This is a genomic window from Streptomyces sp. ME19-01-6 (assembly GCF_033793745.1).
GTDB lineage: Bacteria > Actinomycetota > Actinomycetes > Streptomycetales > Streptomycetaceae > Streptomyces.
On the sequence record NZ_JARAXF010000016.1, the window covers coordinates 56,461 to 112,906 of the forward strand.

48 protein-coding genes, 2 tRNA genes and 2 pseudogenes (2 of these 52 running past the window's edge) are annotated in these 56,446 nt (G+C 72.1%); 22 read left to right on the plus strand and 30 right to left on the minus strand.

All coding sequences use genetic code 11. The annotated features are described in order from the left end of the window. A protein-coding gene (locus tag PV419_RS30010) for a class I adenylate-forming enzyme family protein (protein ID WP_319694299.1) crosses the window boundary here: on the minus strand, positions 1 to 1,546 show its 5' portion. 14 nt of this gene lie to the left of the window's left edge; only the first 1,546 of its 1,560 coding nucleotides appear in the window; the start codon lies at positions 1,544 to 1,546; its stop codon lies off the left edge, out of view. After that, complete coding sequence (locus PV419_RS30015; RefSeq protein WP_319694300.1) at positions 1,537 to 2,568, minus strand: ketoacyl-ACP synthase III family protein; 1,032 nt, start codon at positions 2,566 to 2,568, stop codon at positions 1,537 to 1,539. Before PV419_RS30015 ends, PV419_RS30010 begins: the two co-directional genes overlap by 10 nt. A gap of 178 nt (positions 2,569 to 2,746) precedes the next feature. Here PV419_RS30015 and PV419_RS30020 point away from each other — a divergent pair, with 178 nt between their 5' ends. The 5 genes from PV419_RS30020 to PV419_RS30040 all read left to right on the plus strand — a co-directional run bounded on the left by PV419_RS30020 (position 2,747) and on the right by PV419_RS30040 (position 8,664). After that, positions 2,747 to 3,859, plus strand: coding sequence for a glucose-1-phosphate thymidylyltransferase (locus PV419_RS30020; RefSeq protein WP_319694301.1), 1,113 nt, complete (start codon positions 2,747 to 2,749; stop codon positions 3,857 to 3,859). Further along, positions 3,856 to 4,824 (plus strand): dTDP-glucose 4,6-dehydratase, encoded by a 969-nt coding sequence (gene rfbB, locus PV419_RS30025; protein WP_319694302.1) that lies wholly within the window; start codon positions 3,856 to 3,858, stop codon positions 4,822 to 4,824. Before PV419_RS30020 ends, rfbB begins: the two co-directional genes overlap by 4 nt. An 86-nt stretch (positions 4,825 to 4,910) precedes the next feature. After that, on the plus strand, positions 4,911 to 6,560 hold the full coding sequence (locus PV419_RS30030) for an FAD-dependent oxidoreductase (RefSeq protein WP_319694304.1): 1,650 nt from the start codon (positions 4,911 to 4,913) through the stop codon (positions 6,558 to 6,560). Further along, positions 6,560 to 7,837, plus strand: a complete 1,278-nt coding sequence (locus PV419_RS30035; RefSeq protein WP_319694306.1) for a nucleotide disphospho-sugar-binding domain-containing protein — start codon at positions 6,560 to 6,562, stop codon at positions 7,835 to 7,837. Before PV419_RS30030 ends, PV419_RS30035 begins: the two co-directional genes overlap by 1 nt. Before the next feature lie 47 nt (positions 7,838 to 7,884). Then, positions 7,885 to 8,664: an NAD(P)-dependent oxidoreductase gene (locus tag PV419_RS30040; RefSeq protein ID WP_319694308.1), complete on the plus strand. Its 780-nt coding sequence runs from the start codon at positions 7,885 to 7,887 to the stop codon at positions 8,662 to 8,664. On the opposite strand, the gene PV419_RS30045 is transcribed toward PV419_RS30040, so the two are convergent. Then, a complete protein-coding gene (locus PV419_RS30045; protein ID WP_319694310.1) occupies positions 8,583 to 9,248 on the minus strand; it encodes a dTDP-4-dehydrorhamnose 3,5-epimerase family protein in 666 nt (221 codons plus the stop codon). The genes PV419_RS30040 and PV419_RS30045 overlap by 82 nt on opposite strands. 161 nt (positions 9,249 to 9,409) lie before the next feature. Here PV419_RS30045 and PV419_RS30050 point away from each other — a divergent pair, with 161 nt between their 5' ends. From PV419_RS30050 to PV419_RS30075, 6 genes are all read left to right on the plus strand, one after another. Beyond that, a complete protein-coding gene (locus PV419_RS30050; RefSeq protein WP_319694311.1) occupies positions 9,410 to 10,492 on the plus strand; it encodes an NAD-dependent epimerase/dehydratase family protein in 1,083 nt (360 codons plus the stop codon). Positions 10,493 to 10,541: 49 nt separating this feature from the next. Continuing rightward, positions 10,542 to 11,918: a lipopolysaccharide biosynthesis protein RfbH gene (gene rfbH, locus PV419_RS30055; RefSeq protein ID WP_319694313.1), complete on the plus strand. Its 1,377-nt coding sequence runs from the start codon at positions 10,542 to 10,544 to the stop codon at positions 11,916 to 11,918. After that, complete coding sequence (locus PV419_RS30060) at positions 11,918 to 12,685, plus strand: SDR family NAD(P)-dependent oxidoreductase (protein WP_319694315.1); 768 nt, start codon at positions 11,918 to 11,920, stop codon at positions 12,683 to 12,685. Before rfbH ends, PV419_RS30060 begins: the two co-directional genes overlap by 1 nt. A gap of 46 nt (positions 12,686 to 12,731) precedes the next feature. Next, entirely contained in the window at positions 12,732 to 13,928 is a 1,197-nt protein-coding gene (locus tag PV419_RS30065; RefSeq protein ID WP_319694317.1) for a nucleotide disphospho-sugar-binding domain-containing protein, read from the plus strand. Between the two features lie 70 nt (positions 13,929 to 13,998). Next, positions 13,999 to 15,423: an NDP-hexose 2,3-dehydratase family protein gene (locus tag PV419_RS30070; RefSeq protein ID WP_319694319.1), complete on the plus strand. Its 1,425-nt coding sequence runs from the start codon at positions 13,999 to 14,001 to the stop codon at positions 15,421 to 15,423. Then, positions 15,420 to 16,403 carry a Gfo/Idh/MocA family oxidoreductase gene (locus PV419_RS30075; protein ID WP_319694321.1) on the plus strand — a complete coding sequence of 328 codons (984 nt, stop codon included), beginning with the start codon at positions 15,420 to 15,422 and terminating at the stop codon, positions 16,401 to 16,403. Before PV419_RS30070 ends, PV419_RS30075 begins: the two co-directional genes overlap by 4 nt. A 30-nt stretch (positions 16,404 to 16,433) precedes the next feature. On the opposite strand, the pseudogene PV419_RS30080 reads toward PV419_RS30075, so the two are convergent. Continuing rightward, positions 16,434 to 16,865: pseudogene (locus PV419_RS30080) on the minus strand (Scr1 family TA system antitoxin-like transcriptional regulator); the annotation flags it as partial. Between PV419_RS30080 and PV419_RS30085 the strand changes: the two are divergent. After that, complete coding sequence (locus PV419_RS30085; RefSeq protein ID WP_319694322.1) at positions 16,846 to 17,313, plus strand: ATP-binding protein; 468 nt, start codon at positions 16,846 to 16,848, stop codon at positions 17,311 to 17,313. The pseudogene PV419_RS30080 and the gene PV419_RS30085 sit on opposite strands and share 20 nt — an antisense overlap. Before the next feature lie 188 nt (positions 17,314 to 17,501). Then, positions 17,502 to 18,128 carry a DUF4232 domain-containing protein gene (locus PV419_RS30090; RefSeq protein ID WP_319694324.1) on the plus strand — a complete coding sequence of 209 codons (627 nt, stop codon included), beginning with the start codon at positions 17,502 to 17,504 and terminating at the stop codon, positions 18,126 to 18,128. Between the two features lie 89 nt (positions 18,129 to 18,217). On the opposite strand, the gene PV419_RS30095 is transcribed toward PV419_RS30090, so the two are convergent. Beyond that, positions 18,218 to 18,895 carry an SDR family NAD(P)-dependent oxidoreductase gene (locus PV419_RS30095; RefSeq protein ID WP_319694326.1) on the minus strand — a complete coding sequence of 226 codons (678 nt, stop codon included), beginning with the start codon at positions 18,893 to 18,895 and terminating at the stop codon, positions 18,218 to 18,220. A 131-nt stretch (positions 18,896 to 19,026) separates the two neighbouring features. On the opposite strand from PV419_RS30095, the gene PV419_RS30100 reads away from it, so the two are divergent. Then, positions 19,027 to 19,740, plus strand: a complete 714-nt coding sequence (locus tag PV419_RS30100) for a helix-turn-helix domain-containing protein (RefSeq protein ID WP_319694327.1) — start codon at positions 19,027 to 19,029, stop codon at positions 19,738 to 19,740. A 388-nt stretch (positions 19,741 to 20,128) separates the two neighbouring features. Here the strand turns inward: PV419_RS30100 and PV419_RS30105 are convergent. From PV419_RS30105 to PV419_RS30135, 7 genes are all read right to left on the minus strand, one after another. Further along, positions 20,129 to 20,202, minus strand: a tRNA-Lys gene (locus PV419_RS30105). Between the two features lie 56 nt (positions 20,203 to 20,258). Further along, positions 20,259 to 20,822, minus strand: coding sequence for a bifunctional DNA primase/polymerase (locus PV419_RS30110; RefSeq protein ID WP_319694328.1), 564 nt, complete (start codon positions 20,820 to 20,822; stop codon positions 20,259 to 20,261). A gap of 124 nt (positions 20,823 to 20,946) precedes the next feature. Further along, on the minus strand, positions 20,947 to 21,312 hold the full coding sequence (locus tag PV419_RS30115; RefSeq protein ID WP_319694330.1) for a hypothetical protein: 366 nt from the start codon (positions 21,310 to 21,312) through the stop codon (positions 20,947 to 20,949). A gap of 95 nt (positions 21,313 to 21,407) precedes the next feature. Then, the gene (locus PV419_RS30120; RefSeq protein WP_319694331.1) at positions 21,408 to 22,799 is read right to left on the minus strand and encodes an AAA domain-containing protein; all 1,392 of its coding nucleotides are present in this window, start codon (positions 22,797 to 22,799) and stop codon (positions 21,408 to 21,410) included. After that, positions 22,796 to 24,412 (minus strand): hypothetical protein, encoded by a 1,617-nt coding sequence (locus PV419_RS30125; protein ID WP_319694333.1) that lies wholly within the window; start codon positions 24,410 to 24,412, stop codon positions 22,796 to 22,798. The genes PV419_RS30120 and PV419_RS30125 overlap by 4 nt, the downstream gene beginning before the upstream one ends. Next, a complete protein-coding gene (locus tag PV419_RS30130) occupies positions 24,403 to 25,635 on the minus strand; it encodes a hypothetical protein (RefSeq protein ID WP_319694334.1) in 1,233 nt (410 codons plus the stop codon). Before PV419_RS30130 ends, PV419_RS30125 begins: the two co-directional genes overlap by 10 nt. Then, complete coding sequence (locus PV419_RS30135; protein ID WP_319694336.1) at positions 25,550 to 26,587, minus strand: phosphatase PAP2 family protein; 1,038 nt, start codon at positions 26,585 to 26,587, stop codon at positions 25,550 to 25,552. The genes PV419_RS30130 and PV419_RS30135 overlap by 86 nt, the downstream gene beginning before the upstream one ends. Before the next feature lie 275 nt (positions 26,588 to 26,862). On the opposite strand from PV419_RS30135, the gene PV419_RS30140 reads away from it, so the two are divergent. After that, positions 26,863 to 27,456, plus strand: coding sequence for a histidine phosphatase family protein (locus PV419_RS30140; protein ID WP_319694338.1), 594 nt, complete (start codon positions 26,863 to 26,865; stop codon positions 27,454 to 27,456). Positions 27,457 to 27,601: 145 nt separating this feature from the next. On the opposite strand, the pseudogene PV419_RS30145 reads toward PV419_RS30140, so the two are convergent. Beyond that, positions 27,602 to 27,856: pseudogene (locus PV419_RS30145) on the minus strand (alpha/beta hydrolase); the annotation flags it as partial. Positions 27,857 to 27,963: 107 nt separating this feature from the next. After that, a complete protein-coding gene (locus PV419_RS30150) occupies positions 27,964 to 29,454 on the minus strand; it encodes a tetratricopeptide repeat protein (RefSeq protein WP_319694339.1) in 1,491 nt (496 codons plus the stop codon). Positions 29,455 to 29,661: 207 nt separating this feature from the next. Between PV419_RS30150 and PV419_RS30155 the strand changes: the two genes are divergently transcribed. Beyond that, a complete protein-coding gene (locus tag PV419_RS30155; RefSeq protein WP_319694341.1) occupies positions 29,662 to 30,108 on the plus strand; it encodes a hypothetical protein in 447 nt (148 codons plus the stop codon). Between the two features lie 63 nt (positions 30,109 to 30,171). After that, a complete protein-coding gene (locus tag PV419_RS30160; RefSeq protein WP_319694343.1) occupies positions 30,172 to 31,068 on the plus strand; it encodes a fused MFS/spermidine synthase in 897 nt (298 codons plus the stop codon). Between the two features lie 74 nt (positions 31,069 to 31,142). Here PV419_RS30160 and PV419_RS30165 read toward each other — a convergent pair whose 3' ends face one another. The 5 genes from PV419_RS30165 to PV419_RS30185 form a co-directional block, all read right to left on the minus strand. Further along, positions 31,143 to 32,831, minus strand: coding sequence for a ubiquinol-cytochrome c reductase cytochrome b subunit (locus tag PV419_RS30165; RefSeq protein ID WP_319694345.1), 1,689 nt, complete (start codon positions 32,829 to 32,831; stop codon positions 31,143 to 31,145). Positions 32,832 to 32,992: 161 nt separating this feature from the next. Beyond that, positions 32,993 to 34,396: a GH1 family beta-glucosidase gene (locus PV419_RS30170; RefSeq protein WP_319694346.1), complete on the minus strand. Its 1,404-nt coding sequence runs from the start codon at positions 34,394 to 34,396 to the stop codon at positions 32,993 to 32,995. Between the two features lie 96 nt (positions 34,397 to 34,492). Beyond that, complete coding sequence (locus tag PV419_RS30175; protein ID WP_319694348.1) at positions 34,493 to 35,410, minus strand: carbohydrate ABC transporter permease; 918 nt, start codon at positions 35,408 to 35,410, stop codon at positions 34,493 to 34,495. Between the two features lie 18 nt (positions 35,411 to 35,428). Beyond that, positions 35,429 to 36,454, minus strand: a complete 1,026-nt coding sequence (locus tag PV419_RS30180; protein WP_319694349.1) for a sugar ABC transporter permease — start codon at positions 36,452 to 36,454, stop codon at positions 35,429 to 35,431. Positions 36,455 to 36,461: 7 nt separating this feature from the next. Then, positions 36,462 to 37,799, minus strand: a complete 1,338-nt coding sequence (locus tag PV419_RS30185; protein WP_319694350.1) for an extracellular solute-binding protein — start codon at positions 37,797 to 37,799, stop codon at positions 36,462 to 36,464. Between the two features lie 281 nt (positions 37,800 to 38,080). Here PV419_RS30185 and PV419_RS30190 point away from each other — a divergent pair, with 281 nt between their 5' ends. Further along, positions 38,081 to 39,127, plus strand: a complete 1,047-nt coding sequence (locus PV419_RS30190) for a LacI family DNA-binding transcriptional regulator (RefSeq protein WP_319694352.1) — start codon at positions 38,081 to 38,083, stop codon at positions 39,125 to 39,127. A 218-nt stretch (positions 39,128 to 39,345) separates the two neighbouring features. Here PV419_RS30190 and PV419_RS30195 read toward each other — a convergent pair whose 3' ends face one another. Together PV419_RS30195 and PV419_RS30200 are read right to left on the minus strand one after the other, a co-directional pair. After that, entirely contained in the window at positions 39,346 to 40,746 is a 1,401-nt protein-coding gene (locus tag PV419_RS30195; RefSeq protein WP_319694353.1) for a glycoside hydrolase family 6 protein, read from the minus strand. Beyond that, positions 40,743 to 42,221, minus strand: a complete 1,479-nt coding sequence (locus PV419_RS30200; protein ID WP_319694355.1) for a cellulose binding domain-containing protein — start codon at positions 42,219 to 42,221, stop codon at positions 40,743 to 40,745. The genes PV419_RS30195 and PV419_RS30200 overlap by 4 nt, the downstream gene beginning before the upstream one ends. A gap of 423 nt (positions 42,222 to 42,644) precedes the next feature. Here PV419_RS30200 and PV419_RS30205 point away from each other — a divergent pair, with 423 nt between their 5' ends. Continuing rightward, positions 42,645 to 45,485: a glycoside hydrolase family 48 protein gene (locus PV419_RS30205; protein ID WP_319694540.1), complete on the plus strand. Its 2,841-nt coding sequence runs from the start codon at positions 42,645 to 42,647 to the stop codon at positions 45,483 to 45,485. 90 nt (positions 45,486 to 45,575) lie between these two features. Here the strand turns inward: PV419_RS30205 and PV419_RS30210 are convergent, their stop codons facing one another. From PV419_RS30210 to PV419_RS30230, 5 genes are all read right to left on the minus strand, one after another. Further along, positions 45,576 to 46,571: a glycosyltransferase family A protein gene (locus PV419_RS30210; protein WP_319694357.1), complete on the minus strand. Its 996-nt coding sequence runs from the start codon at positions 46,569 to 46,571 to the stop codon at positions 45,576 to 45,578. Further along, on the minus strand, positions 46,568 to 46,957 hold the full coding sequence (locus PV419_RS30215; RefSeq protein ID WP_319694359.1) for a hypothetical protein: 390 nt from the start codon (positions 46,955 to 46,957) through the stop codon (positions 46,568 to 46,570). Before PV419_RS30215 ends, PV419_RS30210 begins: the two co-directional genes overlap by 4 nt. 100 nt (positions 46,958 to 47,057) lie before the next feature. Next, positions 47,058 to 49,469, minus strand: coding sequence for a glycosyltransferase (locus tag PV419_RS30220; RefSeq protein WP_319694360.1), 2,412 nt, complete (start codon positions 49,467 to 49,469; stop codon positions 47,058 to 47,060). Between the two features lie 134 nt (positions 49,470 to 49,603). After that, complete coding sequence (locus PV419_RS30225; RefSeq protein ID WP_319694362.1) at positions 49,604 to 51,040, minus strand: hypothetical protein; 1,437 nt, start codon at positions 51,038 to 51,040, stop codon at positions 49,604 to 49,606. A 78-nt stretch (positions 51,041 to 51,118) separates the two neighbouring features. Continuing rightward, positions 51,119 to 52,708: a N,N-dimethylformamidase beta subunit family domain-containing protein gene (locus tag PV419_RS30230; RefSeq protein ID WP_319694364.1), complete on the minus strand. Its 1,590-nt coding sequence runs from the start codon at positions 52,706 to 52,708 to the stop codon at positions 51,119 to 51,121. Between the two features lie 152 nt (positions 52,709 to 52,860). On the opposite strand from PV419_RS30230, the gene PV419_RS30235 reads away from it, so the two are divergent. After that, complete coding sequence (locus PV419_RS30235; RefSeq protein WP_415925405.1) at positions 52,861 to 53,211, plus strand: hypothetical protein; 351 nt, start codon at positions 52,861 to 52,863, stop codon at positions 53,209 to 53,211. Between the two features lie 13 nt (positions 53,212 to 53,224). Here PV419_RS30235 and PV419_RS30240 read toward each other — a convergent pair whose 3' ends face one another. After that, positions 53,225 to 53,515 (minus strand): hypothetical protein, encoded by a 291-nt coding sequence (locus PV419_RS30240; RefSeq protein ID WP_415925406.1) that lies wholly within the window; start codon positions 53,513 to 53,515, stop codon positions 53,225 to 53,227. Between the two features lie 145 nt (positions 53,516 to 53,660). Between PV419_RS30240 and PV419_RS30245 the strand changes: the two genes are divergently transcribed. Both PV419_RS30245 and PV419_RS30250 read left to right on the plus strand, forming a co-directional pair. Beyond that, positions 53,661 to 53,891 carry a hypothetical protein gene (locus tag PV419_RS30245; RefSeq protein ID WP_319694367.1) on the plus strand — a complete coding sequence of 77 codons (231 nt, stop codon included), beginning with the start codon at positions 53,661 to 53,663 and terminating at the stop codon, positions 53,889 to 53,891. A 129-nt stretch (positions 53,892 to 54,020) separates the two neighbouring features. Continuing rightward, positions 54,021 to 54,305 carry a hypothetical protein gene (locus tag PV419_RS30250; protein ID WP_319694369.1) on the plus strand — a complete coding sequence of 95 codons (285 nt, stop codon included), beginning with the start codon at positions 54,021 to 54,023 and terminating at the stop codon, positions 54,303 to 54,305. Between the two features lie 65 nt (positions 54,306 to 54,370). Here PV419_RS30250 and PV419_RS30255 read toward each other — a convergent pair. From PV419_RS30255 to PV419_RS30265, 3 genes are all read right to left on the minus strand, one after another. Further along, positions 54,371 to 54,443: transfer RNA gene (locus tag PV419_RS30255), tRNA-His, on the minus strand. A gap of 106 nt (positions 54,444 to 54,549) precedes the next feature. Beyond that, positions 54,550 to 55,158, minus strand: a complete 609-nt coding sequence (gene orn, locus PV419_RS30260) for an oligoribonuclease (protein ID WP_319694371.1) — start codon at positions 55,156 to 55,158, stop codon at positions 54,550 to 54,552. Between the two features lie 5 nt (positions 55,159 to 55,163). Then, positions 55,164 to 56,446, minus strand: the 3' portion of a protein-coding gene (locus PV419_RS30265) for a helix-turn-helix domain-containing protein (RefSeq protein ID WP_319694373.1). The gene runs 25 nt beyond the window's last position; the window shows 1,283 of its 1,308 coding nt (coding positions 26-1,308); its start codon lies off the right edge, out of view; it ends in the stop codon at positions 55,164 to 55,166.

A 56,446-nucleotide genomic window follows, 5' to 3' on the forward strand; every position in this document is an offset into this window, starting at 1 on the left:
TGTGGAGCATCTGCCGCAGCCGCTGCTTGTCCGTCTTGCCGTTGGGGGTGAGCGGGAGCGCGGCGACGACCCGGCAGACGGCCGGGACCTTGGAGCCCTCCAGCCGTTCGCCGAGCGAACCGAGTACGCGCTCCGGCGCGAGTTCGGTGACGGCGAAGAGCGTGAGGTCCGCGTCCGGGCCGGGAGGGAGCACGGCGGCGGCGGTGACCCCGTCGATGTCCAGCGCCGCCGCCTCGATCTCCAGCGCCCCGGTCAGTACGCCGCGCCGCTTGAACAAGTCGTCGCGGCGCCCGTGGAAGTAGAGGTGGCCGTCCTCGTCGAGGTGGCCGAAGTCGCCGGTGTGCAGGGTCACCTCGCCGGTCGGCCGATCCGTCACGAACCTGGCCGCGGTGAGCTCCGGCGCGCGCCAGTAACCCCGCATGACGTGCGGGCCGCGGACCGCGATCTGCCCGGTGCGCCCGGCGGGCAGCGGCTGTCCCGCGTCGTCCAGGATGACCACGTCGGTGCCCGGCAGGGCGGTGCCGACGGAGCCCGGCCTGGCGAGGTCGCCGTCGGGTTCGAGCACGGTGATCCGTTTGCACTCGGTGATGCCGAACATCGGCGCCACCGCCGCGCCCGGGAACGCCCGCCGCAGGCCCGCGACGAGCGGGGAGGTGAGCGCCGCGCCGGTGTTGGTGAACAGCCGGACGGGAGGGGCGTCGGCGGAGCGCTCCCGGCCGGCCAGCCGGAGCAGCATCTCGGCGAGCGAGGGCACCACCGGGACGACGGTGACGCCGTGTTCGCGCAGGGCGGCGTGCAGCCCGACGTGGTGGTCCGGTTCGGTCAGGACGGCCTCGGCGCCCGCGAGCACGGACAGGAAGATCTGGTAGAGGCCGTAGTCGAAGGACAGCGGGAGGGCGGTGAGCACGACGTCGTCCGCGCGGTAGCGGAGCCGGGAGGCGATGGCCCGGGCCGCGAAGAGGACGGAGGAGTGCGGGCACATCACCGCCTTGGGCGCGGCGGTGGAGCCGGAGGTGTAGATGAGCAGCGCCAGATCGTCGGGCGACACCGGCGCCGCCGCACAGTCGACGGTGGTGTCCGGCGGCCGCCGCAGCGCCGGCGCTTCTACACGCCGCCACACCGCGTCCAGCTCGTGGACGGGGCGGTCCGTCACCTTCCGCAGCGTCGGAAGCGTCGCGGGGTCGTCGGCGCGGGCGACCACGAGCGCGGGGTCGCAGTCGCCTGCCACCGTGGTCAGATGGAACGGCCGCATCGCCGGATTGACCGGGACGAAGACAGCCCCGTGGCGCACCGTGCCGAACAGCATGGCGGCGAACTCCCGCCGGTTGCCGACCCGGACCAGCACCCGCTCGCCGCGCCGTACGCCCCGCTCGTCCAGCCAGGCCGCGAACGCCCTCGCGTCTTCGGCGAGCCGGCGGTAGGTCCACGCGCCCGTACGGTCCCGGACCGCCCAGGCGTCCGGCCGGGCCGCCGCGGCCGTCTCCAGCAGGGCGTGCAGGGTGCCGGACGGGGCCCGGGGCGGGTTCGGGGCGGCGGTCAGGTCCACTGCGGGACCTCGGTGATCTCCAGGAGCGCGGTGGTGCAGGTGAAGCCGGAGCCGCCGCCGAACAGCAGCACCCGATCACCGGGCCGGACGCCGTCGGTCTCCACCAGGTGGGCCAGGCCGGCCGCCAGGTCCCCGCCGCCGATGTGGCCCGTGGTGCGCCCGTACTCCCAGGTGGTCTGCCGCTCCTCCACACCCAGCAGATGGTGCAGCTGGTACTCGCCCCTGCGCCGCCCGGTCGCCGGGATCACCACCCGGGCCAGGTCGGAGGAAGGCACCCGGGCGGCGGCCAGCGCCTTGACCTTCGCCTGCAGCATCACCCGGGCGTGCCGCAGTGCGGCCTCGTCCTCGTCGTGTTCGGCCTTGTACTGGCGGGACCGGCGGGTCAGGTCGAGCGGGGTGTGGGCGGCCGGGGACACCGGATGGAACGGCTCGTCGCCGCGCGCCATCGGCTCCAGCGAGTTGTCGGCGACGGTGGCCGTGGACAGCAGCCGGGCGAACCCGCCCTGGCGGGAGAGGACCATGGCGGTGGCGCCGTCCCCGTACACATGGTCCTCGTGCAGGGACCACCGGTCGACCCCCGGGCCGTCCCAGCGGTCCGCGGTGGTGAGCATCACCGCGGAGCCGCGCGCCCCGGCGGCCAGGTGGGTCGCGGCGAGCTCGATGCCGCCGACGCCGATGTTGCAGCGCTGCTGCACATCCAGCGCGGGGACGGTGCGCCCCACGGTGCGCTGCGCGATGTACGAGCCGACCGGCCAGACGTCCAGGCCCTGGAACCACAGGCTGCCGTGCAGCAGCAGCCCGAACTCCTTGGGGGCGATGCCGGAGCGCTTGAGCGCGGTCTCGGCCGCGTGCACGGCCATGTCCGGCGGGGCGATCCGGTCGGGGGCGACGAGCACCGACCGATAGCCGAAGACCTCGCACCGCTCCTCGGTCAGCTCCCCCGACCGTACGGCGGTCTCCACGGACACCGGTTCCGGAAGCCAGGTGCCGACCGCGGCGATGTGGATGTTCTCCCAGCGCATGGACTCTCTCTCCTCCGACGCCGCACACGATGTGCCGAACCGGGGAGATGGTCGGCAATGTGGCTCAAGTCGGACTGGAAGTCCGGTACATGGCAGACCGGCGGCGGGGTTCACCGGTCTTCGAGGGGTCCTCGACCGGGCGCTCACATGCTCGCGCTGTCCGCTAAGGAGGACTTACATGAAGGCTCTCGTGCTGTCCGGTGGGTCGGGGACCCGCCTGCGCCCGTTCAGCTACTCGATGCCCAAGCAGCTCATCCCCATCGCCAACAAGCCGGTCCTCGAACACGTCCTGACGGCCATCCGCGACATCGGCGTCACGGACATCGGGATCGTCGTCGGCAACCAGCTCCGGGCGATCTCGGGAGCGCTGGGCGACGGTTCGGCCCTCGACGTGCGGATCACCTACATCCAGCAGGCCGAGCCGCTGGGGCTGGCCCACTGCGTCGCCATCGCCCGCGACTTCCTGGGCGACGACGACTTCGTGATGTACCTCGGCGACAACATGCTTCCGGAAGGGGTGGCGGCGATCGCGGCCGAGTTCCGCGCCAGGCGGCCCGTCGCGCAGGTGGTGGTGCACAAGGTCCCCGACCCGCAGGCGTTCGGGGTGGCGGAGGTGGGGCGGGACGGCTCGGTGCTGCGGCTGGTCGAGAAGCCCGCGCTGCCGCGTTCGGATCTGGCGCTGATCGGCGTCTATTTCTTCACCCCCGTCATCCATGAGGCCGTCGCCGCGATCGCGCCGAGCGCGCGCGGCGAACTGGAGATCACCGACGCCATCCAGTGGCTGGTCGCCCGGGGCGAGCGGGTACGGGCCAGCGAGTACTCGGGTTACTGGAAGGACACCGGCCGGGTCGAGGACGTCCTGGACTGCAACCGCGAGCTGCTGCGCACCCTCACCCACTCCGTGGCGGCGGACGTCGACGAGGCCAGTGAGATCACCGGCCCGGTCGTGGTCGAGTCCGGCGCCCGGGTGGTGCGCTCCCGGATCGAGGGGCCCGCGATCATCGGCGCGGGCACGCTGGTGGAGGACAGCCACGTGGGGCCGCACACCTCGGTGGGCAACGACTGCGTGCTGCGCGGCACCCGGCTGGACGACTCGATCGTGCTGGACGGAGCCTCCCTGTCCCGGGTGCGCGGGCTGTACGGCTCGGTCATCGGCCGCTCCGCCGCCATCGCCACCGTCCCGCCCCCGGAGGCCGGCCCGGACACGGGCATCACCCTCGGCACGCGGATGGCCTCGAGCCGCCACCGGCTCGTCGTCGGCGATCACACCCGTATCGAGGTGGCCGCGTGAGGGTCCTGGTCACCGGCGGCGCCGGCTTCATCGGCTCGACCTACGTCCGCACCCTGCTCGCCGACGGCTACCCCGACTGCGCGGGCGCCCACGTCACCGTCCTGGACAAGCTGACCTACGCCGGACACCGGGACAGCCTCCCGGCCGCCGATCCGCGCCTGACCTTCGTACGCGGCGACATCTGCGACGCCGCGCTGCTGAGCGACCTGCTGCCGGGCCACGACGCGGTGGTGCACTTCGCCGCCGAGTCGCATGTCGACCGCTCCCTGGAGGCCGCCGCCGACTTCGTGACCACCAACGCGTGCGGCACCCAGATCCTGCTCGACGCCTGCCTGCGCGCCCGCGTCCCCCGGGTGGTGCACGTGTCCACCGACGAGGTCTACGGCTCCATCGAGCACGGCTCGTGGACCGAGGAGTGGCCGCTCGCGCCCAACACCCCCTACGCGGCGTCCAAGGCGGCCTCCGACCTGATCGCCCGCGCCTGCTGGCGCACCCACGGCCTCGATGTGTCCATCACCAGGTGTTCCAACAACTACGGCCCGTACCAGCACCCCGAGAAGCTCATACCGCTGTTCGTCACCAACCTCCTGGAGGGCAAGGAGGTCCCGCTCTACGGCGACGGGTCGAACATGCGCGAGTGGCTGCATGTCGAGGACCACTGCCGAGCCATCCACCTGGTGCTCAACCGAGGCCGGGCGGGCGAGATCTACAACGTGGGCGGGGGCAACGAGTACACCAACGCCGCCCTGACCTGGCGGCTGCTGGAACTGTGCGGCGCCGACGGGCACATGGTGCGCCACGTCCCGGACCGCAAGGGGCACGACCTGCGCTACTCCCTCGACGAGACGAAGATCCGGGACGAGCTGGGCTACGCGCCGCGCGTGCCGTTCGACACCGGCCTGGCCGCCACCGTCGCCTGGTACCGCGACAACCCGGGCTGGTGGAAGGGGGTGACGCGCGGATGAGCCCGACGCGGCAGCACCTCCCGGGGGACGCCCCGAGGCCGGCGGAAACCCCGCGGGAACCCCGGCGGGACCACGGGGACATTCAGGTGCTCGTGGTCGGGGCCGGGCCCGTGGGGCTCACCATGGCGCATGAACTGGCCCGTCACGGGGTGCGGGTACGCCTGGTGGACGCCGCCCCCGGCCCCGCCACCACCAGCCGCGCCCTGGCCACCCACGCGCGCACCCTGGAGACCTACGACCAGATGGGCGTGGCCGAGGACCTGCTCTCCCGCGGGCAGCGGGTGGAGCACTTCACCCTGCACCAGAACGGCCGCCGCCTCATCCGCCTCGACACCGACTACAGCCGGCTGCCCACCCGTTTCCCCTTCACTCTCATGGTCGACCAGATGATCACCGAGGAGGTGCTGCGCCGTTCCGCGGCCCGGCACGGGGTCGAGGTGGAGTGGGGCGTGCGGCTGACCGGGTTCGAGGACCTGGACACCGCCGTACGCGCCCGGCTGCGCCACGCGGACGGCACCGTGGAGGAGGCGCGCGCCGGGTGGCTGGTCGGCTGCGACGGCGGGCACAGCACGGTGCGGAAGAAGCTCGGGCTGCCACTGCTCGGCGACTCCAGCGAGACCTGGCTCATCGCGGACGCGGTGGTGGACTGCGATCTGCCGCGCGACAGCATCCACTGGATGCGCACCCGGGCCGGGACCGTGATGATGGTGCCCTTCCCGGAGCCAGGCAAGTGGCGGCTGCTGGACACCACCGACGTCGAGTACGAGGGCGGCGAGGCGCAGGACGCGGCGGTGGCGCGGCGGTTCGCCGCCAAGATCCGGGCGGGCACCGGACGCGCGGTGCTGGTGCGCACACCCACCTGGGTGTCGGTGTTCTCCATCCAGCAGCGCATGGTGCCGCGCATGGGCTCGGGGCGGGTGTTCGTCGCGGGCGACGCGGCCCATGTGCACAGCCCCGCCTCCGGACAGGGCATGAACACCGGTGTCCAGGACGCGGTCAACCTCGCCTGGAAGCTCGCCGCCGTCATCCACGGCGAGGCCGGCACCCGGCTGCTGGACTCCTACGGCGCGGAGCGGGTGCCGGTCGGCGAGCGGCTGCTGCACTCCACGCGCTTCGCCACCGCGCTGGTACAGCTGAAAAGCCGTACCGCCGCCTCGCTGCTGCGGGCGGCGTTCGGTGTCGTCCGCGCGCTGCCGCCGCTCAAGGCCCGCATCCAGCGCCGGATCATGGGCGGCATGACCGCGCTCGACCTGACGTACCGGGCCGGGACCGGGGTCCTGGGAGAGACGGCGGGCGCGCGCGTGGCCACGGTCGGGCCGCGGCGGGCGGCGCGGAGCCCCGGGTGGCAGGAGCTGATCGCCGAACTGGGCAGGCCCGGCTGGACGATGCTCGCCTTCGCCACTCCGGACCAGTACCCGTCGCTGTGCGCGCTCGCCGAGGCGTACGGGGGCTATCTGAGGGTTCGTACGGTCGTGACGGAGGCGACGGTCATGTCCGAGGGGTCAGTGGACGGCGCGCCGGGGCTGTTGGCCGACCCGGGCGCGCGGCTGCGGGCCGACCTGGGCGCGGCGCCCGGCGGCTGGCTGCTGATCCGGCCGGACGGCTACGCGGCGGCCCGCGGCACGGCCACGGACCGCCCGCGCGACGCGCTCGCGGCGCTGGGGCTGCGGCCCGTGCTGCACCTGGTGGCGCGGCCGGCCGGGCAGCGGCCCGACGCGCGGGGAGGCGAGGTGTGATGCGGGTTCTCTTCGTGGTGTCCAACTGGCCCGGCCACTGGTTCTCCATGGTGCCGCTGGGCTGGGCGCTCCAGGCGGCCGGGCACGAGGTGCGGGTGGTGTGCGCGCCCAGCCAGGCGGAGCCGGTGGGACGGGCCGGGCTGACCCCGCTCGCCATCCTCGACGCGCCGGACCTGGCGTTCATGGCCCGGCTGCTCAACTACTCCGCCGCGCAGGGCGGGCGCTGGCCCTACCGGGAGCTTCCGCCGCACCCGGTCACCGGCCGCCCGGTCGCCTCGCTGGAGGAGTTCGAGCCGGGCGCCTGGCTGCGGGAGCACCATGAGCGACTGGTCGACATGGCACACCGCTCCACCGACGCGGCGGTGGCGTTCGGCCGCTGGTGGCGGCCCCAACTGGTGGTGCACGACCTGCTGAGCCTGGAGGGACCGCTGGTCGGGCGGGTGCTGGGGGTGCCCGCGCCGCTCCACCTGTGGGGCCCGGTGGGGCCGGAGGACCGGGTACGCGGCGTGCCCCTGGTGCCGTTGGACACCAGCCGCGCCTTCCAGCGTTACGAGGTCGGGGCGCTGCGGCGCGAGACGTACGAGTACGCGATCGACCCCTGCCCGGCCGGCGCCGCCCCGCCGCTGACCGCCCACCGTATCCCCGTGCGCCATGTGCCCTACAACGGGCCCGGGGCCATGCCGCCGTGGCTGCGGACACTGCCCGGCGCGCCCGAGGCGGGCGGGCGGACCGGGCGGTCCGGGCGGCCCCGGGTCTGCGTGGTGTGGGGCACCTCGGTCAGCGTCACCTTCGGGCCCGGCTCCTTCGCCGTGCCGAAGGTGGTCGAGGCGCTGGCGGAGCTGGACGCCGAGGTGCTGCTCACCGTCACCGGCGCCGACCGGGAGCGGATCGGCACCCTGCCGCCCGGGGTGCGGCTGCTGGAGCACACCCCGCTCCATCTGCTGCTGCCCTCCTGTGACCTGGTGGTCCACCACGCCGGCGGGGGCTGCGCCATGACCGGGCTCGCCGCCGGTGTCCCGCATCTGATGCTGCCGTGCGGTCTCGACCAGGAGACGATCGCCGACCGGATCGTGGCGGCGGGCGCGGGAATCGCCCTGCCCAACGCCACCGCGGACGTGCCGGCCATCCGCGCGGCCGCCCGGACACTGCTGGGCGATGCGTCCTACGGCGCGGCGGCCCTCCGGCTCCAGGAGGAGATGGCGGACAGCCCGCACCCCTCGGCGCTGGTGGCCCGGCTGGAAGAGCTGGCCACGGGCGCGCTGCTGGTCCGCGGCTGAACACAGACGCGCCCCCGGCAATCGACCCTCTCACTTCAGGACGTGGCATGGAGATTGTGGGAAACGGGTTCCTCGCCCGGAGCCTTGAGCCGATCGCCCATAACCACCCGGACACCGTGGTCCTCGCGGCCGGTGTGTCATGGGCGAGCGGCACCTCGGAGGCGGACTTCGCGCGGGAGGCGGCGCTGCTGCGGGAGGTGGCGCGGGGGTGCCGGGCCACCGGGCGGCGGTTGCTGTTCTTCTCCACCGCCGCCACCGGGATGTACGGCGCGGTGGACGGCCCCGGGCGGGAGGACAGCGCGATCGTCCCCTGTACCCCGTACGGGGCGCACAAGCTGAGCCTGGAGCGGCAGTTGCACGACACCGGGGCCGACTGGCTGGTGCTTCGCCTCGGCCATCTGGTCGGCCCCGGGCAGCCGCCGCACCAGCTGCTGCCCGCGCTGGTGCGGCAGATGCGCCAGGGCCGGGTCCGTATCCACAAGGGGGCGTCGCGGGATCTGATCGACGTGGTGGACGTCGTGCGCGTCATCGACTTGTTGCTGGCCCAGGACCTGCGGGGCGAGACGGTCAATGTGGCCTCCGGGGAGGCCGTTTCGGTGCAGCGGATCGTCGACCACCTGGAGCGACGGCTGGGCCTGGTGGCGCACCGGGAGTACCGGGAGGCCGGGGCCCAGCACGTCATCTCCACCGAGAAGCTGCGGGCCCTGGTCCCCCAGACGGCCGGGATGGGCTTCGGCCCCGGCTACTACCGGCGGGTCCTCGACGCCTTCGCCAGGACCTGCGTCACCGGCTCGGTGGTGCCCGCGGCGCGCAGCTGCCGTTCGTAGAGCTCGCGGCAGCTGTCGTAGGTGGCCAGCAGTCCCTGGTCGGCGGCCTCGGCCAGGGACGGGGCGCGGGCGTCCTTCTCCGAGATCAGGGGCTCGTCGGTGAGCCCGAGGTGCCACGGCAGCCCGAGGGTGGGGTCGAGCGGCTGGATGTCGATCTGGGTGCCGGGGACGTACTGCGTCGAGCACAGATAGCTGATGCAGGTGTCGTCGGTGAGCGCCACGAAACCGTGGCCGAGCCCCTCCGCCACGTACACCGCGGTGCCCCGGCCGGCGTCGAGCATGTTGGTGTCGTACGCGCCGAAGGTGGGCGACCCGAGCCGCAGGTCCACCACGATGTCCAGCAGGGCCCCGCGCACACACGTCACGAACTTGGCCTGTCCGGGTGGCAGCCGCACACCGTGCAGGCCGCGCAGCGTATTGCCGGCCGACACGGAGTAGTTGACCTGTAGGGGGGCGAACACATGGCCTGTCTGCCGGGCCAGTTCGTCGTACGCGTACGACTCGAAGAAGCTGCCGCGCGCGTCGGTGTGGTGGCGCGGCACGACGCGGTAGGCATCCGGCACGGCGGTCTCGTGGATCTCCATGGTCGTCGCACGGTAGGCGGTGCGGGTCGAGGGGGACTCGAGTCACGGCGAGGACGATGGCGAGGCTGTCAGAGGAAATGACATGAGCGGCATCGATATGCGGCTCCGCCGCGTGACCACTCGTCATGCCGGCTCATGTCGACTGCCGTGAGGAGACGCCGATGGTGTCGCAGGCTGCCGGGATGTCGGTCGTCGTACTCGGGGGCACCGGCTCGCTCGGGCGCCACATCAGCGAGGTCTTCGAGACGGAGGGCGCGCGGGTGATCACCGTCTCGCGGGCCGCGGCCGACCGGCTCTCCGGCGGTCGCCACATCTCCCTGGACCTGACCCGCACCCCGCCCGCGCGCCTCGCCGGTGTGCTGGCCGGGGCGGGGGCGGACATCGTCGTCAACGCCGCCGGCCTGGCCTGGAGCGGTGCCGAGGAGGAACTGGGGGCGGCCAACGCCGGGCTGGTGCGCGGGTTGGTGGAGGCCGTCTCCGAGCTGGCGCGCCGGCCGCGCCTGGTCCAGCTGGGCACGGTCCACGAGTACGGCCCGGTGGCGCCGGGCACGGTGATCACCGAGGGCCTGCCACCCGCGCCGGTGTCCCCGTACGGGCGTACGAAGCTGCTCGGAGCGGAGGAGGTCCTGCGCGCGGCGCGGGCCGGTGCGGTGGACGGGACGGTGCTGCGGATCGCCAACGTCTACGGCCCCGGCGCGCCCCGCACCAGCCTGCTGGGCATGGTCGCCCACCACCTGGCCGAGACGGCGTGCGGCCGGTCGGCACAGAGCGCTCTGCGGATGGCCCCGCTGGACGCGCGGCGGGACTTCGTGGACATCAGGGACGTCGGGCGGGCCGTCCTGGCCGCGGCGACCGCGCCGGGGGTGGCGCGGACCGACGCCGCCCCCGGCGCGGTCGTCAACGTCGGCTCGGGGCGGGCGACGGCGGTGCGTGAGCTCGTCGACCGGATGATCGAGCTCAGCGGGCTCGACGTACCGGTGGTGGAGGAGCCCGGCAGCCGCCCAGGCCGCCCCGGGAGCCGGGGCGGCCTGGGCGGACCCGGGAGCAGCCCGCGGGCCGCTCGGGGCGCCGACTGGCAGCTGCTGGACATCTCCGCGGCGCGGCGGCTGCTGGGCTGGCGGCCGAGGTACCGCGCCGACCGCTCGCTGCGGGACCAGCTGGCCGCCGCGGGGCTGCCGCCCGACCGGGTGTCGAGGGCGGTTCGAGCCGGGGGCGGAAGTGTCCGGTCCGCAGGGAACGGATGACGGCACAGCGGTGGCCGGGTGAGCGGTTACGGACAGGAAGGACATGGCGATGAGCGACCACAGGGCGCTTGTTCTCGATGAGGTCCGCAAGTACCACCAGGAGCGGGAGCAGCAGCAAGAGCCCCGCCGGGCGTTCGTCCCCGGAGTCACCGAGATCTGGCCGTCCGGCGCGGTGCTGGACGAGGACGACCGGGTGTCGCTGGTGGAGGCCGCCCTGGAGATGCGGATCGCCGCGGGGCGCAGCTCGCGCCAGTTCGAGTCCGCGTTCGCCCGCAAACTGGGGCTCCGCAAGGCACATCTGACGAACTCCGGCTCCTCGGCGAATCTGCTGGCCGTCGCCGCCCTGACCTCACCGCAGCTGGAGGACCGGCGGCTGCGGCCGGGGGATGAGGTGATCACTGTCGCGGCGGGCTTCCCCACCACCGTCAACCCGATCCTGCAGAACGGCCTGGTACCGGTCTTCGTCGATGTCGACCTCGGCACGTACAACACCACCGTCGAGCGGGTCGCCGCCGCCATCGGCCCGCGCACCCGCGCCATCGCCGTCGCCCACGCGCTGGGCAATCCGTTCCCGGCGACCGAGCTGGCCGAACTCGCCGAGCGGCGGGAGCTGTTCCTCATCGAGGACAACTGCGACGCGGTGGGCTCCCGCTACGACGGCCGGCTCACCGGCACCTTCGGCGATCTGACCACCGTGAGCTTCTATCCCGCGCACCACATCACGATGGGGGAGGGCGGCTGTGTGCTGACCTCGAACCTGGCGCTGGCGCGGATCGTGGAGTCGCTGCGGGACTGGGGCCGGGACTGCTGGTGCGAGCCGGGCGAGTCCAACAAGTGCCTCAAGCGCTTCGACTACCAGATGGGGACGCTGCCCGCGGGCTACGACCACAAGTACATCTTCTCCCACGTCGGTTACAACCTGAAGGCCACCGATCTGCAGGCGGCGCTGGGGCTTACCCAGCTGGCCAAGCTCGACGACTTCGGCGCGGCGCGCCGCCGCAACTGGCGGCGGCTGCGCGAGGGCCTGGACGGCGTGCCGCACCTGCTGCTGCCTCAGGCCACCGAGCGCAGCGACCCCAGCTGGTTCGGGTTCGTCATCACAGTGGCGCCGGGAGCCCCGTTCGGCCGCGCCGAGCTGGTGGACTTCCTGGAGTCCCGGCGGATCGGCACCCGTCTGCTGTTCGCGGGCAACCTCACCCGGCACCCGGCGTACATCGGGATGCCCCACCGGGTGTCCGGGGACCTCGGCAACAGCGATCTGATCACCGAGCGGACCTTCTGGGTCGGGGTCTATCCCGGCCTGACCGAGGAGATGCTGGACTACGTCGTCGCGTCCATCCGCGAGTTCGTGGCGGCCCGCGGGGCGCGGGGCGTGGGCCGGGCACGAGCGCGGTCGGCGCCCGGACACCAGGCGGCCAGGGCGTGATGGACCTCGGTCTGGAGGGACGTACGGTCCTGGTCACCGGCGCCACCGGCGGCATCGGACGGGCCACCGCGCGCGCCTTCGCCGAGCAGGGCGCCAGGGTGGCGGTGGCCTACCGCCATCAGCGGGAGGCGGCCGAGGCGTTCGCCGACGAGCTCGGCGGGGAGGACGGCGAGAGACGGGCGTTCGCCGTGCCGTACGCGCTGGACGACGCCGCCTCGCCGCGGTGGGTGGTGGCCGCGGTGGAGCAGCGCTGGGGCCGCCTGGACGTGCTGGTGGCGAACGCGTGGCGGTGGGGGCTGCGGCGAGGGCCGCGCGAGCGGTTCGAGGACGTACGGGAAGAGGAGTGGCTGCCGGTCGTCTCGGACAACCTGGCCCCCGCGATCCGTACGGTCCAGTGCGCCGTCGCCGGGATGCGCGAGCGTGGCTGGGGCCGGATCGCGCTGGTCTCCTCGCACAACGCGCTGAACGGCGCCCGCGGCCAGGAGTTCTACGGCGCGGCCAAGGCCGGGCTGCACGGCCTGGCCCGGAGCCTGATGTGGGACCTGGGCGGCGACGGGGTGCTGGTCAACGTCGTGTGCCCGGGACTGACCACGACCGAGCGGGTGCTCGCCGGGCTGCCGGGCGCGGTCCGGGAGCGGGAGCTCGCCGCCACGCCCACCGGGCGGCTGAGCACGCCCGAGGACATCGCCCGGGCGCTGTTGTTCCTGTGCTCGGCCGCCAACGGCAACATCACCGGCGAAGTGCTGACGGTGTCCGGCGGTCGGTGAGCGGGCCCCCAGGTCATCGCTGTCCCGAACGTCCCGGAGGAGTCCCGTGCGTGTTCTGTTCACCACCTGGTCCTCGGGTGGGCACCTCGCCCCGATGGTGCCGCTCGCGCGGGCGTTCCTGGCGGCCGGCCACCAGGTGCGGGTCGCGGTGCCGTCCGGCTGCGCGGCGGCCGTCGCCCACGCCGGTCTGCTCCCCGTCCCGGTCGGCACCCTGCCCAAGGCGTCCGGGGCCGCCGGTGCGGTGCCCCGCCGCATCGGAAGCTGGCCCGCCGACTGGCCGGTGCGGCCCGCGGGGCTCGGCGCGGAACAGCGTGGCATGCTGCGCGCGCTCGGCGACAAACAGGTGCGGATCGCCGAGGCGATGGCGCAGGGCCTGGTGGCCTTCGCCCGCTGCTGGCAGCCCGGCCTGGTGGTGCACGACGCGAGCGCGTACGCGGGGACGGTGGCCGCGGCGGTGCTGGGGGTGCCCGCGGTCGGCCAGCTGTGGGGGAGCGCGGCCGTACTCCGGCTGGACCGGCAGGATCTGCACGGCCCGCCGCTGCCCGGCTACGCCCGCCTGATGCGGCGTTACGGCGTGGACCCGGCGCACGAGCCCGACCTGTGGCTGGACCCGTGCCCGCCCAGCCTGGCCCTGCCCTCGCCGGCGCGACGGATGGCGGTGCGCTTCGTGCCGGACGAGCAGGGGGTCCCGGACGAGCAGGGGGGTCCGGACAAGCAGGAGGCGCCGCACGGGCAGGGCGGGGCCGCGCTTCGGGTCTGTGCCGCCTGGGACGACGCCGGCGGTCCGCCGGGGGCCGTGGGGGCCGCCCTGCGGCACGCCGAGGAGCGAGGCGCCGAGGTGGTGGCGTGGTCGGGCCCGGCCGCGACGGCGGGCGCGGGCGCGCGGGCGCGGGGCGCGGCCGGGCCGCCGTACCGGCTGCCGGCGGGCTGCCGGGCCGTGCTCCACCAGGGCGGCGGGATGGCCGTCGTGGCCGCCGCCGCGGCGGGGGTGCCGCAGCTGGTCGTCGCGCCGCGCCCGGAGCAGCAGCTCAATGGGGCGCGGCTCGCGCTCGCGGGCGCCGGGCGCCTCGTTCCGGCGGACGCGTCGCCCGCCCGCCTCTCCGCCGAACTGTCGGCGCTGCTGGAGCGGCCTTCGTACGCCGCCGCCGCGCGCGAACTGCGCGCCGAGGTGCTGTCGATGCCGGGGCCGGACGAGGCGGTGACCCGGCTCGTAAGCCCGGCACAAGCCGTCCATGCACCATAGGCACACGACACAAGGCCACACCGGCACCGCCATCCACACCCACACGTATTCCAGCCCTAGGAGCCGCCCCGTGTCGACCACCAGCCTGCCGACCCGCCCCGTCCTGCGGCCCCGGGAGGACCCCGGGCTGCCTGCCCGGCTGGCCCGGTCGGCCGCCGCGGACCAGGGGGCCCAGCTGCGCACCGAGGACTTCGGCGGCTGGCTCGCCTCCCGCGGGCGCGCGCACGACTTCAGCGTGGACCGCATCGTGTTCGCCGAGCTGGACGGCTGGTCGTTCGAGTCCGGCACCGGCAATCTGGTGCACCGCAGCGGGCGCTTCTTCACCGTGGAGGGGCTGTCCGCCTCCACCGACGAGGGCCCGTACCGCAACTGGCACCAGCCGATCATCGTCCAGCCCGAGGTGGGCATTCTCGGCATCCTGGCCAAGGAGTTCGACGGGGTGCTGCACTTCCTCATGCAGGCCAAGATGGAGCCGGGCAACCCCAACCTGCTGCAGCTGTCGCCCACCGTGCAGGCGACCCGCAGCAACTACACCAAGGTGCACAAGGGCCTGGACGTGAAGTACCTGGACTACTTCGTCCGGCCCGGGCGCGGCCGGGTCATGGCCGACGCCCTCCAGTCCGAGCACGGCTCGTGGTTCTACCGCAAGAGCAACCGCAACATGATCGTCGAGGCGTTGGACGACGTCCCGTTGGACGACGACTTCTGCTGGCTGACCCTGGGGCAGATCAATGAACTGCTGCACCAGGACCTGGTCATCAACATGGACGCGCGCACGGTGCTGTCCTGCATGCCGGAGTACGGAGGGCAGCCGGCGACCGAGCACGGAGCCGGCGCCGCGGAGCGCGCGCTGCACACCGACGCCGAGCTGCTGTCCTGGTTCACCGGCGAGCGCTCCCGGCGCGATCTGCGGGCCGAGCGCGTCCCGCTGGCCTCGGTGCCCGGCTGGGTGCGCGGCGAGCGGTCCGTCGACCACGAGGAGGGCAGGTACTTCAGGGTGGTGGCGGTGTCGGTGCGGGCCGGCAGCCGCGAGGTGAGCAAGTGGACCCAGCCGCTGTTCGAGCCGGTGGGAACCGGGATCACGGCGTTCGTGGCGCGGCGGTTCGGCGGCGTCCTGCATGTGCTCGCGCACGCGCGCGTCGAGGGCGGCTTCCTCGACACCGTCGAGCTCGGCCCCACCGTCCAGTGCACGCCCGGGAACTGGGACCACCTGCCGTCCGCGGACCGGCCGCCCTTCCTCGACCTGGTCCTCGCCCCCCGTGGCGGCGGCGTGCGGTACGAGGCGGCGCACTCGGAGGAGGGCGGGCGGTTCCTGAACGCGGAGAGCCGCACCCTGGTCGTGGAGTCCGACGACGCCCCGCTCGACCCGCCGCCGGGGTACCGCTGGGTCACCCCGGCCCAGCTGCGCTCGCTGGTCCGGCACGGCCACTACGTCAACGTCCAGGCGCGTACGCTGCTGGCCTGCCTGGGAGCGATGGGAGGGGACGGCCGATGAGCGACGCCGAGCTGCGCGTCGGGGTGCTGGGCTGTGCCGATTTCGCGCGCCGCCGGATGCTGCCGGCCATGATGGCCGCGCCCGGCGCCGAGGTCGTGGCGGTGGCCAGCCGGGACGCGGCCAAGGCCGTGGAGACGGCGCGGCTGTACGGCTGCCGCCCGGTGACCGGATACGCGGAGCTGCTGGCGCTGGAGGAGGTGGAGGCGGTGTACGCACCGCTGCCCGCCGCCTTGCACGCGCGGTGGGTGGAGGCGGCGCTGCGCGCGGGCAAGCATGTGCTGGCGGAGAAGCCGCTCACCACCGACCCGGCGCGCACCGCCGAGCTGCTGGCCCTGGCCCGCGAGCTGGGCCTGGTGCTGATGGAGAACGTGATGTTCGTCCACCACGGCCAGCACGAGGCCGTGCGCACGGCGCTCGCCGAGGGGGCGATCGGTGAACTGCGCGCGATGCACGCGGCGTTCGCCATCCCCCGCCTTCAGGACACCGACATCCGCTACAACCCGGACCTGGGCGGTGGCGCGCTGTGGGACGTCGGCGTGTATCCGGTGCGCGCCGCGCTGCACTTCCTGGGCCCAGCGCTGCGGGTCGCGGGCGCGGTGCTCACCCGCGGTGAAGGACGGCGGGTCGACACCTCCGGGGCCGCCGTGCTGCACACGCCCGAGGGGGTCACCGTCCAGCTGACCTTCGGACTCGACCACCCCTACGTGGCGATGTACGAGCTGTGGGGCACCGAGGGGCGGCTGAGTGTGGAGCGCGCCTACACCCCGCCCGCCGACTTCGAGCCCAGGGTCCGGCTGCGGCGCGCGGACGGCGACGAGGAGCTGCGGGTGGCGCCCGACGACCAGGTGGCGAACACCCTCGCCGCCTTCGTACGGGCCGTCCGGGACGCCCAGGGCGGCCGGGAGGTGCGGGACGGCCGGGCCGCCGTGCTGCGCCAGGCGGAGCTGCTCCACGACATCCGGGAGGCGGCGCGGGCGTGACGGACTGAGCGCATGCTGGTGGTGGGTCACGTAGCCAACCCAACGGTTGTCCGCAGTTTCGGCAAGGTACATCGGCCCCTCGAAACCGGAATCGTCCTCCTGCCGCAGCGGCATGACCTGGATCTCCACGTTGCGGTGGCACCCCTGCTCCAGCAGGTGGTCGTACAGAGCCTTGGTGACGTCAACGCCGCCGAACTGGCGCTCCAGTAGCGCCTGTTCAATGATGAAGGAGAACGTTGTGTTCGGGCGCTCCGTAAGGAGTTGCTGCCTCGCCAGGCGAGCAGCCACTTGGTTCTCGAACTGCTCCTCTGTGAGTGGAGGAAGGCGGCGTTCGAAGATCTCTCGCGACGCCAGCCCCGCCTTGCGCGTCAGACTGCGGGCCGCAGCCGCCAGGACGCGCGCGGCCGTCGTGCCTAGCACCCCCTCAGCTCCACAGGCCCAAGTGCCCGTCACCGTACGCACGTTCGCTCAACGTTTCTCCGCCACCCGCCGTGGCGCCCGGCTGGCCCGGCTCCTGGCCGCGCATCAGGTCGCCGCGTGGGGGGGTCCCCGGGGCAGTAACGGCTTCGAGGCCGTTGCACTGGTGGTCGCCGAGTTGGCCGCCAACGCCGTGGTGCACGGCCTGGTGCCGGGGCGGGACTTCGCGCTGCTGCTCCGGTACGACGACGAGACCGGCGTCGTGCGCATCGAGGTGTCGGACACGCACGACAGGCAGCCCGCGCGGGTCGTGCCCGAGCGGGACGACGAGCACGGCAGGGGCCTGTTCCTGGTCGATGCGTTCGCCGAGCGCTGGGGGGTGCGGGAACGCCGGGGGCCCGGAAAGACGGTGTGGGCCACGGTAGCCGCACCACGCCAGCGGGATGAGCCGACGACGTACGGCACGGGGACGCTCGTGGAGCGGTCAGGCTGAGCGTCGTTCCGCGCGGGGACTCCAGCACGGCGCCTGTGCAGGCGACTTCAGACATCCGTGCACGCGGCTTCGGAAATCGACACTTAGCCGGGTGTTAGTGGAGCGGCAGCCCAACGATAGTGGCCTCGACCAGAGTGGGTGACGTACCGAGGAGACAACGACACAAACCACCCCCGGGGGAAACCGAAATGAGCTCCAGCACCACTGTCCGCACCGCCCGTCGCCGCACCCTGCGCGTCGCCGCCGCGGCACTCATCGCAGCCGCCGGCCTTTCCCTGACCGCCTGCAACAACGCGGACGACACCGCCTCGAAGCCTGCGACCGGGGCCAGCAGCGCAGGCTCCTCCGCCGGAGCGCAGGGCACCGATGCCCAGCCGGACAACGCCAAGTCGGGCTCCGGCGGAAAGAGCAAGTTCTGCCGCACGAACGACCTGGTCATGGAGGCTGTGGACAGCTCGCCCGACCAGAAGGTGGGTGAGGTCACCGTTCAGATGACCAACAAGGGCGCGAAGACCTGCTCGGCGACGGGCTTCGCGGGCGTCGACTTGAAGGACATCGATGGCACGTCCGCTCCTGTCCATCGCGGCGGTGAGCAGCCCCGCATCACCGACCTGAAGCCCGGTGACACCGCCACCTTCAGCATCTCGTACGAGGTCGACTTCAGTGGCGACAGCCTCGCGTCCCCGACCAACATCATCGTGACGCCGCCGAACGAGACCCACAGCGTGTCCCTGGAGTGGCCCGCGGATGCGCTGAAGCTGGCCGGCCCGTACGACGACAAGATCCAGGTCCACCCCGTCGGCATAGCCAACTGAGTACCGTGAAGTCGGCCCTGTGCGAGACCGACTCTCGTTGATCGTGCCGCGATGATCTCCGCCGCGGCACGATCAAGGGTTGGTGGGTGTCAGCGACTGAAGACGCGTTCAGCCTTGTCGCGGTGGGTGGTGTGCAGCTCCCAGTAGACCGGGGAGATCTCCTCGGGCTGAGCCGTCGGGAAGCCGGGGACGACCGACATGCCGATGGACACGTCGATGGCGACGTGGGCGGCCTGGACCCCGCTGTCGGTCAGCTCCTTGTGCAGGTTGATCGCCCAGTTGCGCAGGGCCGCGGCGGCGGCGTTGACGTTGCCGACCTGCGGTACCGGGTCGATGGATCCCGCGCCGGTGGTGTAGAGAAGGGTGCCGGCGCCGGCCTGGCGCATCGCGGGCAGCACCGCCTGGGTGGCGGCGATGGCCCCGTAGAGCTGGAAGTCCATCTCGTGCTGCACGTGCTCCGGTTCGGCCGCACTCGGGGTGGTCAGGGTGGTGGAGTCGATGCCGCCGACTGGGGAGTACTCCAGGACGTCGATGCCGCCGAAGTGCGTGGCGGCGTGCTGCAGTGCCCCGGTGAGGGCATCGCGGTCGAGGACGTCGGCGGGGAAGGCGGCGGCGGTGATGCCGTCGGCGGCCAGCTTGGCGGCCAGGTCGTCGAGCTTGGCGCGGTTGCGGGAGATCAGGGCGACGTTGTGGCCGTGGGAGCCGAAGGTTCGGGCGATGGCGAGGCCCAGCTGGGGGCCGGCGCCGACGATGGCGATGGTGGGCATGGGAAGCCTTCCGTGAAGTAGAGGTGGATAGGGCTATCCGCTTTCTGAATCCGGATAGCCCTATCCGTTTGAGTGGTGCGAGCGTAGCACGGCAATCGGATAGGGCTATCCGGTTTGCTAGGGTGGTCGGTATGAGCCCTCGGGACCAGCACACGGGCGACACCGGCAGCTCGGCCGACTCCGCCGCTCAGCCGCTGCGCAGCGATGCGGAGCGCAACCGGGAGCGGATCATCGCTGCCGCGCGCACGGTGTTCGGCCGCGACGGGCTGAACGCGTCGATGGCCTCGGTCGCGCGGGAGGCCGGGGTGGGGATCGCCACGATGTTCCGCCGCTTCCCCACCAAGGAGGAGCTGGTCGCGGCTGTCTTCGCGGACCGGATGGACGCCTACGTGCGGGCCACCGCCGAAGCACTGGCCGACCCCGACCCGTGGCGCGGCTTCGCCGGCTACATCGAGACGGTCTGCGCGATGCAGGCCGCCGACCGCGGTTTCGCCGACGTCCTGACGATGAGCCTGCCCGGGGCCGAGGCTCTGGAGGCGTGTCGCGCCGAGGCGTATCAGGGTTTCCTGGAGCTCATCGCCCGCGCCAAGGACAGCGGAGACCTGCGCGAGGACTTCACCAGCCGGGACCTGGTCCTGCTGCTCATGGCCAATGCCGGCGTCCTGAGCGCCACCGGCGAGGCTGCCCCCGACGCCTGGCGCCGCCCGGTCGCGTGGATGATCCAGTCCTTCAGGACGCCCGCCCGCGGCCCGCTGCCGGACCCGCCGGAGGATGCCGCCCTGTATCAGGCCATGCGTCGCACCAGCTTGGGCATCACCTCGACCGAGACCGGAAAGGGACGCTGACCCCCGGCCGGCGGGTCGCCGTGAAATCGGCCGTACGGACCCCAGCCTGCTGGCCGAGCGCATCGACGGCCCACGGCTGGGGGCTGACCCGCCACGCCACCCTGGAGGGGACGGCTGTGCCCGGCCAGCGCATCAACGACTCTGGATTCGCCTGCGGGAGGATCTCACGCCCCCGGCCTGGAGAGCGGTGACGTTCGCAGAGGCTCTGCCACCACGGCTGGCCGAGGCCACGCTCGCTGTCCGGCTGGCGGACCTGGAGACGAGCTCTGCCGTCCTGGCCGAGCGCGTACGGTTCGTATCGAGGTGATGAACGCACGGCCCCCGGAAACGAAACTGGGGTTTCTCGGAGAACCGAGAAACCCCAGGTCAGTGGCTCTAGGAGCCAAGGTGCGCCGCCAGGGACTCGAACCCCGGACCCGCTGATTAAGAGTCAGCTGCTCTAACCAACTGAGCTAGCGGCGCCTGCTGACGTAGAAGACCTTAGCACCCGGATCAGGCGGAGCGAAAATCGATATCCGTCACCCCGGAAAAACGGCGGGTGTGCTGGTCACAGCGGTGCGGTCGAGGAGCTGGGAGGCCGCGCGAGCGGCCCGTACGCACGCCCACAGCAGCGCCTCCGGGCCGGGCAGCCAGGGGCGCCGGACGTCGGGGGCGACCAGCCAGCGGCCCTCGGCGGCGGGCGTCTCCTCCGGGTACGGCGGCGGGACGGTCACCGCGTCGCCCCAGCTGTAGCAGAGCAGCGGCGGGGCGGACGCCGTCCACTCCTCCCAGGCGAGCAGCGCTCCAAGCCGTCGGGCCGCGCCCGGGGCGGCGAACAGCATGACGCGGCCGCGCAGGGTCGCCACCGGGCCGCTGCCCGGCCCGTCGGTCCATAACCGGCTCACCACCCGGCGGCCGAAGAGGGCGTCCATGCTGACCACGTCGAAGGCGGTGCCGCACGGCAGGGTGACGGGCACGCTGGGGCGCTGCGCCCACAGCGCGTGCACGCTACGGGGGCAGGCGCTGGCCGAGGCGAGCCAGTCCGCTCCGGCGGGGGTGACATAGGCGGCGGCGTGATGTGAGTCCCGAGGCCATTCGCTCATGTTTCTACACTTACCGGTGGAAGGGACTACGGAGGGGAATGAGGTAAAACCGGTATGTGACGATGATGCGTGCGGTATCTTCCGCCCGCATATGCCAAGGGCCGCATACCGCTCACGGTCGCGATCAGTCCGTCGCGTCGCCGCCCCGCATCAGCTCGCGGCCGAATTCGACCATCTTCTTGGCGTAGTCCTCGGTCCACTCCGCCCGCTCCGCGATCACGGCCGGGGTCAGCCGGTCGAACCGCCGCGGATCGGCGAGCTGGGCCGCCGCCATGGCCTGGAACTCCATGGCGCGGTCGGTCGCCGCGCGGAAGGCGAGCACGAGTTCCGTGGAGCGGGACAGCAGCTCACGCGGGTCCTCGATGGACTCCAGGTCGAAGAAGTGCGCCTCGTCCGCGACGGCCGCGGTGGGTTCGAACAGCAGGGGTGCGGGTTTCAGCCGCCGGGGCGCGGTGCCGTGCGGGCCTTGAGCCGGATGCGGCTCGGGCATGTGTCTCTCCTTGTGAGTCCTCGGACCCGTGCGGGTCTTATCGGCCGAGCTGTCTCGTTCTCTCCCCCCATTGTCGCCCGTGGGGCAAGAGCGCCTCAGGACATACCCGATGGCCGCCAGCTCACACGGTGTTCCGCCAGATGAGCCAGGACCGCGTGGTTGGCCTCCCATCCGTCCGGGAACTTCACCGTGACCCCCAGCTGTACCGGCTCCGTCGACGGGTGCTCGTCCAGCAGCTCGGCCACGCCCGCCCGGCACACCACGATGCACGCGTGCCGGTGCCGGGAGGCCAGCACGCACAGCCGGCCGGTCTCCAGATGGAACTCCGTCGCGTCCGGCCGCCCCGACAGCGGATGCAGCACCACGGTCACATCGAACTCGCGCCCCTGGAGTCGGTTGGCCGTGTCGACCGTGACCCCGGTCACCCCCAGGTCGGCCAGCGCGGCCCGGACGGCCGCCGCCTGGTCCCGGTGCGCGGTGCCCACCGCGATCCGGTCCGCCGTCAGCGGCACCGGGTCGGCCGACCGCTCGCTGACCGCGGCCCCGCCCCGGTCCAGCAGCCGCCGCACCACCAGGGCCACGGCGCCCACCGCCTCCGGGTCCGTACGCGGCGTCCGCCGGGCGGGCAGCTCCAGCAGCCCCCACCCCGACTCGGCGGCCTCGTCCAGCACCCGGTCCGGGCCCGAGCCGTCGGAGGGGACGCCGAAGCGCAGCCGCCGGTCGCCGTGGCCGGTGCCGCTGCGGAAGGGCGTGTACGGGTAGAAGGCGTCCGAGACGAGCGGCGCCGCGGAGGCGGGCAGCCGCCAGGACACCGGCAGCCGGTGCTGCGGAAGCTGGGGGTTGTGCGCGAGCAGCGTGCTCACCGCGCTCGCCGACGGGTCGTACGACAGGCCCGCCCACTGGTCCGCGCCCACCACGCTGAACGGGTCCAGCTGCCCTGGGTCGCCGACGAACAGCGCCCGCTCGAAGAGCCCCGCGACGGCCAGCAGCGCATCAGACCGCATCTGGTACGCCTCGTCGACGATGGCGTGCCGCCACGGCTCGACGTTCTTGACATGTGCCCACTTCGCGGCCGTGGAGACCACGACGTCGAGACCGGCGAGGTCCGCGACCTTGGCCGAGGCGCGGACCGAGCGGTGCTGGTCGAGCACCGGGTCGTACGGGTGCGGCTCGCTGCTGTGCAGCCGCCCCACGGGCAGCTCGGGATCCTCCCGGGCCAGCCGGTCCACCAGGTCGTCCACCTGGGCGTTGGTCTGCGCGACCACCATCAGCGGCCGTCCGGCCGCCGCGAGCTCGCGGGCCGCGCGCACCACCAGCGTCGACTTGCCCGCGCCCGGCGGGGAGTCCACGACCACGCCCCGGTGCGCGCCGTGCAGCGTGTCGTGCAGGATCGCGTCCGTCGCGCGGGCGGCGGCCGCCGCCGGGTCGAACGCCTCGGCGGCGGCTCCGCCGGGCGCGGCTCCCGTGGCCGGGTTCGAAGCGGTCACAAAAAATCCTCCTCGGACACCGGATCGGGGGCCTGCGCGGCGGCCGCGTCGGGCGGGCCGCCGTGGGTCCAGGGCGTGGCCTCCGCGTCGGGCAGCTCCGGGCCGCCGCGCGGGGCGTGCTCGAACAGGGTCCAGCACACCCGGTCGCCCGGCTCCGGCACCGACCCCGGCTCGGGGGTCTTGCCCCGCCCCATGCCGCCGGTCAGCCGCACGACCAGCGCGCCCTCGGCGCCTTCCGGCATCTCGTCCGGGTCGGAGTGGCCCGCGAACTCCCCGGTCTGCGTCCTGCCGTCGGCCAGCACGCGGTACAGCTTCACGCCCTGGCCCAGGTGCGGGCGGTCCCCGGTGCGGACCGTGACCAGCGGGCGCGGGCGCGGGACCTTCGCTTCCGACCAGGCCATGACCACCTCGGCGACCTCCCCGGCGAACGCCTCCCCGGCCAGCCGCCGCCCCGCCATCACCATCGGGTCGTCCAGCGCCTCCTGCGCCTCCAGCTGTGCCTGTGCGGTCTCGCGGGCGGCCAGCTTCTGCGCGGCGGTCACCGCGTCGTCCCGCTTGGGCTGCGGCGGTTCCCCGGCACGCACCCGGTCCCGGTGGCCGGTGTACGACCAGCGGTCCCGCTTCCACCGGTCGGCCACCCGCGCGCCCTCCGGGAGGGCGCGCAGCAGGTCCAGACCCCGCCACACCGCGTCCCAGGTGGGCCGCAGCTGCGCAGCGATCAGCTCGCGGATCTCGGCCTCGGCGCGGTGCACCTCGGCGTGGTGCCGCTCCGCACGGGCCCCGTCCACGGCCCCGGCGGCCGCCATGCGCGCCGCGTCGTAGCGGGCCATCGCGGGGGCCAGCAGCTTGTTGTCGAAGGCCGGGTCGGTGGCCGGGCCCGCGGGCGGGCAGAGCAGCTGTCCGGCCGCGTCCCGCTCCGACTCGGCCCGCAGCGCCGCCCGGTCCCCGGGCTCCCCCTCCGGCGGGTCGATCCAGGCCAGCAGCGCGCCCAGGTGCTGGTCCTCCAGATTGCTCTGCCCGGTCGCCCAGTGACGGGTCAGCAGGTCCGTCATCGCCTGCAGCAGGCACGAGCCGGGCACCCGGGACCGCTCCCCGTAGTGCGTCAGCCACCGCCCGAGCAGCGGCACCCGCGCGGGCGCGGGGAAGGGCGTCTCCGGGTCCTGCTCGGCCGTCCGCCGGAACCGCATCGACCGGCCCAGCAGCCGTACGAATTCCACGCCCGCGCCGCTGGGCACCAGCAGCTGAGGGGCGTCCGCGCACAGCTCGACCTGGACCGGCACCTTCTTCCCGGTCTCCGGGTCGGTCTCCTTGCGCTCCTCGAGGTCGACCTCGTCCGCGTATGAGTCCAGGTAGGGCAGCACCACCTCCGCCAGCTCGGCGAGGAACGCGAACCGCAGGTCCCGGTCGCGCGGCTGCGCCACGGCCAGCAGCCGCGGGGCGTCCCGGTCGGTCCCCACCAGCGCGCCCAGCGGGGCGCCGGCCTCGCCCGCCGTGGTCAGCGGCACGAAGACCAGCGGCCGGTCGGACAGATGGCGATGGCGGACCGTCGCGACGGTCCGCGCCCGCCCGTCCCGGACGGCTTCCATCCGGGCCAGCGTCGTGATCAGCGACACACCGCCTCCTCGGCGGGTGCGGGTGCGGGTGCGGCGCTCAGTGCCTCGGCGCGCAGGGCGGCCGCGCGGCGCAGCGCGTCGACCGCGGGGTCGCCGGTGGGCGGGGCAGGGCGGTCGGCATCGGCGGCCTCGCCGAGGGCGGCCGCGAGCACTGCCTCGACGGTCGTCAGACCGCCCAGCTCGCCCCGTACGCCCCGGCCGAGCGACTCGACGCCGCCCTCCGCACGGCACCGCGCCCGGCAGTGGACGGCCAGCTCGCAGGCGGACAGGCACTCCGGGGCATAGGCGGCGTCCACCGCTTCCACGGCGGCGATCAGCTCGTCGACCGGCCGGGTCACGGTGCGGCCGTCGTCCGCCAGCCGCAGGTCGAAGGTGAGGCCTTCGGGGAGCGCGGCGGCGATCTCCTCGATCCGGGTGAGGCGGGTCAGCTGCCGCCGGGTGACGGCCAGCTGCTTGCGCACGTCGACCAGTTCCGCGGTGGGGAGGTTGGAGAAGTCCTTGGGGCACACCAGCAGGACCTCATGCCGCACCCGGGCGCGCGCCTGGGAAGCCACCCGCTCCAGCGCCAGCGCGTACACCGCGGCCTGCCGGGCCGCCGCGCCCACCTTGGCCGGGTCCGCCGAGCCGTCCACCATGGGGAAGGACTTGATCTCGATGACAGTCCAGGAGCCGTCGGGGTGCACCACGACCGCGTCCGGCTCCAGGAAGGCGGGGGAGCCGGCGATGTCCAGGCTCACCATGGGGTGGTCGAGCAGCGCCCAGCCCCTGGCCGCCGTGGCCTCCCGCAGGGCCAGCGCCGTACGCGCCGTGCGGCCCTGCGGGCCGACCGCGGTCAGGTCGGGGACCGTGGTGGTGCCCGGCTCGGGCGCGGGGGAGCCGTCGCGCAGGCGCTCGTGCAGCAGCCGCATCAGCGCCTGGCCGCCGTCCGCCTTGGTCCGGGCCTCGAAGGTGTTGCCCCGCTGGTGGGCGAACTGGGACTGGCCGAAGGACCCGGGAGACCCCAGCGCCTGGGCGAGCGCGAGCTTGTCGACCCCCGCCCCGTCCAGCAGCGCGCGGCGGCGGCAGCCGGGATTGGCGGCCAGCGCGGCCAGCGCGCGGGCGTCCAGGGGGTGCGGGGTGGCGGCCGGGCCGCGCAGCTCAGCGAGCCGCTGCCGCAGCGCCGTCCCCGGCTGCGGCGGTCTGACTGCCGCTGCCGCTTCGGACCGCCGCGCCGACCTCCCCACCGCCGCTGTCGCCGCCCGTGCTTCTGTCCGCGTCCCTGCCCTGCTGTCGAGGGATCCGTTCCCGTTCACGCGCCGAAGTCTCGCACTTGTCACTGACATTCGAGGCGACATTGAGGTTTGAGGCGGCATTCGCGGCAGGAGCAGCGGTTCCGGCGGCCTGCTCGGAGGAGGGGCGGGCCGAGCCGAAGCGGGCCCGGATCCGGCCGGCGAGGCGCAGCGCGGGCTTGGCCAGCAGCAGCCCGACTCCCATGACGGCCGCCCCGGCGACCGCGTCGAGGAAGTAGTGGTTCGCGGTGCCCATCACCACGATCGCGATGCTCAACGGATAGCCGACCGCGAGGACCTTGGCCCACGCCGAACGCCCGTGCCGCCACAGCACCACGCCGCACCACAGCGCCCACCCCACATGGAGGCTGGGCATGGCCGCGTACTGGTTGGTGAGGCCGCCGAGCCCGCGCGGCGCGCTCGCCTCGCCGCCCCACCAGCCGTACGAGCTGTACTGCGCCATCGTGTCGACGAAGCCGTGGCCCGCCTCCAGCAGCCGGGGCGGACAGGTCGGCATCAGCGTGAAGCCGACCAGCCCGATGAGCGTGGAGATCAGCAGCCAGGTGCGCAGCAGCCGGTAGTCGGCGGCCCGGCGGCGCTTCCACAGCCAGGCCAGGATCGCGGGGGTGACCACGTAGTGCAGCGAGGCATACGCGAAGTCGGCCGGTATGCCTATCAGCTTGTGGGCGGTGAATATGTCGTTGAGCGGGGTCTCGAAGTCGATGCTCAGCCGCTGTTCGAGGTGGAGTATCCCCAAGCCGTGGTCGACAGCGGTGGTCACATCGCCCCGGGCCAGCAGTCGGCCGGCCGAGTACGCCGCGTACACCACGGCTATCAGGGGCAGTTCGGTCCACCAACGTGGCCGACTGCCCTGCCATGTTGCGGCGCGGGGCGCGGTCTGGGGCATCCGGACGCTCTCCAAAAAGATCAGGCGGCCAAGAAAAGGCGCGCGGTCAACCGTACGGTGTAGGCCAAGCGGCTCGCGCACCGCCCCCGAGATGCGTCCGGAAAACGCGGGTCGCCGCTGGTGGAATCCCCCGGCATCCCCCGACGGACGGGTGCGCGATCAGGAAGACGCCGAGATCGCCCCCCGGGTTGCGTCCGGAACGGGTGCGCGATGATGGGACGGTACGGCGCTACCGCCCCGGTGAGGCGCTCCCGATCCGGTGAAAGGCACCCCTCATGGCACCACGCATCCTCCTGGCCCGGCACGGACAGACGGAGTGGTCGCTGTCCGGGAAGCACACCGGCCGCACCGACATTCCCCTGCTGGAGGAGGGCCGGCGCGGCGCCAAACTGCTCGGCGAGCGGTTGCAGCACGCGCCGTGGGCGGGCCTGCCGGGCGTCGAGGTGCGTACCAGCCCGCTGGCACGGGCCAAGGAGACCTGCGAACTGGCGGGCTTCGGGGCCCGGGCGCGGGACTGGGACGCGCTGCTGGAGTGGGACTACGGCGCGTACGAGGGGATGACCCCCGCCGAGATCAAGGCGATCCGGCCAGACTGGCTGATATGGCGCGACGGCGTCCCGGAGGGCGAGACGCTCGCCGGGATCGCGGCGCGGGCGGACGCGGTGGTGGAGTGGGCGCGCTCCGCTGACCGGGACGTGCTGGTCTTCGCGCACGGGCACATCCTGCGCACGCTGGGCGCGCGCTGGCTGGGCCTCGAGGTGTCCTTCGCGGCCCGGATCCGCCTGGAGCCGACTTCCCTGTCCGTCCTGGGCTGGGCGTATGGCGAACCGGCCATCGAACGCTGGAACGACACGGGCCACTTGGGCTGACGCGCGGGCCGCGGGCTCCGGGGCGCGGGTGGTCTGCGGCCCTCCGCCCGGGACCACACCACCGTGACGGAGCGGCGTTCTGCCCCGCTCCGGGGTGTTCGGTGAGCCGCGCGGATGTCCCCGCCGCTCGCAGTCGGTCGGCGTAGCGGCGGCCGTGATCGGCCACCGGATCGTGGGTCGGCCCCACCACGAGCGCTGGGGCCAGCCCGTTCAGGTTGTCGGCATACAGCGGCGAGAGCGCGAGGGCCGGTTCCCGGTGGCACGGCGAGCCGCTGGACCAGCCGCAGTGGCGGCACGGTGAGGCTCGGGGTGTGGGCGTGCTCGGTGACCGAGGCGTCTCGGTCACATCGCCAACAGCGTTGACCAGTGTCGACGGTCGACCACGCGGCGGTAGCCGCATATCGATCGCAGTCTCGGCCACGCGTGCCTCGCGGCCTGCGCGCTCTCCCTTTCGACAGGGTCGCGCCCCTTCGGCGCCCCTCTTTTGTGGCTCGCCTTCGGGGCGCTTCAGCCCCTGTCGACGGTCAACCACGCGGCGGTAGCCGCATATCGATCGCAGTCTCGGCCACTCGTGCCTCGCGGCCTGCGCGCGCTCTCCCTTTCGACAGGGTCGCGCCCCTTCGGCTCGTAGCGGGCGAGGAAATCGGACACCACTGTGTTGCGGCCGTGCGGGCGCAGCACGCGGGCGGTCTCGTCGAGCATCCGGCGGATGCGGGAGGACTTGACCTGGTCCATCAGCTCCAGGGCGCGGGCCGCCGCGACGGCGGCGGCGTCCGGGGCGCCGTCGGCGAGCAGATCGCTGGCCAGCTCCGTGGTGAACAGCGCGATATTGCGGGTGAAGTGCGGGTTCTGCAGGGCGACCGCGCGGCGGGCGTGCTCGACGGCTCGCCCCCAGTCGCCGAGCGCCGACCAGCACTGCGCCTCCAGGCCCTCCAGTTCGGCTTCTCCGTAGAAGGTCATCCACTCGGGGTCGGAGTCGGACGGGCCGCGGCTGAAGAGCGCCTGGGCGCGCAGCAACGCGCGCTCGCAGCCGGCGCGGTCGGTGAGCCAGGCCCAGCCGCCCGCCTCGCGGAGCGCGATCAGCGACAACAGCCGTGGCGAGGCGAGGCGGCCCGCGGCCCGCTGCGCCGCCTGGGCGGCGCGTACGGCCTCGCGGGGGCGGCCCGTGTCGCGGGCGAGGAAGGCGGCGTTGCAGAAGGCGTGTGCCTCCAGGGCCGGGTCGCCCGTGACGCGGGCGGTGGCCAGGGCCTCCGCGTAGTGCGCGCGGGCGTCGGCCAGACGGCCCGAGTCATGGGCCAGCCAGCCCACGGAGATGGCCAGTTCCCCGGCGCCCGCGTACAGCCGGTCGGCGATCGAGCGGCGCCGCGCGCCCGCGTCGAGCAGGGCGTACGCGGCGTTCAGCGGCTGGGCGGTGTGCGGGTAGATGCTGTCCGCGCCGTGCCGGTCGTCCAGCAGCCGGATCCGGCGGACTGCCTCTTCGACGGCCGCGGCCTCCGGCTCGCCGACCCGGCCGCCGGGCGCGCCGACCGGCTCCTGGAACAGGAAGGCGCGGCGCAGTGGGTCGCCGCTGTCGGCGAGCCCCGGCCCCGGCCCCGGCTCCGCGCCCACGCCCGCGCCGGGGCCGGATCCGGGCGCGGGACGGGGGCCGGGCACGGATCCTGCCGTGGGGTCCGGCACCGGGCCCGGCCCGGAGGGGGGCCTGGCCCGGTGTCCGCGTACCGCCTCGCGCGGGGAGAAGCCCAGGTCCGTCAGGGTGCGGCCGGGGAACATGTGGAGGAAGACGCGCTCGTACGCGTAGTTGGGGCAGCGGATCGCCCCGGACTCGACGCGGCCGATGTAGCGGGGGTCGCAGGAGACCTGTTCGCCGATCTCCCGCGCCGCTCTTCGTACGGCCGCCGCGAACTCGGACGGGGAAAGCTGTCCGCGAAGCCGCCGGAAGGCGGTGTTAGGCCGCGGTGGCGAAGGCGGTGACGGCGAAGACGCTGGAAGCGGGGTCATATCGGCCCCTCCCTAAGGGTGCTCCCGTGTGGGCGAGAGGAGAACCGTACCGGTCGGGGCACGTCCGACATTCGGACGTCACGCGCAAAGAGGGCATACCTTCCGTGATTTGCCATGAAGTGCCATCCTTTATGGCGGCATTCGGCCGTAGCCATTGACACTGTCATGCGTTGAGCTCTTTGCAACCCGTTGGAGAGGGAGGCCGGAGTGGACATCAGTGGCTCGCGGACGGCTGTTCAGCATCTCCCGTGCCAGGACTGCGACCTCGTGACCGTGCCCGCCCGGCAGGGGCTGGAGGCGGTGGACCTCCTGCGCCGCGCACGCGACGGGGTCGGCCCCGTGCTGCACGACAAGGCCTGTAACACGCTCGGCTTCGTGGTGCCCGCCGGCACCGCGGCCGGCTGGGACATGCCGGGCAGCGAGTGCACCGAGACGCCTGGGTGCGGGGTCCGTCTGAGCACGGGCGGCGCCGCCGAGGACAGCGGCGAGGAGGGTGCCGAGGCCGGCGTCGGCACGGTGTCACCACCGCTGACCGGCACCGGCTGGCTGGTGCCGCCGGGCGACGCGTACACCGGTACGACCGACCCGGCGGAGCTGCGGGCCGCGCTCGGGGAGGCCGCCCGCATGATCGAGGCCGTCGACCGCTGCCGGTGACCGGCTGCCGCCGGTGACCAGCCGCTGCCGGTGCCCTGTACCGCTCGCCGCATACTGGAGCGCATGGCGAAGGGCGTACGGAAGCGGGCGGCGGCGGCGCGGGAGCGCGGGCCGGCGCGGGCGCGCGCCCTGGAGCCGGTCGCCGCGCCGGTGGACGGCGGGCTTGCCGAGTTGGTGCCCGACCGGGACCGCCCACGCGCATGGACCCTGCTGGTGGACGGCAAGCCGCAGTCACATGTGGACCTCGACGACCCGTCGTACCTGGACTTCGAGTACCAGCGCAGACTCGGCCACATCGCCGACCTCGCCGCCCCGCCCGGCCGCCCGGTCCACGCCGTCCACCTCGGCGGCGGCGCCTTCACGCTCGCCCGCTACATCGCGGCGACCCGCCCCCGCTCCACCCAGCAGGTGGTCGAGATCGACGCCCCGCTCGTCCGGTTCGTACGGCGCGAGGCGCCGCTGGACCCCGCCGATCGGATCCGGGTGCGAGGGGCGGACGCGCGGGCGGGCCTGGGCAAGGTGCCCGAGGGCTGGGCCGACCTGATCATCGCCGACGTCTTCAGCGGGGCCCGCACCCCGGCCCACCTCACCAGCGTCGAGTTCCTCGCCGAGGTGCGCCGGGCGCTACGCCAGGGCGGGCTGTACGCCGCCAATATCGCGGACGGCCCGCCGCTCGCCCATCTGCGGGCCCAGGTCGCCACCGCGCGTGCGGCGTTCGCCCAGGTGTGTCTGGTCGCCGACCCCGCCGTGCTGCGCGGCCGCCGCTTCGGCAACGCGGTCCTGCTGGCCGCCGACCGCGAGTTGCCCCTCGCCGAGCTCACCCGCCGCGCCGCCGGGGACCCCCACCCGGCGCGGACCGAACACGGCCGTGCGCTCGCGGACTTCACCGGTGGCGCGGCCCCGGTCACCGACGCGACCGCCGCGCCCTCCCCGGCGCCGCCGTCCAAGGTCTTCGAGTGACCCCTCGGCAGCGCGAGCTCCCGCCTGCCGCGCACTCTGCGCCCCTCCTGCGAGGGCGGGCCCGGTAGGGCGGGTCAGTGCGTCGGCTCGTGCGCCTCGTGCGCCTCGTGCGCCTCGTGCTCCTCCTGGTGCCGGCGGTACTCCTCCACCGTCGCCTTGGGGATCTGCCCCCGCTCGCCGAAGTAGCTGCGGGACAGCTTGGCGCGCAGCTTCTCCTTTCGGGACACCTTCCGGGGGATCCCGGCCTCGTCGACCTCCGCGGGCGGCTCGATGGGGAGGTGCTGGTCGTGGGCGACCAGGGTGTACCGCTCGGCCTGGGGCAGCGGTTCGTGGAGCTCGACGTACTCGCCGTGCGAGAGACGCTTGATGATGCCGGTCTCGCGGCCGTGCAGCACCTTCTGGCGGTCCCGCCGCTGGAGGCCGATGCACCACCGCTTGGTGACGATGAACACGGTCACCGGCACCGCGAAGAAGGCGATCCGGGAGGCCCAGGTGACCGCGTTCAGCGACAGGTTGAAGTGGGTGGCGATGAGGTCGTTGCCGCCCTCGCCCAGAAGGACCAGGTACAGGCCGATCCAGGCGGCGCCGAAGGCGGTGCGGGTGGGGGCGTTGCGGGGGCGTTCGTTGAGGTGGTGTTCGCGCCGGTCGCCGGTGACCCACGCCTCGATGAACGGATAGAGCCAGATGACCAGCAGCACCATCGGAAAGACCATCAGGGGGATGAAGATCCCCAGGACCAGGGTGTGGCCCCACAAATTGATCTCCCAGCCGGGCATCACGCGGATCAGGCCTTCGGAGAATCCCATGTACCAGTCGGGCTGGGCGTCGGTGGACACCTGGTCGGGCCGGTAGGGGCCGTAGAGCCAGACCGGGTTGACCATGGCGATCGCCGACATGACGGAGGTGACGCCGAAGACGAGGAAGAAGAAACCGCCGGACTTGGCGACATAGACGGGCCACAAAGGCGGCCCGACGATGTTCATGTCCTTTTTCCCGGGCCCGATGTGGTGGGTGTGCTTGTGGTAGACGAGCAGGATCATATGGACGGCGAGCAGGCCGAGCATGATGCCGGGGAGCAGCAGGACGTGGAAGGTGAACAGTCGCGGAATGATGATTTCGCCGGGGAACTGCCCGCCGAAAATGAAGAATGTGAGGTAGGTGCCGATCAGCGGCACCGACAGGACCGCACCCTCCAAAAAGCGCATGCCCGTGCCCGAGAGCAGGTCATCGGGCAGGGAGTAGCCCAGGAATCCGTCGAACATGCCGAGGATCAGCAGGCCGGCGCCGGAGAGCCAGTTGATTTCGCGCGGCTTGCGGAAGACACCGTTGAAGAAGGTGCGCATCATGTGGATGAGCATGCTCGCCACGAAGAGAATGGCCGCCCAGTGGTGGATCTGCCGCATGAGCAGTCCGCCGCGCACATCGAAGCTGATGTTCAGGGTGGACTCGTACGCCTCCGACATGCGGATGCCGTTCATCGGCCGGTAGGTGCCGTGATAGACGACCTCGTTCATGCTGGGCTCGAAGAACATGGTGAGGTAGACGCCGGTCAGAATGATGATGAGAAAGGTGTAGAGGGCGATTTCGCCGATCAGATAGGACCAGTGGTCCGGGAACACCTTTCTCAGCTGGGCCTTGCCCATCTTGAAGAGGCCGACGCGCCCGTCGAACCAGTTGGCGAGGGCCTCCCCCTTGCCGGTCCGTTCGGTCCGGCTGGGGCCGTCTTCGTGTGCGGTCGGTCGGTGCCCCGGTTCTGCTCTCATGCCTCACCCTCGTCACCGAGTCTGGATATGCCAGATTTACCAGCACATTCCAGTCGCCGACCATGCGCGGCGGGCCCGTGTAGGCCGTTCGGAGGAAAGGCACGCCCGTATGCCGGTACGGGCTCGACCCGGTCGCCGGGCGCGACCGGGTCACCTGACTCCTACGCGTCCGCCACCTCACCCGTACGGGCCACCTGCCCGTACCAGTGGGCGCTGGACTTGGGCACACGGGCCATGGTCGCGTAGTCGACGTAGACCGCGCCGAACCGCTTGCTGTAGCCGTACGCCCACTCGAAGTTGTCCATCAGCGACCACAGGAAGTAGCCGCGCAGATCGGCGCCGTCCGCGATGGCGCGGTGGGCGGCGGCCAGGTGGGCGCGCAGATAGTCGATGCGCTCCGGGTCGTGGACCGCGCCGTCCGCGTCCGGCTTGTCGTCGTAGGCGGCGCCGTTCTCGGTGATGTACAGCGGCACGCCCGGCGCCTCGCGGGTGTAGCGCATCAGCAGCTCATGCAGCCCGGTCGGGTCGACCGTCCAGCCCATCTCGGTGCGCTCGCCCGGCGTCTGGTGGAAGGCCACCCCCTCCGAGCCGGGCCAGGGGGAGTGCTCGCTGGCGCCGTGGCCGTCGTTGCGGGGGCCGCGATCGCCGTCGGCGGCGGCCGACACCAGGGCGGGCGTGTAGTAGTTGATGCCCAGCGCGTCGAGGGGGTGCTTGATGACGGAGAGGTCGCCGTCGCGGACGAAGGACCAGTCGGTGATGGCCGCGGTGTCCGCGATCAGGTCGCTCGGGTAGGCGCCGCGCAGCAGCGGGCCGGAGAAGACCCGGTTGGCGAGCGCGTCGATGCGCCGCTGGGCGTCCAGGTCCTGGGGCTGCTGGGTGAGCGGCCTGACCACCGACGGGTTGAGGCTGATGGCGATCTGGGCGCGGGCGGGCAGCGCGGCCCGCAGCGCCTGGGCGCCGAGGCCGTGGGCGAGGTTGAGGTGGTGGGCGGCGCGCAGCGGGGCGAGCCGCTCGGTGCGGCCCGGGGCGTGCACCCCGGAGCCGTAGCCGAGGAACGCGCTGCACCACGGCTCGTTGAGGGTGATCCAGAACTCGACGCGGTCGCCGAGCGCCTCGGCCACGATCCCCGCGTACTCGGCGAACCGCTCGGCGGTCTCGCGCTCCGGCCAGCCGCCGGCGTTCTCCAGTTCCTGGGGCAGATCCCAGTGGTAGAGGGTCAGCGCCGGCTGGATCCCGGCCGCCAGCAGCTCGTCGACCAGCGAGCGGTAGAAGTCGAGCCCGCGCTGCACGGCGGGCCCGCGGCCGGTGGGCTGGACTCGGGACCAGGAGACCGAGAAGCGGTACGCGCCCATGCCGAGCTCGGACATCAGGCGGACGTCGTCGCGGAAGCGGTGGTAGTGGTCGATGGCGAGGTCGCCGGTGTCGCCGCCGAGCGTCTTGCCTGGCGTATGGCTGAAGGTGTCCCAAATGGACGGGGTGCGGCCGTCCTCCTGTGCGGCGCCTTCGATCTGGTAGGAGGCGGCGGCCGAGCCCCACAGGAAGCCAGGGGGGAAGGTCAGACTCATGGAAGCGCTCCCATTCGATGTTGTGGTGCGGGGCGGAAGGGAGGGAGGAGGAAGGGCGGGGGTGGGCAGGGGGATCGGAGCAGGGATGCTGACGGGTCAGCCCTTGACCGCTCCCTGCATGATGCCTCCGACGATCTGCTTGCCGAAGAGTATGAAGGCGATCAGCAGCGGCAGGGTACCGAGCAGCGCCCCCGCCATGATCAGCGATTGGTCGACGGTATAGCCACGGCCGAGCCCCGTCAGGGCCACCTGCACGGTCGGGTTACCGGCCTGGGTGAGTGCGATGATGGGCCAGAAGAAGTCGTTCCACGCCTGGACGAAGGTGAGCATACCCAGCACGGCCATGGCCGGACGCGCCACCGGGAAGACGATGTGCCAGATGATCCGCAGACTGCTGGCGCCGTCCACGCGTGCGGCCTCGATCAGCTCGCTCGGCAGCGCCTGGGTCAGGTACTGCCGCATGAAGAACACTCCGAAGGCGCTGACCAGCGTGGGCAGGATGACCGCCTGCAACTGGTCGGTCCACTCCAGCTTGGCGATGGCCATGTACAGCGGGACCACGCTCAGCTGGGGCGGCACCATCATCGTCCCGATGGTCAGCGTCAGCAGCAGGTTCTTGAACCGGAAGCGCAGCTTGGCGAAGGCGAAGCCGGCGATGGTCGAGAACAGCACGGTGCCTGCCGCGATGGTCCCGGCCACCATGGTGGTGTTGAGCAGCGCGGAGCCCATGTTGACGTCGTTCCACGCCGTGTCCAGGTTCTTGAAGAGATTGCCGCCGAACCAGAAGGGCGGTGGCGTCTCGGCGAGCCGGGCGCTGGTGCGGGAGGCGGCGATGGCCGTCCACACCAGCGGGAAGAGCGAGCCGATGGTGAACAGGATCAGCACGGCATAGGTGATCTTGCCGCCGTGCAGCTGCCGGCCGGCGCCCTTGGCCCCCTTGCCCGCCTTGCCGCTCGGGCTTCCCCCGCTTTCGGTGGCCTTGGCGGCCCTACCGGAAGAGATAACAGCGCTCATGGTTCTCCCTCGGGCAACTCACTGGCTCTTGCGCAGCCGACGGGCCACGATCGCGTTGGCGGCGGCGATCAGCAGCAGGATCAGGAACATCGTCCAGGCGATCGCGGAGGCCCGGCCGAGGTGGAGGTTCACCCAGCCCTGCTCGTACAGGTACAGGCCGAGCGTCTGGTACTGGTGGTCGGGGCCTCCGGAGGCACCGGCGCCGCCGTTGAACAGCAGCGGCTCGCCGAAGAGCTGGGTGGCCCCGATCGTCGAGACGACGACCGTGAAGAGGATCGTGGGCCGCAGCGAGGGGATGGTGACGTTGATGAACTGCTGCCAGCGCGAGGCGCCGTCCAGCGCCGCCGACTCGTACAGGTCGTGCGGCACGGCCTGCATGGCGGCCAGGTAGATCAGCGCGTTGTAGCCGGTCCACCGCCAGATGACGATCGTGGACACCGCGAGCTGCGAGGTCCAGGTGCCGTTCTGCCAGTCGATGTTGTCGATCCCGACCATCCCGAGCGCCCAGTTGATCATGCCGTAGTCGCGCCCGAAGAGCAGCACGAACACCAGCGTCGCGGCGGCCACCGAGGTGGCGTACGGGGTGAGGATCGCCACCCGCCAGAACATCGAGCCGCGCAGCTTGTAGTTCAGCAGATGCGCGAGGCCCAGCGCCATCAGCAGCTGGGGAACGGTCGAGATCACCCCGATGGTGAAGGTGTTCTGGAGCGCGTTCCAGAAGAATTCGTCCTCCCACAGCCGGGAGTAGTTGTGCCACCCCGCCCACTCCATATGGGTGGGGTCGGTGAGCTCCACCCGGTGCAGCGAGGCCCAGCCCGTGTAGAGCAGCGGGAAGAGCCCGAAGGCCGCGAAGAAGAGGAAGAACGGGGCGACGAAGGCGTACGGGGAGTACTTGATGTCCCAGCGGTAGCGGCGGCTGCGCCGGGCGCGCCGCCGCTGTTCGGCCGGGTCGGGGGCCTTGGTGGCCGCGGCGCGCGGGGCCGCGCCCCCCTGCCCTGTGGGGGGCGCGGCCGTATCAGCGGTGAAACCGGAAGGGGGTGTCATCCCGGGATCACTGGTCCAGTGCGTTGTCGATCGTCTTGGTGGCGGCCTCCCAGGCGTCCTTGGGGGACTTCCCCTGCTGGTCGACCTGGAGCAGCCCGATGTCGGCGATGTTCGACCCGATGATCTGGTCCTTCGGACCGAGGACCTGCGTCGGGATGCCCTTGGCGGCCTCGGCGAAGATCTTGCCGATGGGCGCGTTGCCGAAGTACGGGTGCTTGGCGTCGCCCACCTGGGGCAGGCTGTACGCGGCCTGGGAACTCGGCCAGCTGGCCTGCTTCTCGAAGACCTTGGCCTGCTGCTCGGGCGCGGTCAGCCAGGCGGCGAGCTTGATCGCCTCTTCCTGGTGCTTGGACGCCTTCGGCACGCCGATGAAGGAACCGCCCCAGTTGCCGGGCTTGGGGGCGGCGGCCACGTCCCACTTGTCCTTGGCCTTGTCCCCGGCCTTCTCCTTGATGTGGCCGAGCATCCACGGCGGGCAGGAGACGGTGGCGAACTTGCCGTTGGAGAACGCCTGGTCCCAGGACTTCTGGAACTGCTGCAGCTTGGCGGTCAGCTTCTCCTTTGACGCGGTGGTCGCGAGGTCCCACGCCTCCTTCACGGCCGGGCTGTCCTTGTAGACGACCTTGCCGCTCTCGTCGTAGTAGCGCTTCGCGTTGCTGGAGATCACCGCGTTGTAGACACCGCCGGCGGAGTCCACGAAGGTGGTGTCGCCCGGCGCCTTCTTCATGTACCGCTTGCCGGTCTCGATGTACTTGTTCCAGTCGCCCGCCCACAGCTTGGCGACCTCGGTGCGGTCGGTGGGCAGCCCGGCCTTCTGGAAGAGGTCCTTGCGGTAGCAGACGGCCATCGGGCCGATGTCGGTGCCCAGGCCGATCGTCTGGCCGTCCTCGGAGGTGCCCTGGGCCCACTTCCAGGAGAGCCAGTTGTCCTTCTTGACCCCGGGCGCCTTGGAGAGGTCGACGAACTTGTCGGCCTGGGTGGTGGTGATCTCCTTGATATTGGCGATCTCGATGGCCTGGATGTCCGCCAGGCCACTGCCGGCGCCCAGGTGGGTCAGCAGCTGCGGATAGTAGTTCTCGTTCCGCTCGATCGACGTTTCCTCGATGTTGATATCGGGGTGGAGCTTCATGTACTCGTCATAAAGACCGGCCTGCTTGTAGCCGAAGACGCCGAAGGTGCCGACCGTGATGGTCGTGCCCCCCTTGTTGCCGCCCTTGCCGCCGCCGGACGAGCCGGTCTCGCCATCGCTGTCGTCGGCGCAGCCCGCGAGTAACCCGGCGCCCAGTGCCGCCACGGCCGCAAGGGTCACCGCCCGTCGCCGGTACGCACCAGAACTTCTGAACATTTCACGTCCTCCTTGACGCCCTGACGTACCGCTCCCGGCCAAAAGGTGGCATTGCGTGGGGGTTTGTGGTGCATCGGCGCGGGCGGGCAACGTGCGGGTTATGTATGGCTCAGGTACTGTGGGAGCGCTCCCAGGTTGATGTGTTGAAGGGTCGCGGCTCCCCGCTGGGGTGTCAAGGGAGCGGGCGGAAACTTTTCGGTCCCACTCCTGCTGTTGAATGACCCAACAGCTCCCCACGCGGGGTGGTTCTGCTCGGTGTACCGGACGGCTGGAGGCGCGAAATGGCAGGAACCCGACGGCGTGGTGGGGGGCGGGCAAGGCCCACGCTCGAAGAGGTCGCGGCCCGCGCGGGGGTGGGCCGGGGCACCGTCTCCCGGGTGATCAACGGCTCGCCGCGGGTCAGCGACCGCACCCGCACGGCGGTCGAGCAGGCGGTCGCCGAGCTGGGATACGTACCCAACCGGGTGGCCCGCGCGCTGGCCGCCAACCGCGCCGACGCGGTCGCGCTGGTGATCCCCGAGCCCGAGACCCGGCTGTTCGCCGAGCCCTACTTCTCGGACATCATCCGCGGCGTGGGCGCCGAGCTCGCCGAGGCCGATCTGCAGCTGCTGCTGACCCTCCTGCGCACCCCCAAGGAGCGCCAGCGCTTCGCCGAGTACCTCTCGGCACACCGCGTGGACGGGGTGCTGCTGGTGTCGGTGCACGCGGACGACCCGCTGCCCGACCTGCTGGAGCGGATAGAGATGCCCGCGGTGCTCAGCGGCCGCCGCTCCGCGCACGAGACGGTGCCGTACGTCGACTGCGACAACACGGGCGGCGCCCAGTCCGCCGTCGAGCACCTCATCGGACGCGGCCGCTCCACGGTCGCCACGATCACCGGGCCGCTGGACATGTACGTGGCGCAGTGCCGCCTCGACGGCTACCGCGCGGCGATCCAGGCGGCGGGCCAGGAGGTGGACCCGGGGCTGATCGTGGCCGCCGACTTCACCGAGGAGGGCGGCCGCCGGGCGATGCGCGAGCTGCTGGAACGCCGCCCCGGCCTGGACGCCGTCTTCGCGGCCTCCGACGTGATGGCCGCGGGCGCCCGCCAGGTGCTGCGCGAGCAGGGCCGCCGGGTGCCGGACGACGTGGCGCTCGTCGGCTTCGAGGACTCGGCCGTCGCCCGCCACATGGACCCGCCGCTGACCAGCGTCCGGCAGACCACGGAGGAGATGGGGCGGGCCATGGTCCGGGTGCTGCTGGAGGAGATCGAGGCCCAGGGCGAGCGCACCTCGAAGCGGCCGCAGCTGGTGCTGCCGACCGAGCTGGTGCGGCGGGGGTCGTCCTGAGGGCATGGTGATCACTTCGGCTTGATCTGTGCAGCTTGAATCTGTGCAGCTTGAATCTGTACGGCGTGGATCTGTACGGCCTGAATCTGTACGGCCCGGACCTGTACGGCGTGGGATCGGCCGAACGCCGACGGGGCCGGCGGATCGCGCGTGCGCGTCCACCGGCCCCGTCGTGTGCGGGTGCCTGCTGCGGTTCTGTCGGCTGTCGCCCGTACGGGTTACAGCGCGGGGTAGGCGTTCTTCAGCAGCTGCTGGAACTGGGCCGAGAACCAGTGGCCCGACAGCGGCGAGTTCGGCAGCGCGCCGGACATGCTGTTGCCGTTGCGCGGGTTGCCGGTGTACGTCGGGTCGCACATCCGGTCGAAGCCCTTGCCCTCGTTGTTCGGGATGGCGGAGCTGGAGCCGTCGGACTCGCCCGGGGGCTTCATCCACACGTACGCGTCGATCCCGGCCGCGGGTGCCGCCTTGGGCCGCTCGCCCAGCCCGGCGCCGGACTGGTTGCACCAGTTGCCGATGTGGATCCGGCGGTCATAGCGCCCGCCGTTGACGTAGGTGTCCACGTCCGTCCTGGCGCCGGGGGCGCTCGGACGGGCCGTGCCGCCCCAGCCGTTGCGGGAGGTGTCGATCAGGGCGCCGATGTTGGACGGGAAGCCGACGTTCACCAGCTCCTGGCGGAAGGCCTGGGCGAAGGACAGCTCGTCGACGTAGCGGTTCCAGTCCACCCACTTCGACTCGCGCACGGACTTGCCGTTGATGCTGTCGTTGATGGTGTAGTTGTTCTCTTTCAGCGCACTGTAGTTGGCCGTGTTGACGATGATCCCGGCCACCTTGTCGACCGTGCTGCCCTCAGCGGTCGCGGCCTGCTTGAGGACCTGGGCGGTGGCGTTGAAGTTGTCGTCCCAGCCGATCCAGCCGTGATGACCGGCGTCGATGTAGTTGTAGACGTTGCCGACGGCGCCCAGCTTGTTCAGGGCGTAGCCGACGCCCTTCACGTAGTTGCCGTTCGCCTTCATGGTGTCGCACTGGGGGGTCGCGGTGGGACGGCCGCCGGTGTTGGTGACCAGGTTGGGCAGCGAGTCGATCTCGATCGTGGTGACGATCCGCAGGTTGGAGTTGGCGTACTTCGACTCCGCGAGGATCGCCGCGATCGGGTCGATGTACTGCGTCTTGTACTTGTCGATCTCCGTCGGGCCGAGCTCGCCGTTGGACGCGAGCGCCGCGCAGTCGCGGCCCGGCAGGTTGTAGATGACGAGTTGGACGACGGTGGGGCTGCCGCCCGACTGTTGGAGCGCCGTGTCCAGGTGGGCGCGCAGGCCGCGGGCGCCGCTGGTGCCGTTGATGGCGGCGATGCGGTCCAGCCAGACGCCGGTCGGCTGGTTGGAGATCTTGCTGCCGCCGGGCTCGGCGGCGGCCTTGGCGGACCAGTCGGGGTTGACGTACACCTTGGCGCCCGCGTACGGGTTGTCCACCTTGGCGGCGGCGGCTCTGGCGCCTTCGGCCTGGGCGGCGGCGGTGCCGCTCAGGGAGGAGACGGTCAGTGCGGTGGCGGCGAGCAGCGCGGAGCCGGCCAGTGCGGCGGCCCTGCGGCGGCGGGTGGGGGGTGAGGTTGTGCGGCTCATGACAATCCCTTCAGGTGATCACGGAGACCCACGCCGAAGCCGGTCGGCGTGCCGTTGAAATCGCTGATCAAGGACGGGCCGGAGGAGCAGTCCCAGGTGTTCCAGGTCCAGCCCAGGTACGAGGAGCCCTTGGCGTCGAGCCAGGCCATGACCCGGTCGATATAGCCGTGTGAGCAGGTGTTCTCACCGATCTCACCCGCCACGAAGGGCACCTGTCCGATGACCGGGGCCAGTTGCTCGTTCCAGCAGCTCTCGTTGGAGCAGGTGTTGAAGTTGTAGGTGTGCCAGGCGGCGGCGAGGTTGCCCGCCGGGTCGCTCGGCTTGTAGGTCAGCCATTGGCGCATGTCGTTGGAGTAGGCGACTCCCGGGATCAGGACGAGGTTCTTGGCGCCGGCGCCCCGTACCGCGTCCAGCAGGTCCTGCATCCCGGCGACCTCGAAGTCGATGCCGGGGCACTTCCCGCCGTCGCGCCAGCAGGTCCACGCCGCCGTCAGGTCGGTGGTGGCGCGGTCCGGGAAAGGCTCGTTGAACAGGTCGAACACCACGGCTTGGTCGTCCTTGAAGGTCTGGGCGACCGAGCTCCAGAAGGCGGGGGTGTACTGCGCGTCGGGCATCGGCTTCTGGCAGGTGGCGTACTCGGTGTCGGGGCAGTGGTTGTCGCCGCCCGTGTACTTGCCGTGGGTCCAGTGCAGCTCGACGATCGGGGTGATGCCATGGGCTTCGAGCCGGGCCACGAAGCCCTTGACCGCCGAGATGTAGTTGGCGCCCCGGTAGGCCGCGTTGATGTGCGAAAGGCCGAGCCAGCACTCCTCGTTGAGCGGGATGCGGACGGTGTTCACCTTCCAGTCCGCGATGGCCTTGACGGATGCGTCGTCGACCGGGCCGTCGAAGATGCCGCGCCCCTGTACGCACATGAACTCCCCGCCGGAGCGGTTGACGCCGAGCAGCCTGCGGGTGGCCCCGTTCTCGTCGACCAGCTTGTTGCCCGAGGCGCGCAGCTTCGGCGGCGCGGTGCCGGGTGCGGGCGGGTCGGTCGGCGGATCGGTCGGGCCGGTGGTCCCGTCGCACACCACGCCGTTGACCGAGAAGGCCGTGGGCGACGGGTTGGAGCCGGTAAAGGACGCGGTGAACCCGGCGGTGACGCTGCCGCCGGCCGGGACCTTGGCGTTCCAGGACTCGTTGACGGCGGTGACGGTCTTGCCGGACTGGGACCATTTGGCGCTCCAGCCCTGGGTCACCTTCTGGCCTCCCGCGAAGTCGAAGGTCAGCGTCCAGTGGTCCAGCGGGGCTCCCTTGGCGGTGACGGTGACATTGCCCTGGAACCCGCCGCCCCACTGGTTGGAGACGGCGTACTGCACGGTGCAGGCGGCTGAGCGGGCCGCCCCCGAGGCGTTGGCGACGGGGAGCAGGGCGGTGCCCACCAAGGTCAGTGCCGCGGTGGCCGCCAAGGCATAAAGGCGCGGTGGTGCTCGCATGGAGCGACTCCTCGAAGTCCAGGCGCCTCCCGGGATGGCCCGGAGGGTGGCGCTGACTGCTGGAACCGCTCCCACTGGTTGAAGTGACCGTAACGCCTGTGCGGCGCATGTCAACAGAGGCGTTCACAGAATTATCAGTCGAATACGTTCGACAGCCACATCTTGTTCAAAGACTTGACACCTCCTCAGACCCGACCGAACCTTGGGAGCGCTCCCACTGGTTCGCACCGCCCCCACCCGCCCGGACCCGCGAGGAGGAACTCCCCGATGCGCCTACAGCGAGGCTCGCCGTTATCAGGGGCACGACCATTCATCGGCCGGCTGGGGACGATCCGGCCGAAGACGCGGCTTCCAGGGACGCGGAGGCCGAGGACGAGACGGCTGGTGACCGCCCTGGCCGCCGCGCTCTCGCTCCCGGTGGCCATGACCGCCGCCGGCGGGGCGGCCCCCGCGCACGCCGCCGCCGTCCAGTGCGGCGTCGACTACAAGACCAATGACTGGGGTTCGGGCTTCACCGCGGACCTCACCATCTCCAACCCCGGCACGGACGCCATCGACGGCTGGACCCTGACGTACGACTACGCGGGCAACCAGAAGCTCACCGGCGGCTGGAACGGCACCTGGAGCCAGTCCGGCAAGACCGTCACCGTCAAGAACGCCGCCCACAACGCGAAGATCGCGGCGGGCGGCAATGTCACGACCGGCGGCCAGTTCAGCTACAGCGGCACCAACGCCGCGCCCACCACCTTCGCCGTCAACGGCATCAGCTGCAAGGGCGCCCACCAGCCGCCCATCGCCGTGCTGAGCAGCCCGACCCCCGGCGCGACCTACTCCTCCGGCGGCACCGTCCCGATGGCCGCCACCGCCGCGGCCGCCGACGGCGCGACCGTCACCAAGGTCGAGTTCTACAGCGACACCAAGCTCCTCGGCACCGACACCGCCTCCCCTTACACCTTCGATTACACCAACGTGCCCGCGGGCGACTACTCGCTCTACGCCAAGGCCTACGACAGCCAGGGCGCGTCCGCCGAGTCCACCCCCGTCGGCATCCATGTGGCGGCCGGGCCCGCGCTCGTCGCCAGCCCCGCCCAGCTCGGGGTGCAGCAGGGCAAGACCGGTACGTTCGGCGTGAAGCTGTCCACCAAGCCGTCCGGAGACGTCACGGTCTCCGTCGCCCGCACCTCCGGCAACACCGGCCTGACCGTCTCCTCGGGCGCCACCCTCACCTTCACGCCCACCAACTGGGACACCGCCCAGCAGGTGACCGTCGCGGCCGCGAACAGCGGCACCGGCACGGCGACCTTCACCGCCACCGCCACCGGCCACACCAAGGCCGAGGTCACCGTCACCCAGCTGGCCGCCTCCAAGGCGTACGACGCCCGCTTCCTGGACCTCTACAACAAGATCACCGCCCCGTCGGCGGGCTACTTCTCGCCCGAGGGCATCCCGTACCACTCGGTGGAGACCCTGATCGTCGAGGCCCCGGACCACGGCCATGAGACGACCTCCGAGGCGTACAGCTATCTGATCTGGCTGCAGGCGATGTACGGCAAGGTCACCGGCGACTGGTCCAAGTTCAACAGCGCGTGGGACACCATGGAGAAGTACATGATCCCCACCCACGCCGACCAGCCCACCAACAGCTTCTACAACGCCTCCAAGCCGGCCACCTACGCGCCCGAGTGGGATCTGCCCTCCCAGTACCCCTCGCAGCTCAACGGCAATGTCTCGGTCGGCAACGACCCCATCGCCGCCGAGCTGAAGAGCGCGTACGGCACCGATGACATCTATGGCATGCACTGGATCCAGGACGTCGACAACGTCTACGGCTACGGCAACTCCCCCGGCAAGTGCGAGGCGGGGCCGAGCGACACCGGGCCGAGCTACATCAACACCTTCCAGCGCGGGCCCCAGGAGTCGGTCTGGGAGACCGTGACCCAGCCCACCTGCGACAGCTTCAAGTACGGCGGCAAGAACGGGTATCTGGACCTGTTCACCGGTGACGCCTCGTACGCCAAGCAGTGGAAGTTCACCAACGCGCCGGACGCCGACGCCCGCGTGGTCCAGGCCGCCTACTGGGCCGCCGAGTGGGCCAAGGCGCAGGGCAAGGGCAGCCAGGTGTCGGCCAACGTGGCCAAGGCCGCCAAGATGGGCGACTACCTGCGCTACGCGATGTACGACAAGTACTTCAAGAAGGTCGGCAACTGCGTCGGTGAGACCTCCTGCGCGGCGGGCAGTGGCAAGAACAGCTCCCACTACCTGCTGTCCTGGTACTACGCCTGGGGCGGCGCCACCGACACCTCCGCGGGCTGGGCCTGGCGTATCGGCTCCAGCCACGCCCACGGCGGCTACCAGAACCCCATGGCGGCCTGGGCCCTCGCCAACTACGCCGACCTCAAGCCCAAGTCGGCCACCGGCGCCGCGGACTGGTCCACCAGCCTCAAGCGGCAGGTGGAGTTCTACCGCTGGCTGCAGTCCAGCGAGGGCGCCATCGCGGGCGGCGCCACCAACAGCTGGGCGGGCCGCTACGCCACGCCGCCGTCGGGTACGTCCACCTTCTACGGCATGTACTACGACGAGAAGCCGGTCTACCACGACCCGCCGTCCAACCAGTGGTTCGGCTTCCAGGCCTGGTCCATGGAGCGCGTCGCGGAGTACTACAACCGCACCGGTGACGCCTCCGCGAAGACGGTCCTGGACAAGTGGGTCAAGTGGGCGCTGTCCAAGACCACGATCAACCCGGACGGCACCTACCGGATCCCGTCCACCCTCCAGTGGTCCGGCCAGCCGGACACCTGGAACGCCTCCAGCCCCGGCGCCAACGCGAGCCTGCACGTCACCGTCGCGGACTACACCAACGACGTCGGCGTGACGGCCGCGTACGCCAAGACCCTGTCCTACTACGCCGCCAAGGCGGGCGACACCCAGGCCAGGGACACCGCGAAGGCACTGCTGGACGGCATGTGGAACAACTACCAGGACGCCCTGGGCATCGCGGTCCCCGAGAGCCGCGCCGACTACAACCGCTTCGACGACCCGGTCTATGTGCCCAGCGGCTGGACCGGCACCATGCCGAACGGTGACAAGGTCGACTCCAGCTCCACCTTCGAGTCGATCCGGTCCTTCTACAAGAACGACCCGGCCTGGTCCAAGGTCGAGGCGTATCTGAAGGGCGGGGCGGTCCCGAGCTTCACGTACCACCGCTTCTGGGCGCAGGCCGACATCGCGCTGGCGATGGGGTCGTACGCGGATCTCTTCGAGTAGCGACACGTCGAGTAGCGGCACGCACCTCCCGGGACGCGCCACCCGGGACGCGGAGCGGGGCTCCCCCAAGAGCCCCGCTCTCGCCGCGTGTCAAGCGGGTACCGGGTCCTCCCGTTCGGCCAGCGCCCGCTCCAGCCGCTGGATGTGACGGTGCTGCAGCCGCGCGGTGCGCTGCAGCGACATGACCACCCGCAGAAACTGGTCCATGTCGGCGGCCCGGGTGAGGATGTCGTCGGGCATCCGCTCATCGGCAAGCCACTCCCGTTCGTCCTGGGCGAGCACGGCCTGCGCCCAGGCCCGGGTGACCGGCTTGAACATCCCGGGGTGGCCCGCCACGATTCTGGCCCGGACCGCCAGGTCGTTCTCGGCCGCCTCCACGTGCAGGCCGTCGTCCTTGTTGCGCGCCCCGAACAGCGCCTCGTGGATGTGGTGGGCCGTGAAGCCGTGCTCGGCGCACGCGATCCAGAAGTCCCAGTCCTCCCCGGCGCGCATGTCCTCGGCATAGCCGCCCACCGTCTGCCACACCTCGCGGCGGTAGAGCGAGCAGTAGAACATGATCAGCCGTCGCAGCAGCAGGTCCTTGTCGTAGGCCGGGAGCTCCAGCACCTGGGCGGGCAGGTCGTCGTCGGTGAAGACGGACACGTCGGTGGAGGCGATGGCGATGTCCGGGTGCCGGTCCAGCACCGCCACCGTCCGCTCCAGCATGGTGGGGGCGATCACGTCGTCGGCGTCCAGCGGCAGGACATAGCGGCCGGTGGTGGCGGCGATGCCCGCGTTGCGGGCGGCCGAGACACCGGCGTTGGCCTGGCGCAGCAGCCGGATGCGCCGATCGGGGTGGTCGGCGATCAGCGACCGGGCCACCGCCGCCGTGTCGTCGGTGCTGCCGTCGTCGACCACGACGAGCTCCCAGTCCGCGTAGGTCTGGGCCAGCACGCTCTGCACCGCCTGCGGCAGATAGTGGCCGTAGTCGTGGCACGGGATGACCACCGAGACCAGGGCGGGCGAGCCGCGCCCGTCGGACGACGAGGCCGCGGCCCCCGGAAGGGCTTCAGCCTCCCAAGGGCCGCGTTCCGGTGCCGAGGTCATCGGAGCCCGTTGCCGTAGCCGCCCTCGCCGTATGTGCCGCGGTGGGCCGCCTTGGACTGCGGCCGGGCGGAGACGGCGATGTTGGCGCACTGCGAGCCGATCTCGGAGCCCCCGGCGGGGGCGAGGATGGTCATGTTGGCCGTGGCGCCGACGCTGGAGTCGCAGTGGTTCTGCTGCACCACGCCGTGCGGGTCGCCGAAGATCTGCGCGAAATTGAGGCAGTCCGACCGCCCCCCTGCCCCCGAGACGCTCACCCCGTTCTTGGAGTCGCAGTCGTTGACCTGTTGGATGGGGTTGTCCCAAGGGAATGCGCCGGCGTCGGACCCGCCGAAGACCACCGCCCCGGCCGCCGCTGTCACCAGCGCGGCCGTCTTGCCGATGTTCATGTGATTCTCCTCATTTCTCGCCGCAGAGGCCTGCGGACAACCGGCTAACGACACCCGATGTCACGGGCTTCTCGGTCGGCGGCGGCTTCACCTGCCTGGCTCAGCGGGCCACTCCCAATGGCGGGTGCACCACCTCCACCGTGGGCAGCGCCCAGCAGGCGACGCCCATGTCCTGGGCCAGCGCGGCCAGTCCCTCGGTCTCGATGAGGTGCCGGTGGGGGACGGCCGGGAACACCAGACCGTCGCGGTGCAGATCGGCGTGGACCAGCAGGGCCGTACCGCCGACCGCGTCGACGCGGACCCGCTCGTGCCCGCGCAGCTCGTCGAGATAGCTCCGGCCGAACCCCTTGGGCGGCTGGAGGATTCCGTCCCAAAGCCATCGGTCCCAGTCCAAGGTGGCGGCGTCCGGGTGCAGGACGAAGGTGTTGAGGTCGAAGCTGGGCCCACCGGGCTCGGTGACGCAGTGCGGGACCACGATCTCCTCGCGCGCGCCGAGCAGCCGCTGCACGAGGTCGGCCGGGTGGTCGGTCACATCGACGTCGAGCCACAGTACCCACCGCTCGTCGGCGAGGGCGCACGACAGGAGGTGGTTACGGGCCATGGCCAGCGCGGACCGCCGCTGCCGCTGGACCTCCGGCGCCCAGCGCGGTCCGGTCAGCCGGAGCCCGAAGTGACGCCGTACGAGGGTGACCCGCCGGAAGTCCGCCTCCAGCGCGGGCAGCGCGTCCCGGAGGGCCTGCCAGGTGCCGTCACGGCTGTCGCCCTCCAGCAGCCCGACGGAGACCGCGCCGCGCGGGTAGTCGAGGGCGCGCAGATTGTCGAGGTAGCGGGGCAGGAAGGCGGCGGCGTCCTTGACGGGGGTGAGGATGAGGAGCGGGGGGTGCTCTTCCGCGTCCGCGCGTACGTCCACGGGGGCGGGCCGTCGGGCGTGCGGGACGCGCGCCGACGGGGCAGCGGTCGTTGCCGGGGCGTCTGTCGAGGCGTCTGCCGGGGCGTCTTCCGCCTCGAGGACATCCGCCGGGTCGAGGGGCAGCCGCGCCGCCATCGCGTGCACCTGGTCCGTGTAGGCGCTGTCAGTGGGCCACAGCCGGGTCGCGGCGTCGAAGAGGCTCGTGAAGTGCGGCTCGTCGAAGGTGTTGGCCTCGTGGATCACGTAGGTGTAGAGCTCGGGCGCGTCCAGGGACACGCTCCGCCCGCCGCGCACGACGGCCTCCGCGACCGGGGAGTCCTCGCCGCGCCGCTGCTCCGGATAGCGGGGAAGGACGTCCTTCGCACAGAGCATGGAGCTCTCCCACACCCGCACCCCGGAGATCGCGAACTTGCGGCGCGCGGGCCACCACAGCCGCTCCCGGGCCAGGAAACACGCCGTGGCGCCCAGCCCGAGGACCGCCGCCAGCTGCACCTCCAGCCGCTCCGGGTCGCACAGGTCGTCGTCGTCCCACTGGCATACGTACGACCCGGTGGCCAGGTCCACCGCGATGTTGCGCAGCTCGCCCAGCGTCCGTCCCTCCGGCGGCAGCCGGTGGAAGCGGATCCGCGGGTCGGCGAGGGCACGTACGTGGTCCTCAAGGGCGCCGTCCGCGCTGTCGTCCACCACGACCAGTTCCGCGCGGGTGTAGGTCTGGGCGAGGAAGCACCGGATCGCCCGCTTGGCCAGGGGCAGCCGGTCTTTGGTGACCATCAGACAGGACACCCTCGGCGCGGGCGATCCCGCGGCCCACCGGCGGCGCTGCGCGTCGAGGTCGACCGTGCCGGTGGCGCAGGGCTCCAGGTCCTGGCTCGTCCAGAACGCGACCCTGCGACCGGTCGAGGCGCTCGGCGGGCCGGAGGCTTCCCGGGTCCAGCTGCTGGACCAGTGGTGCACGGCGTGGGCCCGGTCCGGGTCGACGTCCGGCGGTCCGAACAGCTCTGTCGCGCACGCGCTCAGCTTGGGGTAGACGGTTTCGGCGCCCAGGATCGTGATCGAGCAGTCCTTGGGGGCGCTGTCGACCGCGCGCGTGAGGAAGAACGGGCCCGTCGCGTCCAGCGGGCCGGGCGAGGTGTGGGCGCCCACCAACTGCCGGTGCACATGGGGCCAGAACGGATGGCCCGGCCGCGACGCCATGAACGCGTTGCAGACGATGCGCCGCAGACCGCTCCGGCGGTTCCACGGCAGTCGGACGTGGGCCTCCGGCTCCAGGCCGAGGATGAGCTCCTTCCCGGCGAAGAGCTCGGTCATGGGGCGCAGGCACTCGAAGTCCATGTCGACGTAGAGCCCGCCGAAGTGGTCGAGGAGGAAGTAGCGGATCGCGTCGGCCCGTTTGATCGGCTCCGGATAGCCGTCGTAGACGGGCAGGAACCACGCGTAGTGCTCTTCGAGGAACGCGTGGTTGTCCGCGTCCGTCCACAGCCGGTACTCCCAGTCGGGGTGGTGTCGGCGCCAGGACTCGGACCAGTCCCGCCACTCGTGGGGTACGTCCTTGTTCTTCCAGGTCTGGTGGATCAGGGGTGGAATGCCCCGCTTCTCTGGCATCCGCGCAGTATGTCGCCGGTGGCGCGTGCGGTGTGCCCGCCGGAGGACGGCGTGAGCGGGGAACATCACCCGCCCGGCCCAGCGCACGCGCCGGACCGGGCGGTAAAGCCCCTGCTGGCGCCTGCCCGCGGCGGTCAGCCGAGCGAGGACAACGGCACCGAGAACAGCACCCGTTCGGGGACCACCCGGTCCTGCCAGCCGCTGGAGGTCGGGTCCTGCCAGTGCCCCTTGGCATCGGCGGCCCACTCGGTGACCGACCACACCGTCTTGGTGCTCCACCACAGCGACATGGACTCGGAGTGCTTGGCCCAGCACGCGTTGGCCAGATCGGTGCCCGAGCAGCTTGTCGCGGTCGCCTCGGTGGTGTCCTGGCGCCACATGATGCCGTGCTGGCCGGGCCCGCCCCGGGCGCTGGGCACGTACCAGCGCTTGCCGCCGGAGCCGTCCTGGTAGAACAGCGCGCCCTGGACACCCACGACTTTGGTTTCGTACGCGTCGGCGGCCCGGGCCTTCCCGGAGCCGTCCACGGCCAGCGGCATGGCGCCCTCCGTCGCACCGAGGCCGTACCGGAACAGCCGCGCGGGCTGGGTCCCGCCCGAGGAGAACCACTCATTGGCGACCAGGCGGTGGGGGGTGGTGGAGCGGTCCAGCGAGATGGACGCGAAGCAGGGGACGCCGTCGTTGTCGGCCGACGAGCACTTTCCGCTGAGGCTGTACGAGCCGATGGCGGGCATCAGGTACTGGTAGCCGTGCGCCGAGTAGCCGCCGCTCACCCTGCCGATCGCGGTGGTGTTCTTCGTGGCCTGCAGGATGTGCTTCATCGAGAACACGTACAGGGCGTTGTGGCTGGCGTCGCCGTTGGACGCGGTGACGATGAGCTTGTCGCCGTACCAGACCATGCCGCCCAGGTGCGAGCCGAGCTTCGCGAAGTTCGCGCCGCCCTCGGTGGGCACGGTCAGCAGCACCCAGCGGTACTTGAAGGCCCCGGCCGTGTTCGCGTCGATGAAGGCGACCCGGGCCAGGGCCCGGTCGGCCGCGGGTTCCGCGCCCGGGTACTCGTCGTACAGGTGGTCGTTGTGTGTCCAGCCGGAGAGGATGACCTTGTTCTCTCCCCAGGCGTCGTCGTCGTCCGCGTCCCCGGAGGAGGTGACCGACTGCGGCAGCCACTGTTGGGTCAGCGCGTCACCCGTGGTGAAGCAGTACGCCGCGGTGGCCGTCGGCTTCACCGGCAGCGCGGCCTTCTCCGAGGCGCGGCAGGCCGGACTGGAGGTGGGGGTGGGCATGGTGTGGTTGGCGCTCCCCAGCACGGCGTCCACGCCGACGTTGGGCAGCCGCCGGTCGAGTTCGGCGAGCGTGGAGTCGGCGACCTTGTGCTGGGTGAGTGTGAGCTTCGATAACTCCGCCGCGGACGTTAACGGTTTCAGCGCGCCGGGGTTCGCGGCCACGGCGGCCTGGGATGTGGCGTTGGTGAACAGCAGCGCGCCGGCCGCGAGCACCGCGGCCACCGCCGTGCTGATCCATGGCGCCCGGCGGCGCAGCGCGCCGTGCCGGGCCTTATCTGTTCTCCGCATGGGAGCCTCCCGTTGACAAGTCCCGGGCACCATACGGGTGTTGGGGAGCCCGCCGGGGGCTTTCGGGGAGAGTCCGCCTCATGCGCGCACGCGCGACACCCCGGGATACACGGCGGCCACGTTGTCCCGGGGCTTCGGCCGGTGTTCCGCGCAGGGGCCCGCCGCGAAGGCGCGCAGCAGATTCTCGGTGGTGCGCCGGACGAAGGCGGCGGTCCGCCCGTCCATGCCATGGTTGCGCCCGCTCTCGCGGGTCCCCGCCATCAGCGCCTCGACCCACCGCATCGTCCCGGTGGCGAACACGCCCGCCCCGCTGGGGACGGTGTAGTACGCGGAGTCGGCGTGGCTGGACCGGCCGTTGCAGACCAGGGGGGAGTGGGCGATGATCTCCAGCGGCTCCGGGGTGGGCTCGCCCGGGGTCACCCGGTCGTACTCCACCCCGACGAGGTGGGCGAAGGAGTCGCCCCGCCCGACCCCGGTGCCGGCGAAGAGCCAGTGGCCGGGGGCGTGCACGACGTACGGGGCGTCGGTCGGGTAGCCCTCGTAGAAGACGCCGGTCAGGGAGGACTCGGGGTCGGCGGCGGGCGGCTGCCGGAAGTCGGTGGTGACCAGGTCGCGGCGGTTCGCGAGATACGGATCGTCGTGGTAGGCGGACTTGTAGCAGACCACCGTGCGGTCCGCGCCGCCCGGACCGCGCTCCAGCCTGATCCGGCGGAAGCAGGTGTTGGCGCCGAGGAACGCCACGTTGGTCCCGGCGTCGCGGGCGCGGGTGACGTACTGCCGCTGCTGCGGGGTCCAGTACTCGTCGTGGCCCAGCGAGATCACCGCCGCCGCGCCGCGCAGCACCCCGGGATCGCGGTGCACGTCCACGCCCGTGGTGTAGGCCAGGGGTATGCCGAGCCGCTCCGCGAGCACCACCAGCGCCCGCTCGTGGACCAGGAACTTCACCGCGCCGTTGCCGTCGTACGGCCGGTCGAAGCCGACGGCCAGCGAGCGCGTCCCGTACGCCCCGTCCTGGCCCTGGTAGAGGCTGAAGCCGCCCCAGGTGTTGTACGCCTGCCAGGTGGCCACCCCGTGCATCAGCAGGGTGCGGCCCGCCGCCCTGTCGGAGCGGACGATCAGGGGGACATAGCGCTGGTGCCCGCCCTCCGCGTCCAGCCGGAGCAGGTACGCGCCCTCCGGCCAGCCCCCGGTGTGGACCCGGACGGTGCGCCGCCAGCCCGCCCGAACCGTCCGGGTGGCGTCGATCAGCAGGGGCGGGCTCTGCCGGCGGCCGGGCAGCCGACCCGAGCGCCAGATCAGCCGCGCCTGCGCCCCGCCGTACCAGCCGATCCGGTACGCCGAGACGCGGAGGCCGGGCGCGGTGGTCGACACATACAGCCCGAACCCCTCGCCGGGCACCACGCTCACCTTGTCCGTGTAGCCCTCCACGGCGTTCTGGGGCCCGACCGGGCGGATCCGCCAGTCGGCGTCGCCCGGCTTGCTCCGCTCCGCGTCCACGGCCCGCCGCGGGGCCTTGGAGGGGCGGGCCGCCCTGCCGTGCCCCCCGCCCCCTGATGGCTCGCACCCGGCCACCGCCGCCCCGGCGGCCCCCACCGCCCCGAGGAAGCGTCTGCGCCCCAGGGCGTGGCCGGGCCCGTGAACGTCGCCGCGTATCGCCTCGTCGTCCATCGCACCCGTCCCGCCTGTCCCGGCCGCCGTGCTCCTGCGGCCATCCTGAGCGGGGTCCCGGGGGCCGGGCGACCGGGAGGCATCCGAACCGGCGACGGCCGACCGAGCCGGTTCGAGGTGCGGAGCGGCGGCGGGGGCCGCAGCGTGGACATATGACCGAGAGCGAGAGCCCGCGCGTCCACCTGCCGCCGATCGTGGTGCTCGGGGTGCAGCCGAACGACCCTCCGTTCCGTCTGATCGAGGTCGCCGGGGAAGTGATCGGCAAGGCGCACTCGGTCCTGGACGTGATCGAGATCGCCCGCGTGGTCGGCATGGAGGACGCCGACCTCGACGACCCGGACGTCGTCCGCTGGGTGGGCGGCGACAAGTTCACGTGGACGCCGTGGTGGCCCAGACGGGGCCCGCGGAAGGCGCGCAAGGGGCACAAGGCCCACCGGGAGGCCGAGGGGGTGGGTGAGGAGCACGGCGAAACCGACCACGACACCGGCCCTCCCCACCCCTGATGCGGCGGACGGCTCAGGCGGTGGCGTGGATCACGAGCTTGAACGCGGGTACTGCCCGCCGGGGGTCGGCGCCCGGTGGCGCCGTCGTGTCGTTCGGCGTCGAGGTGAGGCCGAGCGGATCCCGCACGTACTGGTCCCGCAGCTCCGGGTACGAGCCCGCCTCCCACTGGATCATCGCGTAGAGCTGGCCCCACCCCGAGGCCGACGGCCAGATGGGCCCCGAACGCCCGTCCGCGTCCCAGCTCTTGATCACATGCCCGTCGGGCTGCCTTGCCAGGGGGCACCTCCCAGCGGTAGAGATCATCAACTCCGGAACAGGTCCTGCGCGGCACGCCGGCCTGCCGCAGTGACCCGCCCACGGCCAGCCGTCGCGCGGCCCGCCTCCGGCGCCCGCGCCTTCCGAGGGCATGCGTACGGACGTCCGAAGCGCCGGACTTATGATCCAACCTGTGGACATCCCCGACAGACTCATCACCCTCCAGCGGAACGCGGACGCCGAGCGCGCCAAGCTCGCCGGGCTCATCGGCGACGAGCGCGAGGCCCAGTGGAAGCGCTGGTACGAGGCCGCCGTCGAGATCCAGGCCGCGGTGACCGCCCACGCCCGGGAGACCGGCACACCGCGCAACCAGATCGAGGCCGCGGCGAAGAAGGTCGTACGGCACCCGGAGCCCGAGGACTGAGCGGGCGGCCGGACCCGGGCTGATCGGAGGGCGGCCCGGTCCCGGGCTTCCCGTCCGGGTGCATGGGTCGCCTCCGGCGGGGCACACGGGGGCGAGCCCGAGGGGGGAATCTCCCGAAGGAGCATCGCCGTGATCAAGAAGCTGCACGACATGGGCCTGCGCAGCGAACACGCCTACACCGCCGCCGTGGCCTCCATCGGCCTGTCCGTCTTCACCTGGGCCGCGTCGCTGCGCGCCGAACCCGGCACCGGGCTCGACCGCGCCGACCGCTGGGGCATCTTCATCGGCGAGTGGGCGCCGACGTTCTTCGGCCTCGGTGTCGCCTTGTCCCACTACGAACAGGAAGAAGGCACCCTGATGGGCAAGGCCCACGCGGACGGGGAGCGGCGGCGGCAGATGGCCGGGACCGCCTAGCGGCCGGCTGGTGAATGTGTCAAGGGCCTGACCCGCTTGCGCAGGTCAGGCCCTTGATCCTTCAGGGTGAGTAACGGGACTCGAACCCGCGACATCCTGGACCACAACCAGGTGCTCTACCAGCTGAGCTATACCCACCATGACCGGCGCTTTCCGCTCCGCACCGGCCGAGAAAAAGTGTACAGGGTCCGCGGGGGTGCTCGCTCCCGGCTTTCCGGGCCGGAAGCAGCCGGGAGCAAGAGCGTCACGCCTGCCGGGCCGGGAGCACGTGCTTCGCGGCGATCGACTTGGCCGTGTCCGAGTCCGGGCCGGGCTGCGGGACGAAGACCGCCTCCCGGTAGTAGCGCAGCTCCGCGATGCTCTCGTGGATGTCCGCGAGGGCGCGGTGGTTGCCGTTCTTCTTCGGGCTGTTGAAGTAGGCCCGCGGGTACCAGCGGCGGGCCAGCTCCTTGACCGACGAGACGTCGACGATCCGGTAGTGGAGATAGCTCTCGAGCTCGGGCATGTCCCGGAGGAGGAAGCCGCGGTCGGTGCCGACCGAGTTTCCGCACAGGGGGGCCTTGCCGGCCTCCAGGACGTGCTCGCGGATGTACGCCAGGACCTGCCGCTGGGCGTCTTCCAGCGTGGTCCCGCCGTCCAGCTCCGCGAGCAGTCCGGAGGCCGTGTGCATCTCGCGCACCACCTCGGGCATGGTGGTCAGCGCCTTCGCAGGCGGCCGGACAACGATGTCCACCCCTTCGCCCAGGATGTTCAGTTCGGAGTCCGTGACCAGCGCGGCCACCTCGATAAGCGCGTCGTCCGACAGCGAGAGCCCGGTCATCTCGCAGTCGATCCACACCATGCGATCGTTCATACGTCTCACCCTACGGGGCGTTCCCGCTGGCCGGGCAGGGTCGGGCGGCCAGGCGCGCGACCGGTGGCCTGCTCGGGCAGGCGCGGGGCGTAGGCGTCGGACTCCGGCTTGCCCAGGTCGGCTCCGCCGTGCGGGTGCGGAGCGTGATGGGGGTGGGCCGGGTGGGTGACGGGTGCGCCGGGGCGCCGCAGCGGCATGGAGTGCTCACCGGACCGCTGCTCGCCCAGCTCGGCCCTCTCCAGCCGGTCGCCCCGCTCCAGGCGCTCGGGGCGGTCCGTACGGTCGGCGACGCCGCCCTGGGGCCTGCGGGCGCGGTACGCGGCCCGGTAGGCGGCCGGGGAGGACCCCAGCTGCCGCCGGAAGTGCCCGCGCAGCGCGACCGGGGAGCGGAAGCCGCAGCGCCCGGCGACCTCGTCGACGGAGTAGTCGGAGGTCTCCAGGAGACGCTGGGCCTGCAGCACCCGCTGGGTGATCAGCCACTGCAGTGGAGCGCTCCCAGTGAGCGAGCGGAACCGCCGGTCGAAGGTGCGGCGGCTCATATAGGCGCGCGCGGCCAGGGCCTCGACGTCGAACTGCTCGTGCAGATGCTCGAGCGCCCACGCCACGACCTCGGCGAGCGGATCCGCGCCGATCTCCTCTGGTAAAGACCTGTCCAGATAGCGCTCCTGCCCGCCGCTGCGGCGCGGCGGGACGACCAGGCGGCGGGCCAGGGCGCCCGCGGCGTCCGCGCCGTGGTCGGTGCGCACGATGTGCAGACACAGGTCTATGCCCGCGGCGGTACCCGCCGAGGTCAGGATGTCGCCGTCGTCCACGAACAGCTCGCGCGGGTCGACGTGGACCGACGGATAGCGCTTGGCGAGCGTCGGCGCGTACATCCAGTGGGTGGTCGCCGGGCGGCCGTCCAGCAGCCCCGCGGCGGCGAGTACGAAGGCCCCGGTGCACAGGCCCACGATCCGCGCGCCCTCCTCGTGCGCGCGGCGCAGCGCGTCGAGCGCGGCGGTCGGTGGCGGCTGGGTTATCGACCGCCAGGCCGGTACGACGACGGTGCCGGCCCGGGACAGCGCCTCCAGGCCGTATGGTGCGGTCAGTTCCAGTCCGCCGGTCGTTCGCAGTGGCACATCTTCGCCCGCGCACACCAGCAGTCGGTACCGCGGTACTCCGGCGTCCTGACGGTCGATGCCGAAGACGGAGAGCGGGATGGAGCTTTCGAAGATAGGGCCGCCGCTGAAGAGCAGCACCGCGACGATTTCCCGTCGCCGGCGTCCGGAGAGCTTGCGCGAGGTCTCCG

Bases quoted from the DNA above. Each gene is read 5' to 3' on its own strand.
- PV419_RS30015 (WP_319694300.1), bottom strand. From the start codon at position 2,568: ATGCGCTGGGAGAACATCCACATCGCCGCGGTCGGCACCTGGCTTCCG.
- PV419_RS30020 (WP_319694301.1), top strand. From the start codon at position 2,747: ATGAAGGCTCTCGTGCTGTCCGGTGGGTCGGGGACCCGCCTGCGCCCG.
- PV419_RS30035 (WP_319694306.1), top strand. From the start codon at position 6,560: ATGCGGGTTCTCTTCGTGGTGTCCAACTGGCCCGGCCACTGGTTCTCC.
- PV419_RS30040 (WP_319694308.1), top strand. From the start codon at position 7,885: ATGGAGATTGTGGGAAACGGGTTCCTCGCCCGGAGCCTTGAGCCGATC.
- PV419_RS30045 (WP_319694310.1), bottom strand. From the start codon at position 9,248: ATGGAGATCCACGAGACCGCCGTGCCGGATGCCTACCGCGTCGTGCCG.
- PV419_RS30050 (WP_319694311.1), top strand. From the start codon at position 9,410: ATGGTGTCGCAGGCTGCCGGGATGTCGGTCGTCGTACTCGGGGGCACC.
- rfbH (WP_319694313.1), top strand. From the start codon at position 10,542: ATGAGCGACCACAGGGCGCTTGTTCTCGATGAGGTCCGCAAGTACCAC.
- PV419_RS30060 (WP_319694315.1), top strand. From the start codon at position 11,918: ATGGACCTCGGTCTGGAGGGACGTACGGTCCTGGTCACCGGCGCCACC.
- PV419_RS30075 (WP_319694321.1), top strand. From the start codon at position 15,420: ATGAGCGACGCCGAGCTGCGCGTCGGGGTGCTGGGCTGTGCCGATTTC.
- PV419_RS30090 (WP_319694324.1), top strand. From the start codon at position 17,502: ATGAGCTCCAGCACCACTGTCCGCACCGCCCGTCGCCGCACCCTGCGC.
- PV419_RS30095 (WP_319694326.1), bottom strand. From the start codon at position 18,895: ATGCCCACCATCGCCATCGTCGGCGCCGGCCCCCAGCTGGGCCTCGCC.
- PV419_RS30100 (WP_319694327.1), top strand. From the start codon at position 19,027: ATGAGCCCTCGGGACCAGCACACGGGCGACACCGGCAGCTCGGCCGAC.
- PV419_RS30110 (WP_319694328.1), bottom strand. From the start codon at position 20,822: ATGAGCGAATGGCCTCGGGACTCACATCACGCCGCCGCCTATGTCACC.
- PV419_RS30115 (WP_319694330.1), bottom strand. From the start codon at position 21,312: ATGCCCGAGCCGCATCCGGCTCAAGGCCCGCACGGCACCGCGCCCCGG.
- PV419_RS30135 (WP_319694336.1), bottom strand. From the start codon at position 26,587: ATGCCCCAGACCGCGCCCCGCGCCGCAACATGGCAGGGCAGTCGGCCA.
- PV419_RS30140 (WP_319694338.1), top strand. From the start codon at position 26,863: ATGGCACCACGCATCCTCCTGGCCCGGCACGGACAGACGGAGTGGTCG.
- PV419_RS30150 (WP_319694339.1), bottom strand. From the start codon at position 29,454: ATGACCCCGCTTCCAGCGTCTTCGCCGTCACCGCCTTCGCCACCGCGG.
- PV419_RS30160 (WP_319694343.1), top strand. From the start codon at position 30,172: ATGGCGAAGGGCGTACGGAAGCGGGCGGCGGCGGCGCGGGAGCGCGGG.
- PV419_RS30165 (WP_319694345.1), bottom strand. From the start codon at position 32,831: ATGAGAGCAGAACCGGGGCACCGACCGACCGCACACGAAGACGGCCCC.
- PV419_RS30170 (WP_319694346.1), bottom strand. From the start codon at position 34,396: ATGAGTCTGACCTTCCCCCCTGGCTTCCTGTGGGGCTCGGCCGCCGCC.
- PV419_RS30175 (WP_319694348.1), bottom strand. From the start codon at position 35,410: ATGAGCGCTGTTATCTCTTCCGGTAGGGCCGCCAAGGCCACCGAAAGC.
- PV419_RS30180 (WP_319694349.1), bottom strand. From the start codon at position 36,454: ATGACACCCCCTTCCGGTTTCACCGCTGATACGGCCGCGCCCCCCACA.
- PV419_RS30185 (WP_319694350.1), bottom strand. From the start codon at position 37,799: ATGTTCAGAAGTTCTGGTGCGTACCGGCGACGGGCGGTGACCCTTGCG.
- PV419_RS30190 (WP_319694352.1), top strand. From the start codon at position 38,081: ATGGCAGGAACCCGACGGCGTGGTGGGGGGCGGGCAAGGCCCACGCTC.
- PV419_RS30195 (WP_319694353.1), bottom strand. From the start codon at position 40,746: ATGAGCCGCACAACCTCACCCCCCACCCGCCGCCGCAGGGCCGCCGCA.
- PV419_RS30200 (WP_319694355.1), bottom strand. From the start codon at position 42,221: ATGCGAGCACCACCGCGCCTTTATGCCTTGGCGGCCACCGCGGCACTG.
- PV419_RS30205 (WP_319694540.1), top strand. From the start codon at position 42,645: ATGACCGCCGCCGGCGGGGCGGCCCCCGCGCACGCCGCCGCCGTCCAG.
- PV419_RS30210 (WP_319694357.1), bottom strand. From the start codon at position 46,571: ATGACCTCGGCACCGGAACGCGGCCCTTGGGAGGCTGAAGCCCTTCCG.
- PV419_RS30215 (WP_319694359.1), bottom strand. From the start codon at position 46,957: ATGAACATCGGCAAGACGGCCGCGCTGGTGACAGCGGCGGCCGGGGCG.
- PV419_RS30220 (WP_319694360.1), bottom strand. From the start codon at position 49,469: ATGCCAGAGAAGCGGGGCATTCCACCCCTGATCCACCAGACCTGGAAG.
- PV419_RS30225 (WP_319694362.1), bottom strand. From the start codon at position 51,040: ATGCGGAGAACAGATAAGGCCCGGCACGGCGCGCTGCGCCGCCGGGCG.
- PV419_RS30230 (WP_319694364.1), bottom strand. From the start codon at position 52,708: ATGGACGACGAGGCGATACGCGGCGACGTTCACGGGCCCGGCCACGCC.
- PV419_RS30235 (WP_415925405.1), top strand. From the start codon at position 52,861: ATGACCGAGAGCGAGAGCCCGCGCGTCCACCTGCCGCCGATCGTGGTG.
- PV419_RS30240 (WP_415925406.1), bottom strand. From the start codon at position 53,515: ATGATCTCTACCGCTGGGAGGTGCCCCCTGGCAAGGCAGCCCGACGGG.
- orn (WP_319694371.1), bottom strand. From the start codon at position 55,158: ATGAACGATCGCATGGTGTGGATCGACTGCGAGATGACCGGGCTCTCG.